The 57,671-nt window shown below is 36.1% G+C and carries 54 protein-coding genes (1 of these 54 only partly in view); 25 read left to right on the top strand and 29 right to left on the bottom strand.

Features of this window, described 5'->3' with window-relative positions:
- From GYY69_RS03945 to flgL, 8 genes are all read left to right on the top strand, one after another.
- Window positions 1–790: the 3' portion of a flagellin N-terminal helical domain-containing protein gene (locus GYY69_RS03945; RefSeq protein ID WP_174796521.1), read on the top strand. 23 nt of this gene lie to the left of the window's left edge; the window shows 790 of its 813 coding nt (coding positions 24–813); its start codon lies beyond the left edge, outside the window; it ends in the stop codon at window positions 788–790.
- Between the two features lie 178 nt (window positions 791–968).
- The gene (locus GYY69_RS03940; protein ID WP_174796520.1) at window positions 969–1,685 is read left to right on the top strand and encodes an RNA polymerase sigma factor FliA; all 717 of its coding nucleotides are present in this window, start codon (window positions 969–971) and stop codon (window positions 1,683–1,685) included.
- Between the two features lie 178 nt (window positions 1,686–1,863).
- Window positions 1,864–2,193 carry a flagellar transcriptional regulator FlhD gene (flhD, locus tag GYY69_RS03935; RefSeq protein WP_174796519.1) on the top strand — a complete coding sequence of 110 codons (330 nt, stop codon included), beginning with the start codon at window positions 1,864–1,866 and terminating at the stop codon, window positions 2,191–2,193.
- A gap of 13 nt (window positions 2,194–2,206) precedes the next feature.
- Complete coding sequence (gene flhC / locus GYY69_RS03930) at window positions 2,207–2,812, top strand: flagellar transcriptional regulator FlhC (RefSeq protein ID WP_174796518.1); 606 nt, start codon at window positions 2,207–2,209, stop codon at window positions 2,810–2,812.
- Window positions 2,813–2,873: 61 nt separating this feature from the next.
- A complete protein-coding gene (gene motA / locus GYY69_RS03925; protein ID WP_174796517.1) occupies window positions 2,874–3,755 on the top strand; it encodes a flagellar motor stator protein MotA in 882 nt (293 codons plus the stop codon).
- Window positions 3,755–4,648, top strand: a complete 894-nt coding sequence (gene motB, locus GYY69_RS03920) for a flagellar motor protein MotB (protein ID WP_065637731.1) — start codon at window positions 3,755–3,757, stop codon at window positions 4,646–4,648. Before motA ends, motB begins: the two co-directional genes overlap by 1 nt.
- Before the next feature lie 173 nt (window positions 4,649–4,821).
- The gene (gene flgK, locus GYY69_RS03915) at window positions 4,822–6,465 is read left to right on the top strand and encodes a flagellar hook-associated protein FlgK (RefSeq protein ID WP_174796516.1); all 1,644 of its coding nucleotides are present in this window, start codon (window positions 4,822–4,824) and stop codon (window positions 6,463–6,465) included.
- 14 nt (window positions 6,466–6,479) lie between these two features.
- Entirely contained in the window at window positions 6,480–7,436 is a 957-nt protein-coding gene (gene flgL / locus GYY69_RS03910) for a flagellar hook-associated protein FlgL (RefSeq protein ID WP_174796515.1), read from the top strand.
- A 450-nt stretch (window positions 7,437–7,886) separates the two neighbouring features.
- Here flgL and flgJ read toward each other — a convergent pair whose 3' ends face one another.
- The 9 genes from flgJ to flgB are packed head-to-tail and all read right to left on the bottom strand — an operon-like array spanning window position 7,887 to window position 15,132.
- Window positions 7,887–8,933 (bottom strand): flagellar assembly peptidoglycan hydrolase FlgJ, encoded by a 1,047-nt coding sequence (gene flgJ, locus GYY69_RS03905; protein ID WP_174796514.1) that lies wholly within the window; start codon window positions 8,931–8,933, stop codon window positions 7,887–7,889.
- 12 nt (window positions 8,934–8,945) lie between these two features.
- Window positions 8,946–10,016 (bottom strand): flagellar basal body P-ring protein FlgI, encoded by a 1,071-nt coding sequence (locus tag GYY69_RS03900; RefSeq protein WP_238786515.1) that lies wholly within the window; start codon window positions 10,014–10,016, stop codon window positions 8,946–8,948.
- Between the two features lie 50 nt (window positions 10,017–10,066).
- A complete protein-coding gene (locus tag GYY69_RS03895) occupies window positions 10,067–10,756 on the bottom strand; it encodes a flagellar basal body L-ring protein FlgH (RefSeq protein ID WP_174796512.1) in 690 nt (229 codons plus the stop codon).
- Window positions 10,757–10,766: 10 nt separating this feature from the next.
- A complete protein-coding gene (gene flgG / locus GYY69_RS03890) occupies window positions 10,767–11,549 on the bottom strand; it encodes a flagellar basal-body rod protein FlgG (protein WP_174796511.1) in 783 nt (260 codons plus the stop codon).
- 29 nt (window positions 11,550–11,578) lie between these two features.
- Complete coding sequence (locus tag GYY69_RS03885; protein ID WP_174796510.1) at window positions 11,579–12,337, bottom strand: flagellar basal body rod protein FlgF; 759 nt, start codon at window positions 12,335–12,337, stop codon at window positions 11,579–11,581.
- A gap of 14 nt (window positions 12,338–12,351) precedes the next feature.
- On the bottom strand, window positions 12,352–13,563 hold the full coding sequence (gene flgE / locus GYY69_RS03880; protein ID WP_174796509.1) for a flagellar hook protein FlgE: 1,212 nt from the start codon (window positions 13,561–13,563) through the stop codon (window positions 12,352–12,354).
- A gap of 15 nt (window positions 13,564–13,578) precedes the next feature.
- Window positions 13,579–14,298 (bottom strand): flagellar hook assembly protein FlgD, encoded by a 720-nt coding sequence (locus GYY69_RS03875; protein ID WP_174796508.1) that lies wholly within the window; start codon window positions 14,296–14,298, stop codon window positions 13,579–13,581.
- Between the two features lie 13 nt (window positions 14,299–14,311).
- A complete protein-coding gene (gene flgC / locus GYY69_RS03870; RefSeq protein ID WP_174796507.1) occupies window positions 14,312–14,716 on the bottom strand; it encodes a flagellar basal body rod protein FlgC in 405 nt (134 codons plus the stop codon).
- Between the two features lie 5 nt (window positions 14,717–14,721).
- Window positions 14,722–15,132 carry a flagellar basal body rod protein FlgB gene (gene flgB, locus GYY69_RS03865; protein ID WP_174796506.1) on the bottom strand — a complete coding sequence of 137 codons (411 nt, stop codon included), beginning with the start codon at window positions 15,130–15,132 and terminating at the stop codon, window positions 14,722–14,724.
- Window positions 15,133–15,284: 152 nt separating this feature from the next.
- On the opposite strand from flgB, the gene flgA reads away from it, so the two are divergent.
- The 5 genes from flgA to flhA all read left to right on the top strand — a co-directional run bounded on the left by flgA (window position 15,285) and on the right by flhA (window position 20,158).
- The gene (gene flgA, locus GYY69_RS03860) at window positions 15,285–15,944 is read left to right on the top strand and encodes a flagellar basal body P-ring formation chaperone FlgA (protein ID WP_174796505.1); all 660 of its coding nucleotides are present in this window, start codon (window positions 15,285–15,287) and stop codon (window positions 15,942–15,944) included.
- A 78-nt stretch (window positions 15,945–16,022) separates the two neighbouring features.
- Window positions 16,023–16,307, top strand: coding sequence for a flagellar biosynthesis anti-sigma factor FlgM (gene flgM, locus GYY69_RS03855; protein ID WP_174796504.1), 285 nt, complete (start codon window positions 16,023–16,025; stop codon window positions 16,305–16,307).
- Between the two features lie 37 nt (window positions 16,308–16,344).
- Window positions 16,345–16,779, top strand: a complete 435-nt coding sequence (locus GYY69_RS03850) for a flagella synthesis protein FlgN (RefSeq protein WP_174796503.1) — start codon at window positions 16,345–16,347, stop codon at window positions 16,777–16,779.
- A gap of 143 nt (window positions 16,780–16,922) precedes the next feature.
- Complete coding sequence (gene flhB / locus GYY69_RS03845; protein ID WP_174796502.1) at window positions 16,923–18,053, top strand: flagellar biosynthesis protein FlhB; 1,131 nt, start codon at window positions 16,923–16,925, stop codon at window positions 18,051–18,053.
- A gap of 17 nt (window positions 18,054–18,070) precedes the next feature.
- Window positions 18,071–20,158: a flagellar biosynthesis protein FlhA gene (flhA, locus tag GYY69_RS03840; protein WP_174796501.1), complete on the top strand. Its 2,088-nt coding sequence runs from the start codon at window positions 18,071–18,073 to the stop codon at window positions 20,156–20,158.
- 780 nt (window positions 20,159–20,938) lie between these two features.
- Here the strand turns inward: flhA and cas6f are convergent.
- The 8 genes from cas6f to carA form a co-directional block, all read right to left on the bottom strand.
- Window positions 20,939–21,508 carry a type I-F CRISPR-associated endoribonuclease Cas6/Csy4 gene (gene cas6f / locus GYY69_RS03835; RefSeq protein ID WP_174796500.1) on the bottom strand — a complete coding sequence of 190 codons (570 nt, stop codon included), beginning with the start codon at window positions 21,506–21,508 and terminating at the stop codon, window positions 20,939–20,941.
- 5 nt (window positions 21,509–21,513) lie between these two features.
- Window positions 21,514–22,524: a type I-F CRISPR-associated protein Csy3 gene (csy3, locus tag GYY69_RS03830; protein ID WP_174796499.1), complete on the bottom strand. Its 1,011-nt coding sequence runs from the start codon at window positions 22,522–22,524 to the stop codon at window positions 21,514–21,516.
- Between the two features lie 35 nt (window positions 22,525–22,559).
- The gene (csy2, locus tag GYY69_RS03825) at window positions 22,560–23,483 is read right to left on the bottom strand and encodes a type I-F CRISPR-associated protein Csy2 (RefSeq protein ID WP_174796498.1); all 924 of its coding nucleotides are present in this window, start codon (window positions 23,481–23,483) and stop codon (window positions 22,560–22,562) included.
- Window positions 23,483–24,865: a type I-F CRISPR-associated protein Csy1 gene (gene csy1 / locus GYY69_RS03820; RefSeq protein ID WP_174796497.1), complete on the bottom strand. Its 1,383-nt coding sequence runs from the start codon at window positions 24,863–24,865 to the stop codon at window positions 23,483–23,485. The genes csy2 and csy1 overlap by 1 nt, the downstream gene beginning before the upstream one ends.
- A gap of 390 nt (window positions 24,866–25,255) precedes the next feature.
- On the bottom strand, window positions 25,256–28,579 hold the full coding sequence (gene cas3f, locus GYY69_RS03815; protein ID WP_174796496.1) for a type I-F CRISPR-associated helicase Cas3f: 3,324 nt from the start codon (window positions 28,577–28,579) through the stop codon (window positions 25,256–25,258).
- Window positions 28,576–29,529, bottom strand: coding sequence for a type I-F CRISPR-associated endonuclease Cas1f (gene cas1f, locus GYY69_RS03810; protein WP_174796495.1), 954 nt, complete (start codon window positions 29,527–29,529; stop codon window positions 28,576–28,578). Before cas1f ends, cas3f begins: the two co-directional genes overlap by 4 nt.
- A gap of 168 nt (window positions 29,530–29,697) precedes the next feature.
- Window positions 29,698–32,910 (bottom strand): carbamoyl-phosphate synthase large subunit, encoded by a 3,213-nt coding sequence (gene carB / locus GYY69_RS03805; RefSeq protein WP_174796494.1) that lies wholly within the window; start codon window positions 32,908–32,910, stop codon window positions 29,698–29,700.
- A 2-nt stretch (window positions 32,911–32,912) separates the two neighbouring features.
- Entirely contained in the window at window positions 32,913–34,070 is a 1,158-nt protein-coding gene (gene carA / locus GYY69_RS03800) for a glutamine-hydrolyzing carbamoyl-phosphate synthase small subunit (RefSeq protein ID WP_174796493.1), read from the bottom strand.
- A gap of 270 nt (window positions 34,071–34,340) precedes the next feature.
- Here carA and argF point away from each other — a divergent pair, with 270 nt between their 5' ends.
- Together argF and GYY69_RS03790 are read left to right on the top strand one after the other, a co-directional pair.
- A complete protein-coding gene (argF, locus tag GYY69_RS03795) occupies window positions 34,341–35,351 on the top strand; it encodes an ornithine carbamoyltransferase (RefSeq protein ID WP_174796492.1) in 1,011 nt (336 codons plus the stop codon).
- A gap of 98 nt (window positions 35,352–35,449) precedes the next feature.
- Entirely contained in the window at window positions 35,450–35,947 is a 498-nt protein-coding gene (locus tag GYY69_RS03790) for a phosphatidylglycerophosphatase A family protein (RefSeq protein ID WP_174796491.1), read from the top strand.
- A 55-nt stretch (window positions 35,948–36,002) separates the two neighbouring features.
- On the opposite strand, the gene nadK is transcribed toward GYY69_RS03790, so the two are convergent.
- On the bottom strand, window positions 36,003–36,881 hold the full coding sequence (nadK, locus tag GYY69_RS03785) for an NAD(+) kinase (RefSeq protein ID WP_174796490.1): 879 nt from the start codon (window positions 36,879–36,881) through the stop codon (window positions 36,003–36,005).
- A gap of 157 nt (window positions 36,882–37,038) precedes the next feature.
- On the opposite strand from nadK, the gene grpE reads away from it, so the two are divergent.
- Entirely contained in the window at window positions 37,039–37,623 is a 585-nt protein-coding gene (gene grpE / locus GYY69_RS03780; RefSeq protein ID WP_174796489.1) for a nucleotide exchange factor GrpE, read from the top strand.
- A 44-nt stretch (window positions 37,624–37,667) separates the two neighbouring features.
- On the opposite strand, the gene def is transcribed toward grpE, so the two are convergent.
- Complete coding sequence (gene def / locus GYY69_RS03775; protein WP_174796488.1) at window positions 37,668–38,180, bottom strand: peptide deformylase; 513 nt, start codon at window positions 38,178–38,180, stop codon at window positions 37,668–37,670.
- Window positions 38,181–38,335: 155 nt separating this feature from the next.
- On the opposite strand from def, the gene dprA reads away from it, so the two are divergent.
- A complete protein-coding gene (gene dprA / locus GYY69_RS03770; protein ID WP_174796487.1) occupies window positions 38,336–39,442 on the top strand; it encodes a DNA-processing protein DprA in 1,107 nt (368 codons plus the stop codon).
- A 90-nt stretch (window positions 39,443–39,532) separates the two neighbouring features.
- On the opposite strand, the gene rraA is transcribed toward dprA, so the two are convergent.
- The 4 genes from rraA to GYY69_RS03750 form a co-directional block, all read right to left on the bottom strand.
- Complete coding sequence (gene rraA / locus GYY69_RS03765; protein ID WP_174796591.1) at window positions 39,533–40,024, bottom strand: ribonuclease E activity regulator RraA; 492 nt, start codon at window positions 40,022–40,024, stop codon at window positions 39,533–39,535.
- A gap of 356 nt (window positions 40,025–40,380) precedes the next feature.
- Entirely contained in the window at window positions 40,381–41,520 is a 1,140-nt protein-coding gene (locus tag GYY69_RS03760; RefSeq protein WP_174796486.1) for an ABC transporter permease, read from the bottom strand.
- 15 nt (window positions 41,521–41,535) lie between these two features.
- Window positions 41,536–42,675 carry an ABC transporter permease gene (locus GYY69_RS03755; RefSeq protein ID WP_174796485.1) on the bottom strand — a complete coding sequence of 380 codons (1,140 nt, stop codon included), beginning with the start codon at window positions 42,673–42,675 and terminating at the stop codon, window positions 41,536–41,538.
- Window positions 42,657–43,628 carry an HlyD family secretion protein gene (locus tag GYY69_RS03750; protein WP_174796484.1) on the bottom strand — a complete coding sequence of 324 codons (972 nt, stop codon included), beginning with the start codon at window positions 43,626–43,628 and terminating at the stop codon, window positions 42,657–42,659. Before GYY69_RS03750 ends, GYY69_RS03755 begins: the two co-directional genes overlap by 19 nt.
- A 349-nt stretch (window positions 43,629–43,977) precedes the next feature.
- Between GYY69_RS03750 and GYY69_RS03745 the strand changes: the two genes are divergently transcribed.
- Both GYY69_RS03745 and GYY69_RS13035 read left to right on the top strand, forming a co-directional pair.
- Entirely contained in the window at window positions 43,978–45,267 is a 1,290-nt protein-coding gene (locus GYY69_RS03745; RefSeq protein ID WP_174796483.1) for an NAD(P)/FAD-dependent oxidoreductase, read from the top strand.
- Window positions 45,268–45,592: 325 nt separating this feature from the next.
- Window positions 45,593–45,925, top strand: a complete 333-nt coding sequence (locus GYY69_RS13035; protein ID WP_174796590.1) for a YiiX/YebB-like N1pC/P60 family cysteine hydrolase — start codon at window positions 45,593–45,595, stop codon at window positions 45,923–45,925.
- A 34-nt stretch (window positions 45,926–45,959) separates the two neighbouring features.
- On the opposite strand, the gene rnhB is transcribed toward GYY69_RS13035, so the two are convergent.
- From rnhB to fabZ, 4 genes are read right to left on the bottom strand one after another with little or no spacing between them, the layout of a single operon-like run.
- Entirely contained in the window at window positions 45,960–46,550 is a 591-nt protein-coding gene (rnhB, locus tag GYY69_RS03735; protein ID WP_174796589.1) for a ribonuclease HII, read from the bottom strand.
- Window positions 46,544–47,698 carry a lipid-A-disaccharide synthase gene (gene lpxB, locus GYY69_RS03730; RefSeq protein WP_174796482.1) on the bottom strand — a complete coding sequence of 385 codons (1,155 nt, stop codon included), beginning with the start codon at window positions 47,696–47,698 and terminating at the stop codon, window positions 46,544–46,546. The genes rnhB and lpxB overlap by 7 nt, the downstream gene beginning before the upstream one ends.
- The gene (gene lpxA, locus GYY69_RS03725; RefSeq protein WP_174796481.1) at window positions 47,698–48,477 is read right to left on the bottom strand and encodes an acyl-ACP--UDP-N-acetylglucosamine O-acyltransferase; all 780 of its coding nucleotides are present in this window, start codon (window positions 48,475–48,477) and stop codon (window positions 47,698–47,700) included. The genes lpxB and lpxA overlap by 1 nt, the downstream gene beginning before the upstream one ends.
- Window positions 48,478–48,520: 43 nt before the next feature.
- Window positions 48,521–48,967 (bottom strand): 3-hydroxyacyl-ACP dehydratase FabZ, encoded by a 447-nt coding sequence (gene fabZ / locus GYY69_RS03720; protein WP_065637944.1) that lies wholly within the window; start codon window positions 48,965–48,967, stop codon window positions 48,521–48,523.
- Between the two features lie 230 nt (window positions 48,968–49,197).
- Between fabZ and fkpA the strand changes: the two genes are divergently transcribed.
- From fkpA to tusC, 3 genes are read left to right on the top strand one after another with little or no spacing between them, the layout of a single operon-like run.
- Entirely contained in the window at window positions 49,198–50,019 is an 822-nt protein-coding gene (gene fkpA / locus GYY69_RS03715) for an FKBP-type peptidyl-prolyl cis-trans isomerase (RefSeq protein ID WP_174796480.1), read from the top strand.
- A complete protein-coding gene (gene tusD / locus GYY69_RS03710) occupies window positions 49,964–50,389 on the top strand; it encodes a sulfurtransferase complex subunit TusD (protein ID WP_174796479.1) in 426 nt (141 codons plus the stop codon). The genes fkpA and tusD overlap by 56 nt, the downstream gene beginning before the upstream one ends.
- A gap of 14 nt (window positions 50,390–50,403) precedes the next feature.
- A complete protein-coding gene (gene tusC, locus GYY69_RS03705) occupies window positions 50,404–50,757 on the top strand; it encodes a sulfurtransferase complex subunit TusC (protein WP_174796478.1) in 354 nt (117 codons plus the stop codon).
- Between the two features lie 264 nt (window positions 50,758–51,021).
- Here tusC and nagE read toward each other — a convergent pair whose 3' ends face one another.
- Window positions 51,022–52,515, bottom strand: a complete 1,494-nt coding sequence (gene nagE, locus GYY69_RS03700; protein ID WP_174796477.1) for an N-acetylglucosamine-specific PTS transporter subunit IIBC — start codon at window positions 52,513–52,515, stop codon at window positions 51,022–51,024.
- Window positions 52,516–52,762: 247 nt separating this feature from the next.
- Here nagE and nagB point away from each other — a divergent pair, with 247 nt between their 5' ends.
- From nagB to GYY69_RS03685, 3 genes are read left to right on the top strand one after another with little or no spacing between them, the layout of a single operon-like run.
- Window positions 52,763–53,569 (top strand): glucosamine-6-phosphate deaminase, encoded by an 807-nt coding sequence (gene nagB, locus GYY69_RS03695; RefSeq protein WP_065637948.1) that lies wholly within the window; start codon window positions 52,763–52,765, stop codon window positions 53,567–53,569.
- 11 nt (window positions 53,570–53,580) lie between these two features.
- Window positions 53,581–54,723, top strand: coding sequence for an N-acetylglucosamine-6-phosphate deacetylase (gene nagA, locus GYY69_RS03690; RefSeq protein ID WP_174796476.1), 1,143 nt, complete (start codon window positions 53,581–53,583; stop codon window positions 54,721–54,723).
- A gap of 35 nt (window positions 54,724–54,758) precedes the next feature.
- Entirely contained in the window at window positions 54,759–55,988 is a 1,230-nt protein-coding gene (locus GYY69_RS03685) for an ROK family protein (RefSeq protein WP_174796475.1), read from the top strand.
- A 57-nt stretch (window positions 55,989–56,045) separates the two neighbouring features.
- On the opposite strand, the gene asd is transcribed toward GYY69_RS03685, so the two are convergent.
- On the bottom strand, window positions 56,046–57,149 hold the full coding sequence (gene asd / locus GYY69_RS03680; protein WP_174796474.1) for an aspartate-semialdehyde dehydrogenase: 1,104 nt from the start codon (window positions 57,147–57,149) through the stop codon (window positions 56,046–56,048).
- Window positions 57,150–57,671 lie beyond the last annotated feature (522 nt).

Here is a 57,671-nt window from a genome sequence, read left to right as displayed (position 1 = left end):
TACTATGTCTTTAATGGCAAGAAACAACCTTAACAATTCTCAAAGCGTTCTTAGCACATCTATCGAGCGTCTTTCATCAGGCATGCGTATTAATAGCGCAAAAGACGATGCAGCAGGTCAAGCTATCGCTAACCGTTTTTCATCAAACATCAAAGGTTTAACTCAAGCTGCTCGTAATGCAAATGATGGTATTTCACTTGCACAAACAACTGAAGGTGCGTTAAATGAAATCAACAATAACGTACAACGTATTCGTGAATTAACCGTTCAAGCAGCAAATGGTACTAACTCTGAAAGCGATCTAGTATCAATTCAAAACGAAATCGATCAACGTTTAGATGAAATCGACCGTGTGTCTAAACAAACTGATTTCAATGGCTCTAAAGTTTTATCTGCAGATAAAACTCTTAAAATTCAAGTAGGTGCAAATGACGGTGAAACAATTGAAATCAATTTAAAAAAAATCGATAGCACTGAGCTTGGTTTAAATGCATTTAATGTATCAGATGCACCAACAGAAGATCCATTAAAAACAATTGATACTGCATTATCAAAAATTGATGCATTACGAGGACAACTTGGTGCGGTACAAAACCGTTTCGAATCAACTGTTACTAATATCAACAATACTGTAAATAACTTAAGTTCTGCACGTAGCCGAATTGAAGATGCGGATTATGCAACAGAAGTATCAAACATGACTCGTGGTCAAATCTTACAACAAGCAGGTACTTCAGTATTAGCACAAGCTAACCAAGTACCACAATCTGTACTTTCTTTATTACAGTAATTTTGATTATCTATTTTTGATCATTCTAACTTAGTCTCTTAGTCATAACAGTATTTTTATCATACTGTTATGACTAATCATTATAATTAGCTATTTTTTATCCCTTTATTCTGCCCATTAAATTCATCAACTATCGTCATAATACTGTTAAGCATTTTTTTTAACATTGGTTCAAAAAATGGGTGATAGCTTATATAACTCACAGGGTGTAATAAACCAAATCGACTGGAAACAATATATTCATTTGGTTCGTAATGAAGCTTTAAAATTAGCCGTGCGTTTACCCACAGCAGTTGAGTTTGATGATTTGTTACAAGTTGGCTACATCGGTTTATTAGACACAATCAAACGTTTTGACATTTCTCAAGGTAATACTTTTGCTACTTTTGCTATACCAAGAATAAAAGGTGCAATGCTTGATGAACTACGCAGCCGTGATTGGTTACCAAGACAAACGCGTAAAAAAATCAAAGATGTCACTACCGCAATGAATGAGTTAGAACAAAAACTAGGTACAGCACCTAACGATTATCAAATTGCCCAATATTTAAAATTATCTATTCATGAATACCGTAAAATTTTATTAGATTCAAATAGTAGCCAAATATGCTCATATGATGAAATCTATAAAAACTTGGGAGATAACATTGATGCCATTATTGAATATGAAGAAGATAATAATCCTTTTTCAGCAATAATTGATGAAGAAATTCGCGATATCGTTATTCAACAAATTGAAAATTTGCCAGAAAAAGAAAAACTTGTTTTATCACTTTATTACCAAGAAGATCTCAATTTAAAAGAGATTGGTAAAGTCATGGATATTAGTGAATCAAGAGTAAGCCAATTACATAGCCAAGCAATAAAGCGAATACGAAGTAAAATTATTTTTTAGAAATAATAAAAAAGTTAAATAAACCGTAATCAATCGAAAATAAATTGAAATAATTTTTTTATTGACCTTTCGCGTTTAAAAATGTAACTTTACGCACATAAAAAAATATTTAACTTTAATTTTACTGATTGCTCGTTTTTTTGTGCGAACAATATATATATATAGATTGGTGGCTAAATTGGGAAATGTACTAGATGACGATATTCTTAAATGTATACATCATTTAAATCTGTCAACACTGCTGTTAAGCCAGCGAATGCTTGAAAAAGATAAAGTTATGGCAATGTATCGATTGGGTATTGATGAAGAAACGGCCGATATTCTGAGTTGTTTAAGTACCTCGCAAATGTTGGTTTTATCAGAAACCAATCAATTGACATTTCAGCTACGATTCGAAAATGCAGAAATGATGAAAAAACTCACAGAAGAATCACGCGTTGGCGATATCAAACAGATGCATACAGGCATTCTTTTATCAAGTTTGCTATTAGATTCAATCAATAAATAGCTAAGGAATCAAGATGTCAGGTACAAGTATTATTCAAAAACATGAGGAAACCCAACTTGCTATCAAATTAATTTCCCTTGGCGGAAGAATTCAAATGCTAGAAAGTGAAACTAATTTAAGCAGGAATAAACTTATAAAACTTTATAAAGAGATTCAAGGTTGCCCGCCACCTAAAGGTTTATTGCCTTTTTCAACCTCGTGGTTTATGACATGGGAACCGAATATCCATGCCAGTATTTTTTATAACGCTTACTCTTTTTTAGTTAAAAATGGCTTGAAGTCTTGCATTCAAACTATTTTAAAAGCCTATCAACTCTATTTAGAACAATGCCAAGTTTCACATAAAGATGAACCTGTTTTAGGGTTAACCAGAGCTTGGATCTTAGTCAAATTTGTCGAAAAAAATATCATGCAACAATCATATTGTACAGCATGTGGTGGGCTTTTTATTACGCACGCTTATCACCCACAAAACACGTTTACTTGCAGTTTATGCCAACCACCGTCAAGAGCGGATAAAAATAATAAAACACTAAAAGAAAATAACGAAAAATGCCTAAAAGTGTTATCAACGTTAAGCAATTTTAATTCACCCGTTGTCACACGCATAACTGCGTAAATAAAAAATTAGAAATATTTCAGCAAGTTTACTGTTATTTCATGGAGAAAGAAGAAAGTCAATGCTAATCATTATAGGGTATATTGTCGTTATCGCCTCGGCGCTACTTGGTTATGTACTAAGCGGGGGCTATTTAGCCGTACTATTTCAACCACTTGAATTGTTGATTATTGGTGGCGCTGCGATTGGCGCTTTTATTGTCAGTAATGAACAAAAAACAATAAAAGCAACGCTTAAATCTTTAGGGCAACTATTTAAAACATCTAAATATAATAAAAACTTATATCTAACACTGATTAATTTAATGTATAGCATTTTGACGAAGATTCGGCAAAATGGGGGGCTATCCATTGAAGCCGATATTGATAATCCACATGAAAGTGACTTATTTAAGCAGTACCCGCTTATTTTAAATAACCCTAGAATCTGCGATTTTATTACTGATTACTTACGACTGATGATTAGTGGCAATATGGATGTATTTGAAATCGAAACACTAATGAGTGAAGAAATTGAAACATTTGTCCATGAACTTGAAAAGCCTGTAGATGCCATTTCAGGTATTGGTGATGGCTTACCAGCATTTGGGATTGTTGCAGCTGTAATGGGCGTAATTAATACACTTGCACAAGCAGATAGACCAGCAAGTGAACTTGGTGAACTTATTGCCCATGCTATGGTCGGAACTTTTTTAGGTATCTTACTTGCCTATGGCTTTGTTTCACCATTAGCGTCTTTATTGAAGCAAAGAAACGCCGATATGGTCAAAATATTAGAGTGCACAAAAGTGATTCTTATCGCCAGTATGCATGATTATGCTCCGCAAATTTGTATTGAATTTGGCCGAAAAACGCTCTTCTCGCACGAAAGACCGTCATTCTTTGAATTAGAACAGTACATACAAGAAGTTAAAGATAAAAATACGAATTCAAATAGCGAATAATGAAAGATAAATCTATAAGAGTAATTGTCAAAAAAAAATCGGGGCATGGTGGTGGGCATCATGGTGGCTCGTGGAAAATCGCTTACGCCGACTTTATGACTGCGATGATGGCACTATTTTTAGTCATGTGGTTAATTTCGACATCGACACCTCAAGAGTTGAAAGGCATTGCTGAGTACTTTAGAACTCCCTTAATTCTTGGCTACAATGGTGGTAAAAACATTAGTGATAGTGAAAGCCCCATTCCTGGTGGCGGTGATGATGTTAGCAAACAACTTGGCGAAGAAAAAAGTCATGTTTTAAATTCATCAAAAGATGAATTCGAAAAACAACAACTTGAAAGATTACAAATGATTGAGGCAGCACGTAAGATTTATGAAACTTTCGAAATTGATGACCGCCTTAAAAAACTAGCACCTAATCTTATTATTGAATTAACGGAAATGGGGTTACGGATTCAAATTTTAGCCTCCGATGATAAACCCATGTTCGATGTTGGTAGCACAACGATTGATCCCAATATGCAAGAAATTTTGCATACATTAGCGCCAATTATCAATTCATTACCCAATAAAATCACATTGTCAGGCCATACGGATGAACGCCAATATACAACGGGCGATCGAGGATATAGTAATTGGGAATTATCTGCCGATAGAGCCAATGCATCAAGGAGAGAGCTCATTGCTGGCGGATTAGATTCAAGTAAGATTATTCGTATTATTGCATTAGCTGACACCGTTAGTCTAAATAATGCTAACTATAGTAAAGATGCGAATCGCCGGATTAGTATTTTAATTTTGAATAAAACCGCACAACAGTATATTGAAGAAGAAAATAACATGACCGGCATCAATTTTTTAAGGCAATCACAACAAATTAAATCTGAATAAACAATTAAATAACATGGCTTATAAAGAGACGTTATATCATTTTTGAGGACTCAAATTAAAAAATTTTCCCAATTGTCACAAAAATTATTAAAGTTTTCAAAAATGAAGACGATATAAAAATAACTTACTTTTTTAATTGATGTTATTAACTAAAACTATATTGAGGGGTTTTTATGGCAAATTCATTAATGAACACAGGTATTAGTGGATTAAATGCAGCACAAAATATGCTTAATGTAATTAGCAATAATATCAGCAATGCGCATACAACAGGTTACAATCGTCAACAGCAAATTCTACGCCAAGCCAATGGAACTCAACATAGTTTTGGCTTTGTGGGCAATGGCGTTTGTGTATCTTCCGTTAATCGTGCCTTTAACCATTTTGTTGTTGGTCAACTACGCCAATCACAATCACAAAATGGTTCTATTAAATCTTATTACGGTGAGTTATCCAAAGTCGATAATTTATTAGCAGAAAATGATAATAGTATTTCATCACAACTTAACAATCTTTTTGCGAGTTTAAATAAACTTGCTGCAAATGCGGGTGATGCCTCAACCAAACAAACCGTCATTAGTGATCTCACTTCGTTAACAAATCAATTTAATAAAACAGAAACAAATTTAAAAAATCAAATTGCCAATATAAATAACGAATTAAGCAGTAATGTTGAGAAGGTAAATACTTATACTCAACAAATTGCTGAACTGAATCAAAAAATCTCACAACTACAGTCAGCAGGTAATGGACTTGTACCTAATGCATTACTAGACCAACGCGATCAATTGGTTAATGAATTAAGCGAAATCATTGGCATTACCGTTACTGAGCAAAATGGACAATATAATCTTTCACTGGCAAATGGTTTAAATTTAGTTCAAGGTTCTTCGATTAACTTATTATCGGTACAACCTTCAGCAGACGATCCTTCATTAAATACCATTATTTATACGCATCATTCAGGTGCAACACAAGAACTTACCAGCCAAAATATTACATCAGGCTCATTGAATGGATTATTAACCTTTCGTGAAGGACCACTAACCGAAGCGCGCAATCAATTAGGGTTAATTGCGCTAAATTTAGCTGAGCGTTTTAATGAAGTGCATATGTCTGGTGTTGATATTAATGGTAATCAGGGTGAAAAGTTATTTGATTACAATCATCCTAGTTGTATCACAAATACGAAAAACCAAGGCAACGCTTCGGCTAAAATCGAGTTTAACGCTGTGACTGAAGTAAAAGCTTCTGATTATAAAATTGAATTTAATGGTAACAATTGGGTTGTCACACGATTATCAGATCGTCAGCAAATCACTCCACAAATCGAAGATGGTAAACTAATTTTTGACGGGCTGGCTATCGAAATAAACGGTAATGCCGTTAGTGGGGACTCGTTTATCATCAAACCTGTTGCTGATATTGCCTCGTCATTACAATTGCAAGTAAAAGATGTGAATAAATTAGCAACGGGTATTAATGATGAAGAAAATGGTGCTGGCGATAATCGTAACGTAGCTAAGTTATTATCAATCCAACATGAAAAACTTGTTAATGGCACAACAACGTTAAAAAGTGCTTACACCAGTTTAGTTAGCTACATTGGTAGTGAGACTCAAACGGCCAAAATTTCGGCTCAATCAAGCAAAAATATTACCCAACAAATTTATGAACAAAATCAATCAATATCCGGCGTGAATATTGAAGAAGAATATATCTCTATGCAGGTCTATATGCAGTATTACCAAGCTAATGCAAAAGTGATTGATGCAGCCACAACACTATTTGATACCATTTTAGGTTTAACTAAATGATAAAAGGATAAAAAATGCGCCTTAGCACAAACTCACTCTATCAAAAAAACTTGCAAGGTATTTTAAATACCAATAGCAAATGGCAAAAATCAGGGTTACATTTAGCGACTGGCAAAAAGATTTTATCGCCTTCTGATGATCCAATGGGCGCATCACAATCATTAATAATAAAACAAGCACAAGCACAAAACGAACAATTTCAAGCGACACGCGAAAGTGCCGATAAACTACTGAGCCGCCAAGATACTATCTTAGCGGAGGCCAATACCGTTATCCAAACCATTCAAGAAACATTGGTCTATGCCTCAAATGAAACCTTAAATGAAGAAAATCGACTCGATCTTGCTAATAAATTACAAGGTTTAAAAGATCAACTTTTATCATTAGCCAACGCAAAAGATACTAACGGTAACTATCTTTTTGCAGGTAAGAAAAACGATACACCCCCTTTTGTTATGAACGAATCTGGCGAAGTGAGTTACGTTGGCAGCACAACATCGGTAAATGTTTTGATTGATGACTCGCGCGAAGTTTCACTGAGTTTTACCGGCATTCAAGTATTTATGACAGGCTCAAATGTTAAAGAATCTGATGGTTCACCAGCAGAAAGTAACATTTTTGCCAGTATTGATTATGCGATTGAAGCGTTAAAAATAGATCTAGATTACGATAACGAAGATACCGTTGCACAATTTAGAGCGGGATTATCAAAAGCTCGTCACGGCATAGACAATTCTTTTAATAATATTTCAACACTCAGAGCAGAGGGTGGTTCTGTATTGTCTGAAATTGATAGGTTATTAGCACTTGGTAAAACATTAGATATTGAATATCAAACTCAAATCAGTCAGCTTGAAGATGTTGATTGGTACGAAGCAATTTCTGAATATGTGATGCTACAAGCTAATTTGCAAGCTGCACAATATACCTTTATGACGATGCAAAATATGTCACTGTTTCAAATGAAATAAAATTTTGTAACCTAATTTTACTTAAGCAATGTTATTTTTACCCTAAGTCGTGAATCGACTCAAACTATTCATCCTATCCAAAGGAGGCTTATCCCTCCTTTTTTATTTTTGCTAAAAAGTTTCAAAAAACAATGCCATTATGCAATATAAGCCATCAATTTAAGTGTATCCCCCCCCTAAAACACCACAAAAAAAATCAATAAATCAACACCATTTCTGAACAATTTTTTATTACTTTTCTCTGATTGAATCCATAGTTGCTTGTTTTAAAATCAATTTTTAGAATATTTTTGCTAAGAAAATCAAATCCTATCAGGCATATTAATGACTACTGAGCTAAATACAATAAAAAGCTCTATAGAATTTGGTGAATTTTGATTACAGTTTGGTCGTGCGGTGTTTAAATAGGAATATATTTTGCGTGGTATTTAATATCTAGTCATCCTATCATCAATTAAACGCAATTTGCCTAAACCCTGATACCATTGTTGGTTGATGATTTTGGGCAATTTTTTCGATACGACCAATGATTTGAATCAGTTTGTCACTATAATTTGGATCGGTTGCATAATTTGCAGCTTGTAATTCTTTGGCGGCTGTTCTGGCATCAGGTGCATTAACTACAGCACGATAGCGTGGATTTTTGGTTAATAAATTGAGATAGTCGGTTAACGCATGTTGTTTACTATTATAGACTCTAAAATTATCAGCAATTTTCATCATTTTGTTATTAATAAATTCCTGCGTAGTTGAACGAGCACAATCCCCATGCCATGATGCATTCGCTTTAATACCAAAATAATTATGGCTTACTTGATTATTAGCGGTTTTGATCTGCTTTTGTCCCCACCCTGTTTCTAATGCGGCTTGAGCAATAATCACTTCATAAGGAATACCTGAATGTTTAGCTGCCTGCTTGGCTGGCTCTAACCAGTCTTTTACAAATTTAACGATATGCTCATCTTTACCTTCGTTTATCGGTTTTTTTAACGATAATTGATTAGTTGGATTGGTTTGATTTGTGGTCTGATTTGCTTTATGGTTTTGATAAAGCATTTGCCCCAAAGCTTGAGGCGATAAATTAGAGGGTGCATTACTAAATAAAGACTGAGCTAAATGAAGATTTTGCTCAGTTTTATTTGAATTAGCCTGTGATGAATTAGCTTGTGAGTTAATATTAATTGATGGTGAAACCTTATTAGTTAACTGCTTAGTGAGCATCTGCGCTAATCCAAATCCTTTACCCGCTGCCTGCTGTGCAATTTGTTGATCAAACATTGAAGCAAATAGCTGTGAAGCAGACTGACCAAATAAACCGCTTTCAGGTACAGCCTTACGCATTGATTGCATCATCATATTAATAAATAATGATTCAAATTCCTTAGCCACTTGTTTAACGCTTTCAGATGAACCATTCGCTGCACTGCGCTTTAGTTGGTTAAGACCCGATAAATCATAGGCAAAACGGTTGAATGATTGACCAATTTTAGTATTCATAAGCAATATTCTTTAAATAGTTTCAAGCGTTGCATGCAAACAACCAGCTGATTTTAGTGCCTCAAGAATCGACATTAATTCGGTTGGATTTGCGCCTAATAAGTTCAGAGAGTTAATAACATGTTTTAAATCAGCCCCTGCGGCTAAATTATGTAACGCACCACCCTCTTGCTCAATACTTAGTTGCGTATCTGGCGTCACCACTGTTGCACCACCAGCAAGCGGTGTATTAGGTTGATTGACATTTAATTTATTATTCACCACAACAGATAAATTACCATGCGCTACAGAGCAATTATCGAGCTGCACTTTTTGATTCATGACAACAACGCCTGTTCGCGTATTAATAACTACTTTGGCAGAAATAGGTGTGCTACCTATTTCTAAATTTTGTATTTTAGATAAAAACTGTACGCGTGCTTGGCTTTCTTTTGGCATTTTTAAGGAAACCGTTGTGCCATCCAAGGCTACTGCACTATTTTTTTCTAATTTATTAATCGCATCCGAGATTTTTAAAGCACGAGTAAAGTCAAATTGGTTAAGATGCAAATGGATAATATCTGGTTCATCTAAACGAGTAGCTAACTCACGTTCAATCGTTGCGCCATTCGGAATGGTTGCACCCGCTGTTTGATTAACACTGACGCTACTTCCTTTACTACTCGCGCCCATTCCACCTACAAAAAGATTGCCTTGAGCAACAGCGTAAACTTGATTATCGACACCTTTTAGTGGTGTCATGATTAATGTGCCACCACGCAAACTTTTTGCATTACCTAGCGAAGACACAACGACATCAAGTTGTTGCCCTACACGCGAATAAGAGGGTAATTTAGCGGTTACCATTACTGCTGCAACATTTTTTAATTGCATATTACTGCCTGATGGTACAGTGATACCTAATTGCGATAACATATTGGTAATACTTTGAATAGTAAACGGTGTTTGTGAGGTTTGATCGCCGGTGCCATCCAGCCCAACAACAATACCATAACCAACTAAAGCATTGTCTCTTACCCCTTGAATGGTGACTAAATCGCGGATACGTTCAGCATGTCCATTAGGTATAACCAATATCATCATAAAGATAAAGCCAAAAAATCGGCGCAATTTTCTTATCATAATCAGACTCGTTAAAATGGTGAAAGATTTAAAAATAGGCGTTGTAACCAGCCCATTGTTTGTGCTTCGTCAATATACCCATTACCGACATATTCAATGCGAGCGTCAGCAACTTGTGTTGAAATAACGGTATTATTACCGCTTATTGTTCTTGGGTTTACCACACCTGAAAAGCGGATAAATTCGGTGCCTTGATTAATCGCAATCTGTTTTTCTCCAATCACTTTTAAATTACCATTAATCATGACATCTTGAACGGTAACTGTGATAGTACCACTAAACGTGTTTTTAGCATTAGCACCACCCGTACCTTTAAAATCATTGCCACCCGCAATATCTGTTTCAGCTTTGCCCCTGCCAACTAACCCATCGAGAAACGTAGGTAATTTTTTTATACCTAAATTCACCGACCCATTACGCCCTGCATTCACAGATGAGCTTTTGCTGGCACTAACGTTTTCTTGTAAAACAATGGTTAATACATCACCAATATTACGCGGACGGCGATCTTCAAACATGGGTTGATACCCAAAACTGCTTGGCTGAGCGGCTTGATAAATAGAACCGCTGGTATTTACAATTGTTGGCATTTGCGGAACAATGCTCGTTTCACCTTCAACTAAAGCTTGTTTGGGTAATTGCGCACAACTAAACAAAAAGAAGGCAATTGGAATATAAAAATATCTCAATACACTTATCATATTGTCAATTTTAAAGTTGATTTAACCGTTGTAGCATTTGATCAGATGTTGAAATCGCCTTGCTATTAATTTCGTAAGCACGTTGTACTTGAATCATATTCACCAGTTCTTCAGCAACATTGACATTAGACGTTTCGGTATAGCCTTGATATAGCAATCCTGCACCATTTAATCCAGGTGTGTTTTCGGTCGGTGTGCCTGAACTTTCGGTTTCTAAATAAAGGTTTTCGCCCATGCTTTCCAGACCTGCATCGTTAATAAAAGTATGTAAAGTGAGTTGACCAACTTGAACTTGTGTTGATTGATTCGCTAATGTCACATTCACTACACCATCACGCGCGACTGTCATTTTGATTGCATTGGATGGAATAGTAATGACTGGTTGAATTTCATATCCCGCCGCAGTCACTAATTGACCATTTTGATTGACTTGAAAAGCGCCGCTGCGTGTATAAGCTTGAGTACCATCGGGCAATAAAACTTGGAAAAAACCTTGCCCGTTAATGGCAATATCACTGCTGTTATCTGTTGCCTCTAAATTGCCTTGGCTATGAATTCGCTCTGTTGCAACAGGACGAACACCAGTACCAATTTGTAAGCCTGACGGTAATGTCGTTTGCTCAGAAGACTGGGCGCCTGGTTGACGAACCGTTTGATACAATAAATCTTCAAATACCGCTCTTTGTCTTTTAAACCCACTGGTACTCACATTCGCTAAATTATTTGAAATGATATCCATATTCATTTGTTGTGCGGTTAAGCCCGTTTTGGCAATCCATAATGATTTAATCATAGTCTTTCCTACTTAATATATTGATAAATTTAAGTCAGCGACAAAATTTGGTTAGCTTTTTGTGCATTTTCATCTGCCGTTACAATTTCTTTCATCTGCATTTCAAACTGGCGAGCATGGCTAATTAAATCCACCATAGCAGTGACAGGATTTACATTACTCCCTTCTAATACACCTGACATCAGTTTTGCTTTAGGGTTATCTGGCATGACAGCACCACGTTCATTACGTGCTTGGTCTGTTAGTTGAAAAAAACCACTATCACCACGGACAATCTCGTTACGCTCAAGATGCACTTTTTTTATTTTACCCACTTGGGCAATGGTAGTTGGTTTATTGCCAGCACCCAATGCAGAAAGTGTTCCATCGCTACTAATACTGATTTTTGATCGTTGAGGCACAGTCAAAACACCACTATCACCAATTAATGGATAGCCTTGTATGTTAAGCGTACCATTTTCGTCAATTTGGATAGCACCATTACGCGTGTAAGCTTCGCTACCATCCGCTAATTGCACCGCCAACCAGTGATCTTCTGCCAAAGCAACATCCAAATTTCTACCCGTGTAGTTAAATGCACCCATGGTTGAGTCAAAAGTAGGCGTTGTTGCTGTTACCATAGTCCGTGTCGGCATATTCTTGGTTCCCACAATAGGAACCGCTTTCATTGCCGTTAGCTGGGCACGAAACCCTGCGGTGGAGACATTAGCTAGGTTATTAGTCGTCACTGACTGCCGGTTTAACGTCTGACTTGCTGCCGACATCGCTGTATAAATAACACGATCCATAAATAACCTTTAAATTAGCGCAAATTAACTAAAGTATTTAGAATTTGGTCCTGCGTTTTAATAGTTTGCGAATTAGATTGGTAATTGCGCTGAGCAACAATCATATTCACTAACTCTTGGCTCATATCAACATTTGAAGATTCAAGTGCACCACTGGCTAATGCCCCAAATGTACCGGAATTTGCCACACCCAATACTTCTGTGCCAGACTTAATTGTCGAACGCCAATTATTATTCCCTGCCGATTCTAGACCGTTAACATTGGCAAAATCAGCCATGGCAATTTGACCTAATAACATCGTTTGTTGGTTAGAATAAACGCCATAAATAGAACCATCATCATTAATGCTATAACCCACTAAATTACCCGGTGCATAACCATTAACAATTGGCGTTTTAATACTACCTACTTCTTTACCCATATTTTGCTGAGAGCTATTGGCTAATGATAAAGTAAAGGTATTGTCAGCAGATCCATTTAAGCCATTAATATTAATGGTCATTTCAGGATCACTAATTAATTTACCGGAAGAATCAAACTCCATTTGCCCCACTTTTTGTAAACTTGCATTAGGGTCACTGCTATCAAGATAATGAACATCCCATTGATTATCACCCGTTTTGACATAAAAGAGCTGAATATTACGTTGATTACCAAGCGAGTCATAAGTGGTAATGGTCGTAGAATAATTAAATGTATCTGCATCAAGGGCATTGACCGGTTGTTTGGCAGGAACTTTACTATTGGCATTTAAGTTTGTTTGCAAAGAAGCCTTGGTTGTCGCTGATGCATTTAACATTTCTTGCGAAATTTTTAATGGACCCGGTGCTGCACCTTGCTGCACTTGAGGTGGTGTTCCAGTTGCAAGATAACCAGTCAGATAAAGACCATCAGCAGAAATAATATTTCGCTCAGCATCTAATTGAAATTGCCCGTTACGAGTATAGAAAGCTTGCCCATTACTATCCACTAAACGAAAAAACCCATTACCTGAGATAGCAACATCTAGACTATTGTTTGTGGTTGTTGCTGTTCCATCATTAAAATTTTGCATAACCGCAGCCACTTTGACCCCCATACCAACTTTTGAGCCGGCATAGATATCAGCAAATGAAATACTGGCGCTTTTAAAGCCAACCGTTGCTGAGTTGGCAATATTATTACCAATCACATCTAACTGCTTTGATGCGGCATTCATGCCACTCACTGCTTGAGAAAATCCCATCTGAACTTATCCCCTTTAAAGAATTTGACGCACTTCGTCAATACTAATTGAACCGAGTATTCCTAAATCGAGTAATACTTTATTATTAACTTTACTATTAATAACACCATAGACCACTGAATAAGCTAATGATGTTGATGATACTTTCTGCCCGTCTGAAGTTGCATTGACTGAAAAGGTATAACTACCGTCAGGTGCAATCGAGCCATCATTTAGTATGCCATCCCAAGTAAAAGAGCTCACACCAGCTGGGATGGCACCTAAATCAACTTCTCGCACCACATTACCATTTGCATCTTGAATAGTGATAATCACTGAATCTGCATCTCGCACTAACTCAAAGCCAAATGGTGTGGTAACCGTTTCTTTCTCTGCATCTGATCGTTCTAGTTCAGAGGTAGCAACTAAAATTTTATTGCCAGGCACCATGACCCCCTTACCAATCATGTTGCTAGCATTCACCGATAAACTGTCATCGATCTGACCTGAAACCATTCCCAATGTCGTATTTAGTCTTTCTATACCTGCTAAGGTGTTAATTTGTGCCAGTTGTGATGTTAATTGGCTATTGTCCATTGGATTGGTCGGATCTTGGTTTTTCATTTGAGCAATAAGTAGTGCTAAAAAATTATCTTGCAGCTCCCTACTTGAATTACCATCTGATGAACTTTTTTGAATCGTTTGCGGATTTTTTACGCCTGATGATTCTGAAACAGCAACATTAGTCACTCCCATAAGTCACTCCTTATTACTGGCCTAATGTCAGTGTTTTTAGCATTAAACTTTTTGCCGTATTAATCACTTCGACATTTGCTTGATAACTACGTGATGCTGAAATGGTATTAACCATTTCGGCAACCATATCGACATTCGGTTTTTGAATATAACCTTTAGCATCGGCCAGTGGATGATTGGGTTCATAAACTAAATTCATTGGCGCGGGATCTTCAATTACCTGCGACACTTTAACGCCCGCAATTGAATTGGTTTGACCATTATCATCTACTTGAAAAATAACTTGCTTGGCTCGATAAGCTTCTCCAGAAGTACTTGTTACGCTATCGGCATTGGCTAAATTACTGGCACTGACATTCATGCGTTGGGTTTGCGCCATTAATGCTGACCCCGAAATGGCAAAAATAGAAAAACTCATCCTTATTATCCTTTCTGTAATACCGACATTATATTTTTAAATTGCTCACCTAAAAACGTTAAATTGCTTTGGTAATGTATGCTATTGTCAATAAACGCAGTACGCTCTTGATCCATTTCTACTGTATTACCATCAGCCGACGCTTGGTAAGGAATACGATAAAGTACATTTTGATTAGGTATATTTGACGCTTTTACCTGAATATGATGATTTGAGGTAATATTGAGTCCAACGTGATTAATATTACTCTGATTATTAAGCGCCTTGCTTAACTCAGCATTAAAATCAATATCTCGAGCCTGATAGTTAGGCGTATCGCTGTTTGCAATATTTGCAGCTAATATATTTTGTCGCATTTCACGTATATTTAATGCCTGTTGGTGAAAATTAACCCATGCATCCAATTTATCAAACATAAAATCATCTCACTTTTTTTGATAATGAGGATTTTAAGCGAATAAAAAAAAAGTCATTGAGCAAATAACGATAAAAATTGCCCTTATTTCAAGATTTGTTTCATACAATCATAAAGTACAATCCGTTTATGCATAATTTGAAACAAACAAATATGATTAAAATTGTAAAATTGATACTCGCTATTTTTATACTATTTAGCTGGCATCCTGTTTTGGCAAGTGCTCTTGATAAGCAGATTCTTAATTTAATCTCTCAACAATTTAGTTATAAAGTAGATGATATTTCGATTACTTACCTGACAACTAAACCACACTTGAGTTGCGATACTCCAACTCTTTCGTTATTGAATAAAAAAAATCGGTGGGGCAACATGACCATTGGTGCGCAATGCGATAATAAAAAAAAATTTATCCAGATTAATGTTGCTGTAATGGGTAACTATATTGTCGCTAAGCAAGCAATAAATGCAGGTACTGTCATCAGCAAAGATCACATACGTACACAATCAGGTTGGTTAGATAAGCTACCTTCCGCTGTCATTTTAAATGAAGCTGACGCACTTAATCATATAGCTTTACGAAAAATTAATCTCGATGAACCAATAAAAACCACAATGCTGCAAAAAAATTGGCTAGTAAAAGCGGGACAAATAATCAAAGTGATAATTAATGGTGAGGGTTATATGATAGAAACTAACGGTAAAACACTTAGCAATGCTGTATTAAATGATAAGATTAGAGTAAAACTAAATACTAACCATATTGTTGAAGGCTCATTGACTCACCAAGGAGTCATCATTTTTAATAAATAATATTAATGATTTTTTGATTATTGCCGATAATAGAACTAAACAAATCACTTAAATCGCCAATTTGATTAAAGGTATTTTATGAGTATTGATGCAACAAAATCCGTGACAACCATATCAGGACTACTTAACCGTGATGTAGTCAATGAACAACAAAAAAACCAAACAGCATCTGTACCAACAAAAAACAGTACTAATGCAAGTGCTACTGTGAGTATCACTCAAAACTCAATGAATCTGTTGCATGCAACCGATAAAGATATTGATATAGATAAAATTAATAAAATAAAACAAGCTATTACCAACGGCACATTGGTTATTGATACCCATAAAATTGCAGATAAATTACTTAAACAATTACTGTAAAATAGTTAAAATAAGTCAGAATTACAGGGATATATAAATGTTAAAACTCGATGACATCCTAAACCAAATAACCAAAATGTTACATACACTCTCAGAAATTCTACAAACAGAGCAACAAATTTTGATTGATAATAGTTCAACAAATCAGTTAAATGAAATTATTAATAAAAAAAGCCAGTTACTGATTCAATTAAAGTTACTGGATGAAAAACGCGTAACGTTAAATAAGCAACTAGATATTCAACCACCCTATAGCGAAAACCCAACAATCGCAGCGCATTGGCTATCTATCACAGACACAACAAAATTATTAGCCAATATAAATCGCGATAATGGCGTGATCATCCAAAAGCGGATGAATATAACCGAGCAATCAATTAACTATCTTAAAGGCATCAACAGTCCTGTTGTTTATACCCATAATGGCTATCAACAAGCCGATATTATCTCGTCAGAACGAGCCAAAGTTTAAAGGAGAGTTGATATTTGTTAATGGTAAACGCGATAAATACCGCCAAAAATGCCCTCTTATTAAGCCAATAATTCATGAGTAATTAGTTCATACTGTTAGCAGGTAAACTCTAATTAAACGATGAAGTTTTATTTGGTTCCATCATGGCTGACGATAATGATCTAGATAAAAGCGAACATCCCACCGATAGCAAAATAAAAAAAGCTAGGGAAAAGGGGCAGATCCCTCGATCTCGCGAATTAACTTCGTTGATAATCTTATTAATAGGCATCTCTTTATTTGGATTAATGGGTTCACATTTAGTTAACCAATTAATCATAATCATAAAAACAGCGATGACGTTTTCGTATAAAACAGGCAATGATAAGTTGATCGTTTTCAATTTAGTTAATTTGTTAACCCATGGCTTTTGGTCAATTGTGCCAATTTTTTTCGGTTTAGTTATAGTTGCCATATTCGCACCACTTTGTGTGGGAGGATTACTATTTAGCCTGCAATCAATTAAACCCAATTTTAAAAAATTAAATCCTATCGAGGGCTTTGGCAGATTATTTAGTACTAAAATTTTTTCTGAGTTACTAAAAAGTATACTTAAAGTTATTTTAATTTCTATCGCATCAACATGGTTTTTAATGCACCATTTTTATGACCTGCTTGCGTTACCCCATATGTATTTAAATAATGCATTAGCTAAAGCAATACAGTTAGTGATCCTTTGCGCAATACTAAGCGTTATATCATTAATACCCATGGTGGGGTTTGATATTTTTTATCAAATATGGAGCAATTTGAAAAAACTGAAAATGTCAAAACAAGAAATTAAAGATGAGTTTAAAGAGCAAGAGGGAAATCCACAAATTAAAGGACGTATTCGCCAAATGCAACAAGCTATTGCCAGACGTCGAATGATGAAAGATGTGCCAAAAGCAAATGTCATTGTAACCAATCCAACCCATTATGCCGTTGCCTTACAATATGATGAAAAAACCATGATTGCCCCCAAATTACTGGCAAAAGGAACAGATAACATTGCGCTACGCATTAGAGAAATTGCCAGTGAATATAATATACCTCTATTAGAAGCACCGCCTTTAGCTCGAGCTTTATATCGTCATGGTGAAATAGGTGAAACGATTCCAACAGAGCTATATACCGCTGTTGCTCAAATTTTAGCTTGGGTATATCAATTAAAACATTGGCATAAATATGGTGGCAATAAACCAACCGTACCTAATAATTTACCCATTCCAGAGTCATTATCTGTAAATCAATAAAGGCAATTACTCATTTTATGATTAAATCTAAACTACATACTTTATTATCACTTAATACGTTAAAAAATGGCCATTATCAAATTTTAGCTGGCCCAATGCTCATCTTACTGATTCTTTCAATGATGGTATTACCCCTCCCTGCCTTTATTTTGGATCTATTTTTTACGTTTAATATTGCTTTATCAATTATTATCCTGATAGTGGCATTATTCACTAAACGAGTGCTCGATTTTGCAGCATTTCCGACCGTTTTATTATTTGCAACTTTATTAAGATTATCATTAAACGTTGCCTCTACACGAGTCGTTTTATTAAAAGGACACACCGGCAGCGCTGCGGCTGGACGGGTAATTGAAGCTTTTGGACACTTTTTAGTTGGCGGTAATTTTGCTATTGGTATCGTCGTATTTATCATTTTGGTTATCATCAACTTTATGGTCATCACTAAGGGGGCAGGTAGAATAGCCGAAGTGGGAGCTCGCTTTGCATTAGATGGCATGCCAGGAAAACAAATGGCCATTGACGCCGACCTCAATGCCGGCTTAATTGGTGAAGATGAAGCCAAAGCACGCCGAGCCGAAGTTTCTCAAGAAGCGGATTTTTATGGTTCGATGGATGGTGCTAGTAAATTTGTACGTGGTGATGCAATTGCCGGATTATTAATCATGGCCATTACCATTGTTGGCGGATTGCTCGTTGGGGTTGTACAACATGATATGGCGCTATCTGATGCAGGTAAAACCTATGTGTTACTGACCATTGGTGATGGCTTGGTTGCGCAAATACCGTCACTGATTATTTCAACGGCTGCGGGAGTTATCGTTACGCGAGTGACATCGCAAGATAATATTAGTAATCAAATGATTACTCAGCTTTTTAATAATCCGCAAGTATTAATTTTAACCGCTGTCGTAATTGGTTTACTTGGGCTAATTCCGGGCATGCCAAATTTAGTTTTTTTACTTTTTACTGCCATTTTATCCATTCTCTCTTGGTGGCTAACTAAACAGAAAAAAACAGAACAGGCAGCCACGCCCAAACAAGCTAATGTGCAAGCAACCACGCCGGCCAATATTGAAGCAACATGGTCTGATGTCAATATTGAAGATATATTAGCAATGGAAGTGGGTTATGGATTAATTCCAATGGTCGATCAAACTCAAAACGGTGAGTTGTTAGGGCGGATCCGTAGTTTACGTAAAAAATTTGCGCAAACACTGGGATTTTTACCTCCTCAGGTGCATATAAGAGATAATCTCTCGTTAGCGCCTTATCAATATAAAATATTTATCAAAGGTGGCGAAATCGGCAAAGGCGAAATTGTGAATAATAAATGGTTAGCCATTAATCCCGGTAATGTGACAGAAACCATTGAGGGCATTGCAACAACCGAGCCGGCTTTTGGGCTACCTGCCATATGGATAGATGAAAACGATAAAGAAAATGCGCAAATATTAGGATATACCGTTGTAGATACCAGTACGATGATCGCAACACACTTCAACCATTTATTACAACAATTCGCAAGCGACTTATTAGGACGCTTAGAAACCCAAGAACTGCTCGACAGAATAAAACAGGATATTCCAAAATTAGTAGAAGACTTTATTCCAGGCGTTGTGACATTAACCACCTTTCATAAAATACTGCAAAATTTAATCGCCGAAAAAGTGTCAATTCGAGATATGCGAACTATTATTGAAACAATCTGTGAACATGCGCCAACTCAAAATGATGCTTATCAGCTACTTAGTATGGTAAGAATAGCTTTAGGTAGAGTTATTACACAACAATGGTTCCCAGGCTCTGATCCAATTAATGTCATAGGATTAAATATCAATTTAGAACGTTTGTTATTACAAGCGCTACAAAATACCAGCAATTTTGAACCGGGACTTGCCGAACACATTATTGAACAGATCAAACAAGCTATTAATCAACAAGATGCCATCGGCGCACCACCGGTATTATTAGTAAATCATGCATTAAGACCGATGTTATCGCAATTTTTAAGGTCTAACTTTCCTCAATTAGCGGTGCTATCGAATTTAGAAATCGCCGATAATCGAGAGATAAAAATGACTTCGCAAATTGGGGCTGAATAGTGATCTTATTATGCTAATAATGCGTAGTAATTATTTCCGTTATTTACAGTAATTTAAGACACTACGATAATAAATATCCATAAAAAAGCAAACTAACGCCATATCACAGACAAGGGATATGGCGCTGCTATCATAAACAAAACTAACCGTCACTGATTTAGCTAAACGTTGTATGGTCAGTTGTTCGACCATTTTATAACGTGCTAAAGAAAGCCCGATTAAAGCTGCTCGTTCCCTTTAACCAGTGCAAATATTATAAGGCCATCCGTTATGGAATTAAACGTTTAGCTAAAGTTGAACTATTTACTTTTTTAGATTATATTTTTGTAAAAAATATTCAGGATTCTATACCGTTTCAAGATTAAAAAAGCCGAAAAGAGCGATACACACTTTAATTGAAATCTAGCATAATCAACAAATATTCAAAAAAAAGAAAACAAAAGTTTAAGCGATTTATTCACTTTTATAATACGGTTAAACCACATTGAAAGGGTTATATTGTGACACTTAATGATTATTGAAATTACAACAATGATGCCATTTAAATCTGAACAATTTTTAAACTACCTATACGGCATTGAAGCGATTTCTGTTCTCATGCCGTCATATAATACTTTTCTAAACTGCCTATACGGCATTGAAGTAGAATTTTATCTCAATAGTTCCTTATTGTAAAAGAGCATATTGCACTTTACCCAATTTTTACCCTTTTTTTGAGTCTATTTTAATATCAATAATAATCAATATATTAAAATCACCCTCAAAAAAAGGGTTAGAAATCTAAAAATCGGGGACTGTTGCGGTTTGGCTTAGTCCATAGCTATTAAATGTGCCTTGTACTGGCTCTGGGCATTTTTCTTGTTTTATCCACAAAATAAATTTTTGCCCTGTACTTTTACTATTCAAATGAAGGTGTGGATATTGCAAATGAACGCTTCCCCACTTTTCAATCATTTTATTTTTTACTTCAGGCGTCCATTTACCTTGTGCTGTTAATCGTTTTTCGGCACGCCTTAATGCACTCTGACCTTTAGGGTTAACACGGCTAAAACGTAAATAGCCTTTTATCGTCGTCGGTACTGTAGTGATAGGCATCAATAAAGCATAATCGCTAATTGATGATTTTTGCTGTATATCTGCTTTAAGATTTTGCAGTTCCTGCTCGGAGCCCAATAGGCGTATCACTCCGCCTAATGTTCGGTGCACATGGTAACAAGGAAAGCTAATTGCGATATTTCCTTGGTGATTGACCAAAATTTGGTGTAGTGATTGCATCACTTGATTCATCACATCCACTTCGGTTATCTCAATTTGCGAAATCGCTCGCAACTCTAAATAATGTGAGTGCATCTTATTTACTCCTTACCGCTGGCACCAAATACACCACCACGAATTAATACCGCAATTACATAATGTTGCTGATCAAGCGATGGTTTTTCACCTTTTAAAACCCAATTATCAAATAAGGTATAAAAATCTAATTTTTGTTTTGGTTGGCGGAAAGCATGCCCCATTGAAGTAACCGAGCCATACGGTTCTATCGCTATTGGAAATTGTGCATTATCTTCATACCAAGTATCGATGGTTCGGATAGCATTACTGACTTTTTGTGAATGCATGGCGGCTTGTTTGTTCTTCTCATACAATACTTTACTTTTTGTTTTGCCGGTATCTAGGATTAATTCTTGTGACGGATAGACTTCTTGACCTAAGCCCATTTTCAGTTTGGCTTCAACGTTAAAAATCACAAACTCTTTACCGGATAATCCTGCTTCAATCAGTTTAGCAAGATCATTTACCGATTTATCATCATAATCAAATGCATTAAGCTGATATTGTTTAACATCACTGACTTCAATGAATGGTTTTTTATCATTTTTTCGAGTAACTGAAAGGCTAATGTGCTCCGCGGTCATACGATTACGCCATAACCAACGGCCATTTAAGATATTTATGGCATAACGCTTAGCTAGAGCTATCATTCCTTGCGTTTGAATATAATCCTGCGTTGTTTTTTCTAGTTCTTTTTGATATTCGATATCATTACACACGGAAGGTTTACCTAAAAATGGCAACACTTTACAGCTCCATGTTACGACCAATGTATCTTTATCGGCATCTAACGCAGCAACATCAACTGTTTGTAAATTTGGCTTTTGTATTTCAGCATCTAATTTGGTTGGATCGTTTGCAACTGCATTTTTAAGACGATTAGAAATAGTGCCTCGGACTGATTTTTCAGTGACTACTACAGGAGATAATTTAGTGGCATCTGCATTATCTTGCTGTGCAAAAATCGCATCAGAAATATCAAAACTACGTTCAAAAGCAAGTACGCTGGCGGTGGTGATTTTATCTTTACTCATAATGTATTCCTTATTCTATAATTTTCTAAATTTACTTAATTGGTTTCTTGATTAATAACATAAATTTCTGCATCATTAGATTGCAACTCACTGCATTTATAACGCCAAAAAGCCTGTGATAAATTCTCTTTCAAGCTTAAAGGAAAGACCCATTTACCAAGCCCATAAATACACTCCACAAATTGCGTGGCATGCTCATTACTGCGCGCATGTTCAACCTTACCTGCTGAAAATAGTGGCGAAATAGCTTGATAGCCTAAATGTAAAGGCACAAGCCAACCGCGCCCTTGTTTAACCGATGTGGTTTGCCAGTGATCTTTTTCTTGAGGATGATGATGTAACATTGCGGTTTCAATCAAGGCATCAAGCGCTGTAGCATTAGGATCTTGTTGCTGTAATTTCGCAGTGATATCTTGTAAATCTTGTGGTGCTTCAACTAAAACAAATGCGGGTAATAGTGCATTGATTAAGTGTTTATTTGATTCTGATGCAGAATATAGCGCGACTGATTCAATATCAACAACCTGCCCACCAGCAACACGTTGCTGGTAAAGTTTTTGTTTCATCTGTTGGATAAATGCTTGCTGTTCATCTGCATCATCTAATGTTTCACGATCTTCAATTTTTACCTCGACAAGCAAGGAAACATCTAGATGAACTCGCCCTTCTTCAATAATTGAACGAGTACTACCATTTTTAGCTAGTGGATTGCGTGTTAATCGAAAAGTATAATCCGCATAGTTATTAGGTCGATAAACTTGTACATTACATTCATGACATGCAATTAACACACCATCTAAGTAAATAGGATTTTTTGATTCAATTTTACGACTTAAAGCATGAATAGCGCCTAAAAACCCCGAAATAGCAGGGAATCCATACGTTAATGGGCTAGAAATTGCATTAGCATTATGAATTTTGACATGATCAAATAATAAATAATAACGTAATGATGCCATTAAAAGATTCCCTCCCGTTTACGTTGACTTGCTTTCACCGCAGCACTAAATTCGCGGCGCCATTCGCTAAATTCAGGATCCGCAAATTGCTGTTTAATATTTTTAAATTTTTCTTTTAAAGCATTTTGAACCCACTTGGCAAAACTCTTTTCTAAACTTTGTTGCCAATCGCCTTGTTCATACTGCTTTTTAAAAGCATCTTCATTCTCTAATTGGGCTCGCTGTGGATCAAGCCAAAGTTTTTCATGAAAATCGAGAGAATAATCACGGCTCCAACCGGCTGGTTGAGTAGTTTGAATATGGCGAGCAAACTTAAGTAGTAATGATAAAATCACCGCAAACGCATCTTTACGATCATCTCTTTCTTCTACAATATTTTTTGGTGCTTCAACCATATCAAACAATAACCTAAAACCAAATCGGCAGAAAAATTGCAATGTATGATTGAAAATAGTTTCTTGTTGTTTGCCTACCATTGGAAATGGCGAGTTTTTGAATTTAGGAGGTATGGAAGGCAATAAAAAATTACGCCCCATTTGACTACCAATAAGTTGGCTTGCATTTTGAGCATTACTGCCACCGAGCCTAACAACAGCCAGCTCGTGAAAAGAAAAATAAGGTTGATGCTCAACATCCTTTTTTCGGCGCAGTTCTCGTGCATTTTTATTTTCTTCCGAAAATCGTGTTTGTACCTTTTTATAAACTAAATGACACAAAGCACTAGGATGTAATGGAATCAATAAACGGTAATTATGTTCTTGCTGTGATAAATAAGTTTCTTCACTATTAGGCCAGAAAAATTGCTTATTAAGTTCCGAAGCCTGCGCATCACTCCAATTATCTCTAAGTAACTGCTGAAAATTTTCCAAATAAAGAGCAGATTTATTTTTATCATCAGATAAAGCTTCTTGAACAGCAGGGTGATTATTAATAATAAGCTGTAAAATTGTTATATCATTTTTAACAGTTTGATTTAGTAATCCAAATATATCTAAGGATGCAGCGCTACCTGTTGCATCAAAAGGCAGGACATTTACTGTAGAAGATGATACAAAATTACCTAAAGTATTAGGTTTTACCTGAGTATTATAATTAGCATTACAAGCCTTAGAGCTAGGGTGAATTCCCTTGGAGAGATGCGTTGCGATAAGAAGCCATGAAATACGACGAATAGCTGCATCTTCCATCCACGCTTCAAATTCAAATCGCTTGGCTAATTCATCTAATTTTTGCTGAGCTTCATTAACTGCAACTAAATCACCCACTTCTTTTGCTTTTTCTAGCTTAGCGGTTTCACTTTTATAATTACTATTATTGGCAAGTCGCTGTTGCAGAAAATCTAAAATTACTTTTCTTATATCTTGCCAAGATATGTTATCCATTGGCCCTCCTTATATTTATCTTAAATTTTAATAAAATTAGAATAAAATAAATCAGGCTAAATATCAAACAAAAAATGATCAAAAAAATAAACATAAAAAGAAATAAAAATAGAAAAGATAAAACTTAAAAGGATAGATATTAATTAATATTAACCCAAAAAATTAACTAATTTAGAGAGTGGGACTTAATTTTTTTATAAACCGCTTATTCAGCGGTAAAATACTCTTTGAAGAAAAGAAAATACTTAAAATTTCTCAGCAACCTATACGGCTGTCCATTCAGAGTATAAAAGAATTACCTCACTTTTACTAGCAACCATTATTCACCTGACGATATTTTGTCAAAAAATTTCAGGTAACTATGTGTCTCAGTATAAAAACAAGATTCTTTTATCCTTGCTTTTTATAAAATCCAAAGTAAGGATGAAAATACCAACTGTAATTACGATATAAGTTTACGCTACAAAATTCATTCGCTAATCGATATGGCGTTTTATTTGGGAAATATTCGGCTATTTTTGCTATGGCTTGCTCGACACTATTAATTAGCCAAGGTTGGATGCTAGGATTAGCAAGTGACCAGTTTTTATATTCAATTATACTATTTTGGGTATCTTTACAGCTGTCATCTGGCGTTTGCCATGCAATATCTGCATAGCTAAATTGGTAATTTCCATCATCGTCAAGTTGGCAAATATATTCATCTTGTGTCTCATCATTCCCTCTAAATGGTGAAATCGCCTGTAAATGCACACAATGGTGATGAGCTAAACCTTGTTGCCAATAGCTGGTCACATAATTACTTTTACGGGCATTAATCGCAAACAGATCTGCCATGACCTTATGTTCTAATTCAGCTAGCGTTAGTCCATCTTCAGGGCAAGACTTAATACGTGGAACCGCATCAATATTTACTAACTGATGCCCAGGAATTAGTTCATTTGTTTTATGGGTTTTCAGCAAGAATAATGGCTCTTCTTCAAATCCTGGTTTAGAAAAACAGGCTTGATCCGTACGATATTTAGATTCAATTGCTTTTAAATTCGATCCTAATATGGCCACATTGGCCTTTTGTGCAATTTTTTGTGGTCGGTGACGCCATACCCGTCCAACTAACTGAATAATAGATCGCATGGATGAGGGTTCTACAATTGCCCAATCATAATCGTGATCGCGCCCGACTTCGGTGACTGGTGTGCCTATCACAATAAAAATATGGTTTTCTTTATTGCTACTTTTTATCGCTTGGAGAATTTCGGGTTGGCTAAATAGTGCTTGTTCATCACTGCGATTTAAAATTCTATCGAGTTTTTCTTCTAATTGGCTACGCAATAACAGCAGTTGCCGAGCATGATAGACCACGATATGAAAAGCGGTATCATTAGGTAACTTCTTTTGTGCATAAATTTGTTCTGTGAGTAAAATAACATCTTCTGTATGGGCAAAACGCATTAAACCGATACTTACCTTTTTTTGTGATTTTTTATCAATTTGATGATGATCTTGGTGAAATTGATAAGCTTGATCTAATAATTGTTTAGCTAGCACACCATAATTGAATTTTTGATTCTCTGTTTTATTTTCTTGGTAATTTAGTAGATCCAAAATATGCCCTTTACGGCGGATTGCACTTTGTGCTAATTGATGAATGCGCATTGCTACAAATTGTTGATGGTGATCGCTAAACGTTTTAGTATCAGCAATTTGTGATATCGACTGTTCATATTCATCAAACCAACCACATATAATGGTATTATCGACATATTGGTTATTTTGATTCCAAATTTTTCGTCCTGCTTGGTAAGCATCAAATAATCCGGCAATTAAATCTGGCGTTAAGGTCGCCGATGACAGTAGTACTTTGCTCCCAAACAATCCAGCTAAATGGACTAAACGCGCTAGTGCTGGCAAGTCGTGTTGATCAAAATCATCAGGTTCATCTAAAATCAAATCTGAGGTTAATAATCTTAACGTTGGTGCAATATATTTACCGCCTCGGCTACATTCGCTAGCTTGAATAATATGGTCAATTGTACATGTCACAATAGGCGCATAAAGTAATTGCCGTGCTTTACTGTCTTCGATAATAGTACCTAATTCACAATCAGCAATACCACTTTCTGCTACATCAATATATTCATCAAGTAACGATTCGATAGATTCACTACCTTGGTTTTCTGATTTTTTTTGAGAATCGTTTTGTTCAATGTCTTCACTACTCAGTTCAAACAAGGTTTTTGTGGCTCGCCCACCAACTAAAATCGCCAGATGTTCATCACTTAAGTGTAATCTTTCTCTTAATGCTTTACCTGTTTGCAACGTTAAAACACGTAATCCCAATGCAATGGTAAAACGTACGCCCCGTTTTGGATTTGAAAGCGCATACATAATCCGCCCATTGGCTAAGGTTTTACCACAGCCAGTCGATGCCATGTTAACACCAAAAAAGCCACATTCATCAGATAGTTGTTGATAACTTTTTGCTAAATCAAAAGCATGATTTTGCCATTGAAATCGTTTTACACTTGTCCGTTTGGTAAAGGGTTTATGCTGATTAATTGCTGGTAATTCAGTGATTATTTTAGGTAATAAACGAGCAAAGCGGGCTGAAAAATTAGCAACACCGATTAAATGATCATCTAAACGTTGCTTCGCTTTTTTCAGGTAATTGGTATTGGCAATTAAGATTGCTTTATTTTTTTCGGCTTCTTCATTTGCTAAAGATAAACTTGAGTAGTTATGATCAGCCACCATTAAGCTTAAACGCGAAATATGTAATAAAAACTCGTCAATATTAGACAATTGCATTAAGGTAACATGATTTAGAGCTTTGGCTGCATAACGGCTTAGTTTTTTCAGCCAAGGCTGACTTAAGGTAATATCGCTTTTAAGCTGCCAAAAATCGTTGGGTGAAGTGTGTTGACTATGACTATTTTTAACCCATTTATCAATTGCCTTAAATGTTTTATAAAAACTTCGGATAGTTAAACCAGATATATCAAAATCTATTTTCTGTAAATTTTTAATATCCCCCGTTAATGAATCCGGTAAAAACGGCATTCTATGATGCGACACAATGAGCCACGCAATCCATTGTGCCAATAATGGTAACTGCGTAAGATCATTTTTTTCAACTTTGGTAAGCTGCTTGTACCAATTAGGATACTGTTGTTGATATTCAGTAAAATGCGCTAATCGATTAAATAAGGCTTCGTTGGTGGTGCAGTCTTGAATCATTAATAAAAATAATTGTAACGAAATCCATTCATGTCGGTAAGGATCAGCCGCCACAACCGTTTCTGCTCGTAATTTAGATTGAAAACCAATCGTTGCTTTACCTAAATCATGAAGTAGATCGGCTATGGTTGTAATTAATTGAATGGTGGTTGCATATTGCCAACAATTTTCGCTGTCACTGCGTAAAATATTACGTTTAGTACGATTAGTTGGGACTCGTCCCTCTTGATTAAACTGACTGCGATCGCCCACAATCCACAAAAGATCAGTTAAATTTTTACCATGTGTCCAATAACATGCAACAGCAGTATTTTTTCGTGCAGTTTTGCGTAATAATTTATAAAGCGTTTGTAGCCCTGCTTCGGTCATTGGGCTTTGCCATGTTCGTTCACCACAACGCTCAGCGAACTGATCAATAATGCGACGCGTTTCGGTTAATGCATTCTTTTTGCATTGGCTGACAAGTAAAATATTCATATTTGATCTGCTATCTGTTTTAAAGTATCAATAATCCTATCAAGTGCACCTAATTGAGCAAATTGCGCAATACATGCCATACGAAATTCTTTTTCACTATCGCCTTGTTTGGCTGATAAAAAGGCCTGAGGTAATACAATGCCATCTTTAATAATATCTGCCGCATCAAAAACCAATCCACCCCGGCGAGTTTTTCCGTGTAAAATAGCCAGCCCATGAGGAAGACCTAACACCCAACAAGCCGTTGCGCCAAGTCCATAGGCTAAATAGTTACCATGATCTAAAAATTGGTTAGCGGGATCATAACTCTTACCTCGTGTGCCTTGTTCTCGTTTAAATTTGTCATCTTGTAAGGTTAATTGATTTGCCATACTATAAAGACGTTTGCTAATTCGCCCTTCTGCGGCTAAAAGTGCTTGGCTATTATCAACATCGGTAAATTGTTGTGTTGCATCATTAAGAATATGCGCTAACTGCGTTGTATCAACATCCCAATCAAATTGCGGCCAACACTCACTAATAATATTAAGCCGTGTTTGTTGTAATAATTTAGCCGCTTGTAATCGACGTTTGTCATCAAACCAAAATTGACACCAGCTTTGTAGGTATGCTGTCGGACGATATTCACTTTGTGGCGAGAAAAACTGGCAGGCAAATTCAGATTCGGTTGATGAAAAAAGGGGCGTTCCGCCTCCGCCACAAAAGCCAATCATAACACCTGCTCGTGAAAGCTCTCGCACTGCCGCTTGAGTCAATGATGTACCCGTACCTAATAAAATACAGGTGGTATTTGCTATTGGGATATTCCAATATAACGACTGTTGACCTTGCTCAGTCACATACTCAACTCGTCCACCATTAACCAAAACACGACAATGCTCTAAATAATAAATATTGGCTCGCTTGGAATGCATGATCGTTTTTAGATCAGAAGAATGAATCATATCCATGATGATAACTGATTAAATTAATTGAAATATAGCAAATAAATTAACATTATTTTATATTAAAAACGAGCATTTTATTATCTATTACGAGCAATTGAGTGATTACAAAGTAATTATATTATGGCAGGGGTTTTTAAAGACGAGCATTGCTCGTCTTGGTCTTTTTGTTTATCAATAAAGTTGCTGTAATGGCGTTACAGTTTGTGCCGGATCGTAATTAAGTGCCGCAGTTGTGGCATAGGCAGCATTCATCGTGGTATCGTAATGTACCTTATATTGAATGGCACTTCGACGTAATACTTTTGAGGCTTCAATAGCTGCTCGTCCAGAGGTGGTATTAAGAATATAGCTATATTCGCCATTTTTTATATGGTCATGAATATTTGGTCGCCCTTCTTTTTCTTTTTTTACAATTTGGCATGGTATATCTGCTTGTTGTAACACTTTTGCCGTACCAATAGTTGCGTCAATACTAAATCCATGCGCAATTAATCGTTTAGCAACTTCTAACAGCCTTTTTTTATCTTGATCACGAACCGATAATAATGCTTTTCCTGATTTTTTCATATTCGATAGGCTACCAAGTTGCGCTTTAGCAAAGGCTTCAGCAAAGGTTTTACCGATTCCCATCACTTCCCCCGTTGAGCGCATTTCTGGACCTAAGATTGGATCAACACCACTGAATTTATTAAATGGCAATACCACTTCTTTTACCGAATAATAAGCTGGAATCACCTCTTTAGTCATATTTTGCTTAGCAAGCGATTGCCCTATCATCACGCGAGCGGCAATTTTAGCCAGTGGTAAACCTGTTGCTTTTGAGACAAACGGTACGGTACGTGCTGCACGAGGATTAATTTCAATCAGATAAATTTGGTTATCTTTGATGGCAAATTGTCCATTCATTAAGCCTTTTACATTAAGTTGAAGTGCCAATTGTTTGGCCTGCTGTCGTAGTTTGTCTAAAATCTCTGCACTTAAGGTGTGAGTTGGCAGTGAGCAAGCGGAATCACCAGAGTGAATGCCTGCTTGTTCAATATGTTCCATAATGCCACCAATCACAATTTGTTCGCCATCAGCAATCACATCAATATCAACTTCAATGGCATCATCTAAAAAGTGATCGAGTAAAACAGGCGCATTATTCGATTCGCTTACGGCTGTTTTAAAATAACGGCGTAAATCTTGCTCATTATAAACAATTTCCATTGCGCGACCACCTAATACATAAGAAGGTCTAACCACTAATGGATAACCTATTTTTTCTGCTTTGATGACTGCCTCATTAATATCAGTCACTGTTGCGTTGACAGGTTGTTTTAATTTCAGTTTATCGACGACTTCTTGAAAGCGTTTGCGATCTTCGGCTTTATCGATAGCGTCAGGTGAGGTACCAATAATTGGTAGCCCAGCTGCTTCAAGCGCACGGGCGAGTTTTAGCGGTGTTTGTCCACCATATTGCACAATAACACCATTTGGCTTTTCAACATGCGCAATCTCAAGCACATCTTCAAGCGTGACTGGCTCAAAATAGAGGCGATCAGAAGTATCATAATCGGTTGACACAGTTTCTGGGTTACAGTTAACCATAATGGTTTCATAACCATCCTCACGCAGAGCTAATGCCGCATGCACACAGCAATAATCAAACTCGATACCTTGACCAATTCGATTAGGACCACCACCTAGGATCATAATTTTTTTACGGTTAAATTGAGGATTGGCTTCACACTCTTGCTCATAGGTTGAATAAAGGTAAGCAGTATCCGTTGCAAATTCGGCCGCACAGGTATCTACCCGTTTATAAACGGGATGAATATGATATTGATAACGTAAATCGCGAACCGATTGCTCGGTGGTATTAAGTAGTTTGGCAATGCGTAAATCTGAAAAACCTTTACGTTTTAATTGCCATAATGTTTCTGGATCGAGTTGTGCAAGTGACTGCTCTTTTAGCTTGTTTTCAAAATTAACCAGCTCTTCAATTTGCACTAAAAACCAACGATCTATATTGGTTAATGTAAAGATCTCATCTAAACTCAATCCAGCCCTAAAGGCATCAGCAATATACCAAATACGATCGGAACCTGCTTCTTGGAGTTCATAACGAATTTTGGTGATATTTTTTTCATCGGTATAATCATCAATTTTAGCATCAAATCCTGAAGCGCCAACCTCAAGCCCTCGCAATGCTTTTTGTAATGATTCTTGAAAGGTACGTCCAATAGCCATGACTTCACCAACCGATTTCATTTGCGTGGTTAAACGATCGTTACAACCGGCAAACTTTTCAAAATTAAAGCGTGGAATTTTAGTGACCACATAATCAATTGACGGTTCAAATGAGGCAGGTGTTTTACCGCCTGTAATATCATTCGATAATTCATCAAGAGTATAGCCAACTGCCAACTTAGCAGCGATTTTAGCAATTGGAAAGCCAGTAGCTTTAGAAGCTAACGCTGATGAACGTGATACTCGCGGATTCATTTCAATAACAATTAATCGCCCTGTTTTAGGATCGACCGAGAATTGTACATTGGAGCCACCGGTTTCAACGCCAATTTCACGCAGTACGGCAATTGATGCATTACGCATGATTTGATACTCTTTATCCGTCAAGGTTTGTGCTGGCGCAACGGTAATTGAATCACCGGTGTGAATGCCCATTGGATCGAAGTTTTCAATTGAGCAAACAATAATACAGTTATCATTTTTGTCTCGCACCACTTCCATTTCGTACTCTTTCCAACCTATTAATGACTCATCAATGAGCAGTTCATTAGTCGGTGAAAGATCGAGCCCACGGGTACAGATTTCTTCAAATTCTTCTGTATTATACGCAATTCCCCCCCCTGTTCCCCCCATGGTAAAAGACGGGCGAATAATGCAAGGAAAACCAACCTGCTCAAGAACGGCATAAGCTTCTTTAAGTGAATGCGCAATACCCGATCGTGCGGTATCAAGGCCAATTTTTTTCATGGCCTCATCAAACCGTTTGCGATCTTCGGCTTTATCTATAGCATCGGCTGTTGCGCCAATCATTTCGACATTAAACTCTTTTAATACGCCTTGCTTTTCGAGCTCTAATGCACAATTTAGCGCTGTTTGCCCGCCCATAGTCGGTAAAATAGCATCGGGTCTTTCTTGTTCAATAATCTTGCGAACACATGTCCAATGAATTGGCTCGATATAAGTGGCATCAGCCATTTCAGGATCCGTCATGATAGTGGCAGGATTGGAGTTAACTAAAATAACGCGATAGCCTTCTTCACGTAGCGCCTTACAGGCCTGTGCACCCGAATAATCAAATTCACATGCTTGACCAATAACAATTGGGCCTGCGCCAATAATTAATATACTGTTGATATCTGTTCGCTTAGCCATAATTATTGCTCCTGCTTATAAATTTTAATTAACTCAATAAAGTGATCAAAAAGAGGTGCGGCATCATGTGGCCCTGGACTGGCTTCTGGGTGACCTTGGAAACTAAAAGCTGGTTTGTAATTGTGATGAATACCTTGCAGTGAACCATCAAATAGTGATTTATGAGTGGCTCTTAGATGAGCAGGTAAACTTGTTTCATCTACCGCAAAACCATGATTTTGGGCGGTGATCATCACCCGATTATTTTCAAGATCTTTAACGGGGTGATTTCCGCCATGGTGACCAAACTTCATTTTAATCGTTTTTGCCCCACATGCCAGCGCTAAAAGTTGATGACCTAAGCAGATGCCAAAGATAGGAATGTCAGTATTTAAAAACTGCTTAATAGCCTCAATTGCATAACGGCAAGGGGCTGGATCACCTGGGCCATTAGATAAAAATATGCCATCTGGCTTTAATGCAAGGACTTCTTCTGCTGTCGTTTTGGCTGGTACGACAGTTAATTTACAACCACGCTCAACTAACATGCGCAGGATATTGCGTTTTACGCCAAAATCATAAGCAACAACATGATATGGTAATTGGTTTTCTGGTATTGGATTGGGCTGTTGTTGCCTTGTCCATATGCCTTGAGTCCAAATATAACTTGTTGAACAGGTCACTTCTTTAGCTAAATCAAGCCCACTTAATCCTTTAAAATTTATTGCCTGTTGTTTGGCTATTTCGGCTTTTTCAAGTAAGGTCTTTTTATCCGTTGATGTTATGATAACACCATGCTGTGCTCCTTTTTCACGCAAAATACGCGTTAAGCGCCGCGTATCAATATCGGCAATGGCAATAACATTATGCTTTTTTAAATAGCTGGAAAGATCGAGTTCGCTTCGGTAATTGCTGTCTAATAATGGCAAATCACGAATAATCAATCCTTTTGCATAAACTTGGCTGGATTCGGCATCATCATCATTTGTTCCGACATTACCAATATGAGGATAGGTCAGTGTAACCAATTGTTCACAGTAAGAGGGATCGGTAAGGATTTCTTGATAGCCGGTCATTGAGGTGTTAAATACTACTTCACCAACAGTGTGCCCCTCAGCACCAACTGACTTTCCGATAAATTGTGAACCATCTTGTAACATAAGGAGGGCATAAGTTTGCATGATAAAAAAGACCTTTTGAATAAATTATCGATATTTTTGAATATAAATTCAAATTTACTTATCTATAAAGATACAATAATTGGTCATTTTATTACACTTTTTTGTACAAAAAAAGCAATATTATAAAAATCACTTTAATAGTCATGTCTAATTTTTGAGACATTCTCAACGTAAAAACAAAAAATTGGGATGATTATTATGTTTAACTTGAATTTGCATAATTATTCAAATAGAATCTTTTGAATAATTACGGTTATTAGGAGCAATATCATGCACGGTTTTTATCAGCGTCATTTTTTACGATTACTCGACTTCACCTCTACCGAAATCAATCAATTAATTAATCTTGCCATTGAATTAAAACAAGCCAAACAACAAGGGCAAGAACAACAACATTTAATTGGTAAAAATATCGCGTTAATTTTTGAGAAAGACTCCACCCGTACTCGTTGTGCTTTTGAGGTTGGTGCATTTGATCAAGGTGCGAATGTCACTTATTTAGGACCTAGTGGTAGCCAAATTGGGCATAAAGAGTCAATTGCAGATACCGCGCGCGTGCTAGGTCGAATGTATGATGGAATTGAATATCGTGGTTATGGTCAAGAAATTGTTGAAACGTTAGCAAAATATGCAGGTGTGCCAGTCTGGAATGGCTTAACGACCGAAGCACATCCAACCCAAATATTAGCCGATTTTATGACAATGAAAGAGCATATAGGAGATCGCCCATTAAGCAGTATTAAATTTGCCTATTTAGGCGATGCTCGGAATAATATGGGAAATTCATTAATGGAAGGTGCAGCGTTAGTGGGGATGGAAATTCGATTAGTTGCACCAAAAGCTTGTCAGCCGGAAGCCGAACTTGTGCAAAAGTGCCAAGATATTGCCAAAATGACAGGTGCAAAAATTATTTTAACTGAAGATGTGACTTTGGGCGTTAAAGACGTCGACTTTTTATATACTGATGTATGGGTATCAATGGGTGAGCCTAAGGAAGTTTGGGATGAACGAGTTAAATTATTAACGCCTTATCAAGTGAATGACAATGTAATCAAACTTACCAATAATCCCAATGTCAAATTTATGCACTGTTTACCAGCTTTTCATGATATGAATACGACAGTGGGTAAACAAATGGCAGCACAATATGGCTTAACCAATGGGCTTGAGGTAACAGATAGTGTATTTGAGTCTGAGCATAGTATTGTATTTGACGAAGCCGAAAACAGGCTACATACCATTAAAGCGGTAATGGTTGCAACATTAACCAAAGACGAATAATATTGTCACAATCAATACAAAGGTGTTTTGCTAAAATAAGCACCTTTCTTTTTGCCGACGTAATGTCGGCATAATTTTATCTAAAAGAATATTGAATCATGACTAAACAAGAGCGAAATAAAGATTTTAAAAAATACCTAAAACTGACTAATCCGATTCATTTCTTAGCAGTAGGATTGGGTAGCGGCATGTCACCGATTATGCCGGGAACTATGGGTTCATTAATGGCTATCCCGTTATGGCTTTTGTTTTATGGTTTACAGCCAGCTTTATACTGGATATTTATTTTAGTGACTTTTATTTTTGGTTGTTTTATTTGTCAAAAAACCTCGGATGATACACATACTCACGATTCAGGGCATATCGTTTGGGATGAATTTGTCGGCATGTGGATAACCCTATTTTTTATTCCGCAACTTTCAGTTATGTGGGTTGCCATAGCTTTTGTGGCATTTAGAGTGTTTGACATGGCAAAACCTTGGCCAATTCGCTGGTTTGATAAACGTGTACCCGGTGGATTTGGCATTATGGTAGATGATGTGATTGCAGCTATCTTTTCATCATTCACCGTTTATGCCATAACATTGATTATTTAAAATGAAATTTTATACTAAAACGCATACTTTCCTGAAAGTTTTTGACAAAAAAAGATTAAAACATCTTTTGTGACCAACCTAATTTGGTTGAAAGATTATTAAAGTAATCATAATCTTTGGTATGAATCAAATTAAATTCATACGAAGATCGGCGAATAATCACATCTTGTGTTGGTTTGACCGGTAAAATAATTTGGCTATCACAAGCGATATTTAAATCAAGTGCTGTCGTTGGAAATTTAAGATGAATAGGCACATCGCCCTTGATGACCAATGGTCTGACAGCTAATGAATGCGGAAACATTGGTGTAATAATTAATGCGTCTAAATGAGGTGCTAAAATTGGCCCACCCGCCGATAGTGAATAAGCGGTAGAGCCTGTCGGTGTTGCAATAATCAGCCCATCAGCTCGCTGTGAAAACGCATTGCGTTCATTAATGTACACATCATAGTCAATCATGTGGGCAACCGTATTGGGGGTCACAACAATTTCGTTCACGGCAAAACTTGAATTAATTAAATTGCCGTTATCATAAATAGAAACTTCGAGTAAAAAACGAGGGTCATCGTCATATTTGCCGGCAATCACCGGGCTTAATTGCTCAATCACTTGTTCGTGTGATATGTCGGTTAAAAAACCTAAATTACCACGATTAACACCGATCACTTTGATTTTATATGGTGATAAATAACGCGCGGAACGTAACATATTGCCATCCCCCCCTACAACAATGGCTAGGTCAGCTTGCTGGCCAATTGTTTCTAACGAGGCGTAATGGCTAACGGGGAATTGGATGTGCTCCGCCAAGCGATCTTCCACTAACACACGAATACCAAGTTTAACAAGCCAATCATAAAGCACTTGATGGGTTTCAATTGCTTCTAACTTACGCGGAAGTCCAATTAGACCAATGCATTTAAATGGTGTTTGCATAAAATATCCTTGTAATTTGTTACATAAACACTATGTATTTTTTCGTGATAGGTCAAAAAATTACATATCAATGTACTGATAAGCTTGTAATCATAAAAATTGTCCCCATAATAACCGTTATTCACTAAGTTTTCGACTACATTATTTGGAGTACCTTATGACAGAACAAGATAAAAATACGTCAGAAAATGAAACTAGCATTGACACACCAGCAGAAGATACCATCGAACAAGAAATAGCGTCACAGCCAAATCTTGAAGAACAATTAAGCGCAAAAGATGCACGCATTGCAGAGCTTGAGCAAGCCTTACAATTGGCGAAAAAAAATGAAAGCGAAGCTATGATTCGTGCACGGGCTGAAATTGATAATGTTCGTAAACGTGTTGAGCAAGATGTTGATAAAGCACGAAAATTTGCACTAGAAAAATTCTCTAATGAATTATTACCGGTTATTGATAATCTAGAACGCGCTTTAGAATCGACAGACAAAGCTAATCCTGAACATAAAGCTACTGTTGAAGGGTTAGAATTGACATTAAAATCATTCTTAGATACGGTCAAAAAATTTGGTATTGAAGTGATTAATACCGAAGATTCACAATTAAATCCTGATGTACACCAAGCGATAAGCATGGTTGAATCACCAGAACATCAATCAGGTCAAATCGTTAATACCATTCAAAAAGGTTATACCTTAAATGGTCGTTTAATTCGTCCTGCGATGGTCATTGTTGCTAAATAATTTAGTTTAAATCAGTTAACCGCCAACCACTTTGGCGGTTAAGTTTATTTATTCCGTTGCTCTTCGCGGGTAAGCTTTTTCATTTTTTGCTCGATTCGTTGACGTTTTAATGGTGAAAGATAATCAACAAAGAGTTTACCTTTTAAGTGATCCATTTCGTGCTGAATACAGATAGCTAATAGCTCGTCGGCGTCAATTTCATAAGGATTACCATGACGATCAAGCGCTTTGATTTTGATTTTTTCAGCCCTTGGTACAAAACCTCGACAATCAGGCACTGATAGGCAGCCTTCTTCTATACCGGTCTCACCTTCTTGACTGATGACTTCAGGATTGATGATCACATAAACTTGGCTTTTATCTTCTGATACATCAATAACAATAATTTGTTCATGTACATCAACTTGGGTTGCAGCAAGCCCAATACCGTTTTCGTCGTACATGGTTTCAATCATATTATCAATGATCGTTTGTAACTCTGGTGTGAACTGGGTAACAGGTTTAGCAACTTTGCGAAGCCGCTCATCAGGAAAACGTAATACCGGTAAAATAGCCATAAATTATTCGATCTACTCCTCAAATTTCGGTTTTATTCAATCAATTGCTCATTGTAAACATTTATCATACTGATGAATAGTCCTTGTTGGCTATTGCTAGTATTTATCTTATCAATTCAAGATAGTTAAATTATTTAAAATGAGTGCAAAAAGTTATGATGAGTAAATATGAGTTCTTATTGCGAATTTCAATGCTTGGACATGGCAAACAAGCTATTTTTAAAAAAATTGGACAACTTTTTGCAAATGATTTACCTGATAAAATACAAAATGTGACTTTTTTGTTAGATAAGCTGGGCTTATTAGATGTTCAATTAGCGCGTTTTTATGAAACTTCATATCTTCATTTTGAGCCAATACTTGAATGGTTAGATTCTCCCAGCTCACAAAAACATCTTATTGCCTATTGTGATAGTGATTATCCGTTGTTGCTCAAACAAATCTGCTCTCCGCCTTTGTTACTGTTTGTTTTAGGTAATCGACAGTTATTACATTCTCCTCAACTGGCTATGGTTGGAAGCCGTGAATTTAGTGAATATGGAGCTCAATGGGGGCGATATTTTGCAAGCGAATTAGCAATTAATGGTTTAACCATAACTAGTGGTTTGGCACTGGGATTAGATGCAATTTGTCATCGTGGTGCACTTGAGGCATCGGGTCGTACAATTGCAGTGTTAGGTAGTGGTTTAGCAAAGATTGCACCAAGATCAAATTTAAACTTAGCAAATGATATTTTGGCAAAAAATGGTGCAATTGTGTCCGAATTTTTGCCATTTGAAAAAGCTAGATCGGCTTACTTTCCTCGTCGAAACCGAATTATTAGCGGGTTAAGTTTGGGCACCTTTGTGGTTGAAGCATCAGAAAAAAGTGGCTCTTTAATTACAGCCCGCTATGCTCTTGAACAAAATCGCGATGTATTTGCTTTGCCAGGTGATATTAATAATGAAAACTGTAGCGGAACGCATTATTTAATTAGACAAGGGGCTTACTTAGTTTCTAAACCAGCCGATATTTTAGAGCATTATTGTAATTATTTATCAGTGATAAATAGCTCGCATAATCAGCAGAAAGAAAAACAAAGTCATTCTATTTTATACCCTGATATTTTTGCTGTGATTCATCACCAACCTATTCCAATTGATATTATTGCTCAGCAAGTGAATATGTCAATTTCGGAAGTGACAAGCAAATTATTAGATATGGAGCTAGAGGGATTAATTAAAACGGTAACCGGTGGTTATATTCGTCATCGAGTGGTTTAAAAACAGAGTGTTTTTTTGTCAAATAGTTTCAGGAAAGTAGACATTTAAGTATAAAATCCGCCGATACTCGCCGGCGGTATAGACCTTTGTTTATTTATCTTCAATTTCGAGGGCAATTTCAGATAAGATAATACCGGTATTGTCAGCATAGACAAAATCACCTGAAAAGAATGTCACGCCACCAAAATTAACACGAATATCAACTTCACCAACGCCCTGATCATCCGCGCCAACCGGAATAGCGGCTAATGCTTGAATACCAATGTCGGCCTCGGCCAGATAATCAACTTGGCGAACGGCGCCATAGACAATAATCCCTTCCCATTGATTTTGAACGGCAATATCTATCAGCTCTGCGTCAATTAATGCTCGACGCACAGAACCACCACCATCAATGACAAGAATTTTACCTGAGCCTTCCGATTGTAAAATTTCGTATAGTAACCCGTTATCTTCAAAACATTTAACTGTTACAGCTTGACCTGAAAATGATGTCACGCCACCAAAATTACTAAATATCGGTTCAACTACGTTAACATCTTCTGGGTAATAATCGCAAAGAATTGAAGTATCAAACTCCATCATCAAGTCTCCTTTTGCTGTGAGGTGTGTAAGTTTGTTTAGTATAACGCTAATACTAAGTAAAATGATATTAAAATTAAATAAACGTGAACTAGCTCAAAATAATCCCCAAACAATAAAGTAAATTAGTCAATAAAGCAAGTTTGACTATCTGTAATAATAAAGGCATCCGGTCTTTGTATTTATTAAATTGTAAAACCGCATCAATATGTTTAATAAATAGCAGTAACATTAGTATAAATCGGTCACGTTCCAAATATAGCCATACGGTTTATTGGCAAAATTAAGTATTTACATATAAAGCATTATATTATCTTTGCATTTTATGTTTTACTTATTATGTTACTTTTCTGGTTTTACGCTCGATACCTTTTTAAGAATCGTCTTACTCGACCGTCCCGTAATGCTGCAATAAAAAAGCCAAGTGAACCATATATGATCCCCAGTAATAAAATCATAAAAACATTAAATAAATTATCTAGTAAGCCTAATCCCATTTGGTTTACACCAGCAATCATATTAGTTGCCCAAGTTGATGGCAACATTTTGGAAACAATTTGTACCCCAAATGGCATGGCATCAAGTGGCCAAATGGTGCCTGATAGATAAAACACTGGTGTTGTCAAAAATGCAAGTGTAAGATAAATCATTTCAGTTTTACGTAAACACTCTGTCAGTAATTTACTTAAGCCTAACACACCAAGTAACAATGGAAATGTCATAATTAGAATTTCAGGTATATTTGCAAGCTGTCGATAACCAAGAACCCAAGGCCATAAACCAAATAGTACAATGGATAAAAATAACCAGATCGGTATAAGACCACACAAGCTACCCAATATGACAATTTTAGGTGGTTTACCTTGCGGTAACGAGTTTAATGTAATATTAGTGCGTGTTGAAGCAATTAAAAAAGAGTGTTGCAATAACATTACTAATAAACCCGGAAAGGTAATAGCGGCAAAACTGACGCCAGGATTATAAAGTGGTTCAGTTTGACCATTTATTGGCGATAAAATAATATTGATCTGTTTATCTGAAAACCCACTATTCCGCATTATCCGAGTATTATATTGAGTTAATATTTGTTGATAGATCCCTTTTATATCGACTTGTATTAAACCATTGGCTAAACGACTTGAAGCATCGCCATATGCAGGTATGGTCACTTCTTCACCATTTAATAACCGCTTTTCAAAGTCTCTTGGAATCGTAAATACCGCAAAAAGTCGATGATTATTAATATCATCATAAGCTTGCAGAGAGCTCTCATATATAATGGTCTCTATTTTTGAACTGGTATTTAAAGAACGAATTAAACTTCGGCTAGTTGGCGTATGATCTTGATCGATTATCGCAACCGGCAAACTGGTAATAGTGCCATTACTGTAAACTAAACTCATCAATGAGACAGACAATAGTAGCAACAACCACATTGGTCTAACTAATAAAAGTAAAAATATTTTTATAAATGAAGACCAAAATATTTTAAGCATCTTGGTTTTTTCCTCTTACTGTGAATGTAGTCGTCTTACTAGACGTTTTCTCACTAACACGGTAATAATTATTGGGTAGACCATTAAAATAACACAGGTTTTTAATACTGAAAGATAACTAGAGTGACGTAAAAACAGATCGAACAGCTTATTAAGAGCATAAGTTAATGGTTCTAATGATGAAATAAACCTTGCAATCCAAGGCATAGATAGTTCAGGCACAACAACACCAGAATAAGTTAACGCAAGTCCAACTAAAATACCGATATAAGTATAAGCATCAATAGGGGTTTTAGTAAAAGTATATAGCAAAATACCAATACTTTGTGCAGCAATCACATAGAAAAATACCACCGTCACCATGGCAAAAGGCGAACCTGATACACGAGCATGAGAAAACAGAACAAGCATCGCAATTTCGAAAATAAGCAGCATGGTAAACCAAATGGTATAAGGTGCTAATTTCCCTAAAACAAAAGGATAATTAGGGCGAGTTCGCTTTGGTAATTGTGCTAATAGATGAATCGTTGTTGTGACAACAAACAGTTGTAGTAAATGCACCACAGCCGAAAATTGCTGAAAGTACATTGAGTTACCACTGGCATTAAACAATCCATCATAATTGAAGTTTACTTTTGCAAGCTTAGGTACCGGTATCCCAATACTAGTTGCCATTGTGCTACGGTATTGGGTATTTAATGCCGCAATTAGGCCTGAATAATCCATAATAGAATATAATCCAGCACTATAATATAACGCATTATAATAAAGCATTGGTGTTGGCTGCCGACCAGCTAATACATCTGCTTCAAAATTCGGTGGAATATAAAAAATGGCATAAATTTTTGCTTTTTGCAAATCACGTTCAGCCTCAGCAAGCTGGCTATCATAATTGACCAGATTGGCATGTGCTCCAGCATTAAGATCACGCACGATTTCACGCGATAAAACACTTTTATCATTATCAATATAGCCTACCGGTAGATCAAAAAGCACACCACGATAAAAAATACTGCTAATTAATATAAAAATAATTAGCGGTAAAATCCACATTAACCAATGGAAAGTAAACCGCTTAAATATCACAGGTATTTCAGCATTAAACGCTTCTTTGAAGCGGTACCAAAAATCCCAAATTAGTTGTCTAATTTCCATAGTGTGCTCATACCTGCACGTAAACCTGCAATAGGCGTTGTTGGATAAAGTCTAACTTCAAAGGTTTTTAAATCAAAATCACCGGTAGCTCGTGTTGCACGTTTTGTTGCATAATCACCCATGGGTGCGATATAACGAACTTCAGCCTCAACTTCTTTATTACCAAGAGCAGGCACTTCAAGCTTAACATGATCGCCTTTATGAATATTGGGCATAATGTTTTCACGAAGATTAAATATAAAGTACGCTTTTGGTAGCTGAATTACGGTCAATAATGGACTATTAGCATTAAATAACTCGCCAACTTCGGCTGGTATTGAACCAACCTCACCTTCAACAGGGGCTTTTACTTGTAAATCATCGTATTGAATTTGTAATTGTTTAAGCTGCTCTTCTGCTTCTTTTAATTTAGCATCATAAATTTCACGTTGTTCAATACGATCACCATTTTTGGCTTGATCTAAATTAGCTTGTGCTGACTGAACTTGTTGAAAGGCTGCATCACGCGTTTTTAATGCATTATCTAAGATTGATTGAGAAACATAACCTTTGGCCGAAATCGCTTTATTACGATCATATTCTTTGGATGCATTATCATAAGCAACTTTAGCTTGTTGTAGTAACGCTTCATAGTAGCGAATACTTTCTTCACGGGTTCCATGTTCAGAAAGCGCAACTTGAGCTCGTGCTTGATCGCAAGCCGCTTGTGCCGCTTTGACTTGTGCTAATAATTCTGGACTATCAAGCGTTATTAATATATCGCTTGGTTTTACATCATCACCGCGATTGACGTGTATCGCCTGCACGCGCCCTTTCGCTTTTGACGAAATACTAACATTAGGTGCATCAACCTCGCCTTGTAATATAAGCTGGCTATTATGTGATCGAATTAGAATTGTCATTGAAATTAAAATAACAATTAACACAATAATAATAAAAATTTTTTTATTCATAAATTTTATATAGCGTGAAATGATTAGATAAGGTCTAAATAGTATAGGATGATGATATGCATTATAGATCTCTCAAACATAAATTGTAACGATTACTGCATTATAAATTATACGAAAAGTGCTTTATTTTAATGAATAAAGAGAAATTTTTAGTTTAAAAAAAAGAATATATCAACACGATCAATAACAAATACGACTATACTCCATTTGAGTTTTAAATAAATTTTAATAATTGTAAAACATCACTTTAATAGGTTTTATTTATAAATAATATTCGTTAAAAGAAATAGATAAAAACCTACTTATTTAGTATGATATTTACAATTAATTACGATAAGGTTTGAAATTTATGAAAAAAATAATAATTATTGGTGGTGGAGCCGGCGGTTTGGAACTAGCTACAGACCTTGGCGATAAACTAGGAAAAGACAACCAAGCTGACATTACACTGATTGATAAAAATAGTTATCACCTATGGAAACCTTTATTACATGAAGTTGCTACTGGTGTTTTAAATGAGCAAGCTGATAGAATTGACTATGCTTTGCAAGGGCAACAACACAACTTCCAATTTACTCAAGGTACGTTCACTAATCTTAACCGTGAAGAAAAACAAGTTATTGTTGAGAATTTAAATAATGAATCTATTTCTATTCCATATGATATTTTAGTTGTAGCAATAGGTAGTACTTCAAATGATTTTGGTACGCCAGGTGTTAAAGAACATTGTATCTTTTTAGATGACCAAAACGCTGCAATTCGTTTACGTGAAACACTTATTGCAAAATTTGCTAGTTTTTGTTCAATTATTGATAAACATGAAGCAACAACTGAAGATAAAATTCGTATCGCTATTGTTGGTGGTGGTGCAACTGGTGTTGAATTAGCTTCCGAATTACCTCATATGGTTGAAACATTTGGTGCTTGTGGCCAAAATAAAATGTGTTCAGATTTGCTGGATGTATCGGTTATTGAAGCAACTGATCGTATTTTACCTGCGTTACCTGAAAAAACAGCATTAGGTATTACCGAAACATTACAAAAACGTGGCATTCATGTGTTAACCAAGACCATGATAACTAAAGCGGAAAGTGATGGCTTTTATCCTAAAGATGGAGACACCATTAACGCTGATATTATGATCTGGACTGCGGGTGTAAAAGCGCCTGACTATCTAAAAGATATTGCTGGTTTAGAATCAAGCCGTTCTAATCAACTTGTGGTTAAACCAACATTACAAACAACACGCGATGATAATATTTTTGTTATTGGTGATTGTGCTTACGCAATGCAAGACAGCGGAAGAGCTGCTCCCGCTACAGCACAAGCCGCACATCAGATGGCAAAAATCTGTTATGAAAATATTGTTAACATGTTAAATAATAAATCAATGAAAACGTTTAATTATACCGATAATGGAACGATTATTTCTCTGCATGATACCGCACAAGGTGTGGTTAAAATTGCTGGCAAACGAGAAATGAATGTTAAAGGATTTTTTGCTTTAACTATTCATCGCCTGCTCTATCGTATGCATCAAGCAAGCTTGTTGGGTATTTTCAAAACAATTCGATTTGTTAAAGCTAGTAAAGAGATGTATAAAAATAAATTTACGTCTATCTTTACTCATCAAGACTAGTTTCCCATTTGGATAACCACTTATAAAACGCTATTTTATAAGTGGTTATTTTATAATTTATAGCATTATTTATAGTTAAATGGAAATTTAATGCGTTTTATTATATTGTTAATGCTGTCTTTAGTTAGCTTTATTAGTATTGCTAGTTATAAACTATCAAGATGGTGATATTGTTTTTCAATCCTAACAATCAAGACAAAGTCTAGCTATTGAATAAGCAACAAACTCGCCATACAGCCATATGGGAATTATTTTTATTAAAAATGGCAAGCCATATGTTTTTGAAGCTGCTAATAAAGTAGTTTATACACCACTCAATAGTTGAATTGCGCGTGGTAAAAATAAAAATTACATCATAAAACGTTTAAAAAATCACAATTTATCCAATAACGAAATTGCTAAATTAAAGCAAGTCGCAAGTAGTTTTGAAGGCAAACCTTATGATATCTGGTTTGGTTGGGATAATAATTATATCTATTGTTCTGAGTTAATCTGGAAAATTTATGATAAAGCACTTAAATTGAAAATTGGTCAATTACAAACTATCAAAGATTTTAATCTTTCATCGCCTGCCGTGAAGCAAAAATTAAAAAAACGTTATGGAAACAAAATTCCTTATCAAGAAACAATCATTTCACCAGTTTCTATTTTCAATTGATCATTTCTGACAACGGTTGACAAACAATGGTGAATTAAAATAATGCTAAACTCTTAACTGGTGCAAAACTTTTACGATATAAATGATTAATACCATGTTCTTTTATTGCCGCTAAATGCGCTTTAGTTGGATAACCTTTATGCTTAGCAAGGCCATATTGTGGATACAATTTATCAAGCTCAACCATCTCACGATCACGTGTAACTTTAGCCAAAATTGAAGCAGCACTAATCTCTGCTACCAATAAATCGCCCTTAATGACCGCTTGGCTTTGAATACCAAAATCAGGACAACGATTACCATCAACTAATACAAAATTGGGTTTAATAGTTAATCCAGATACAGCACGCTGCATTGCTAGCATAGTGGCATGTAATATATTTAATTTATCGATTTCATCAACTGAAGCGCGGGCAATATTCCACGCTAAAGCATCTTGTTTGATTATGTCAAACAGTTGTTCGCGCTTTTTTTCAGTCAATTTTTTAGAGTCAGTTAAGCCTTTAATTGGCTTGTTTGGATCTAAAATAACAGCAGCAGTAACAACATCACCACAAAGTGGACCGCGTCCGACTTCATCGACACCAGCAATTAATGTGGCATCAGGATAGGTAAATTCTAACAACAATGCGCATCCTCTAATACATCAAGCACTGCTTTAGCCGCTTGCTCATCGGCATTACAACGGATTTGTTTATGCAAAAATAAAAATGTCTGTTTTAGCTCAGTATTATCACCCTCTAACAAGGGAATAATGTGATTCGCGATATTTTCAGGTGTGCAATCTTGCTGTAATAACTCTGGAACTAGGGCTTTACCCGCTAAAATGTTAGGTAAAGAGACATAAGGAGTTTTAATTAATTTTTTAGCAAGCCAAAATGTGAAAGGTTTCATTTTATAGCCTACAACCATAGGACATTTGGCTAACATACATTCTAATGCCACAGTACCAGAGGCTAAAATTGCCGCATCACTAGCAATCATTGCTTCACGGGCATGGCCATCTAATAATTGTATGTCTAGTTTTGGTGTAACTTCGGCTTTAATCTGTTCAAACTCTTTTCGTCTTTTTTCATTCACTAATGGTACAACAATATGTAAGTCAGGATAACGTTGACGTAATAATTGCGCAGCTTCTAAAAAAGGAGTCGATAATAATGTTACTTCTGCATGGCGACTACCGGGTAATAAAGCTAAACAACGGCAAGTTAGTGGCACATCTAATTGTTGACGCATAGCTATTTGATCTGGATTAAGTGGAATATCATCAGCCATCTTATGACCAATAAAGCGGCAAGGCACATCAAATTTATCATAAAAGGTTTTTTCAAACGGTAAAAAAGCTAAAATAAGATTGGTATTACGTTTAATTTTGAAAACTCGTTTTTGCTTCCAAGCCCAAACGGAGGGGCTAACGTAATGAATCGTTTTAATACCGGCTTGTTTTAATTTACCTTCTAGGGAAAGATTGAAATCAGGTGCGTCAATACCAATAAATATATCGGGGTTAAGTTCAATAAGACGTTTACTAATATCTCGGCGAATAGATAAAATACGACGTAATCGCCCCAATACTTCAACAATGCCCATAACCGACAATTCATCCATTTCATACCAAGCCCTACAACCTTCAGCTTGCATTTTAGGACCTGCTATACCAACAAATTCAATGTTGGGATGATGATTTTTTAGCGCACGAATCAATCCCGAGCCAAGAATATCGCCAGAAGTTTCTCCAGCGACTAAGGCAATGGTTAATGGTTTATTGGTCATTAACGGATAATGCCACGCGTTGAACGTGCAAAAAAGTCAACAAAGAGTTGGGCTTCAGGATATTGTTCGGCAATGGTTGCAATTTCAGCTTTAGCTTCGTCCAACGTTAAGCCATTTCGATAAAGGACTTTGTAGCTATTGCGAATCGCCTGTAAGGCATCTTTGCTAAAGCCTCTGCGCTTTAAGCCTTCATAATTTACACCATGAGGAGTTGCATGATTGCCTTGGGCAATAACATAAGGAGGAACGTCTTGCGCAACGCCAGAACAACCACCGACCATAACATGCGATCCAATCACACAAAATTGATGAACAGCAGTCATGCCACCAACAATGACATAATCGTCTAATTGAACATGTCCACCTAAGGTGGCGTTATTTGCTAAAATACAGTGATTACCAATATAACAATCGTGCGCAACGTGAGCATTAATCATCAATAAATTATCACTACCAACACGAGTTAACTCGCCACCTTGAACCGTACCACGGTGAATAGTGACACTTTCGCGAATCATATTGCGATCGCCAATTTCGGTACGCGTTGGCTCTCCACGATATTTTAAATCTTGGTTTACTTCACCAATTGAGACAAATTGATAAATTTGGTTATCTTTACCAATTTTGGTGTGCCCATTGATGACAATGTGCGATTTTAAAAATGTTCCGTCACCAATTTCAACATTTTCACCAATAAAACAAAAAGGACCAATTTTGACGTTATCGCCAATTTTAGCACCTTTTTCAATGACTGAACTTGGGTGTATTTCTGTTGCCATAGTATTTCCTTAAAACAATTTGGAATATGAAAAATACCAAATGTTATTTACGAGCACACATCATTTCGGCTTCGCAAACTAACTTACCATCAACAGTTGCAACACCGTGGAATAGCGCAATGCCACGACGTTCTTTAATATACTCAACGTCTAATACAATTTGATCACCCGGCACAACAGGACGCTTGAAACGTGCCTTGTCAATTGAAGCGAAGTAATAAAGTTGTCCTGGCGACAATTCTTCAATGCTTTTAAATGCCAAAATTCCTGTAGCTTGTGCCATAGCTTCTAAAATTAATACGCCAGGAAAAATCGGTTTATTAGGAAAGTGACCTTGGAAGAATGGTTCATTCACAGTAACATTTTTGATCGCTTTTAATGTTTTACCTTTTTCGTAACTAAGTACGCGATCAACCATTAAAAATGGATAACGATGGGGCAATAAACTGATGATTTCTTCAATATCAAGGGCATTAAGTTCGGTAGTCAAAATAGCTATCCTTATACATTATTTGCTATAAATTTTATACATTATAACTGAGGAAGCCTGTTTCACTCAAGGATGATTTAAATAGCGCGTTTTATTTATTCCATTATATTGATGCTATGTTAATATAACTTAATTAAATAAATGATTTGTAAATACTATATTATCCCATACCAAATCATATATAATAATGAAAATAATTAGTTAAAAAGTTTATAACTTGGAGAAGTAGAATGAAATCATTGATTAAAATGACATTAGTCAGCAGTGCCATTGTATTAGCATTAACTGGGTGTGATGATAAAAAATCAGCTGACACTAATAGTTCCACAACAGTAGCAAATAAAGTTACAATTTCAACTGATGCACAAAAAGAAGCATATGCGTTAGGTTCATCATTTGCAACGTACATGAAGTCAAACTTAGAACAAAATGAAATCAAACCAGACCAAGAGTATTTGATTAGTGGTTTTAATGAGACTTTCCGTGATGCATCGCAACTTTCAAAAGATGATGTTAAAAACATCTTAGATGCATTTGGAAAACGAATTCAAGAAGAAAGCAAAGCGCGTTTTGAAAAGGAAAAAACTGAAAATACAGCAGCAGGTGATAAATTCCGCACAGAATTTGCTAAACAAGATGGCGTACAAAAAACCAAGTCAGGATTACTTTATCAAATCATTAAAGAAGGTTCAGACCGTCATCCAACTGAGCAAGATACTGTTATTGTTCATTATTTAGGCACATTGACGGATGGACGTAAATTTGATAGTTCTTATGACCGTGGTGAGCCAGCAACCTTTCCACTTAATGCGGTTATCAAAGGTTGGACTGAAGGAATTCAATTGATCGGCGTTGGCGGTAAGATCAAACTGGTTGTGCCACCAGAGTTAGCTTATGGTGATCAAAGTCTTCCAGGACAACAAGATAAAGCAGGCATCCAACCAGCATCAACATTAGTATTTGAAGTTGAGTTGCTTGGCATTGATGGTGATAAAAATGACAATACTCAAGAATCAACACCAGCTCAAAATCAAGAACACGCAGCTGAATAATTTGCTTGATTCATTAAGTTATACTCTTGTTGTTATGGGTCCTGCTTATGGGACCCAATCTGCTTACTGCGCATATCAATTTGCACAAGTTTTACTGTCTAATACGCCACATACGATTAAAAACATCTTTTTTTATGCCGATGGTGTTTATAATGGCAACCGCTATACCGATCCAGCCAGCGATGAATTTGATTTAATTTCTGCATGGCAAGAATTATCTCAAAAACACGCTTTCACTTTGACGGTTTGTGTAGCAGCAGCACAACGTCGTGGCATTATCGAAAATAACCTAGCTGATCATTTTCAATTAACTGGCCTTGGTGAATTAAGTGAGTCAATTGCAATGACAGACCGTACTATTCAGTTTTAAGGTTAAGGATTCAAATGAAAAAAGTGGCAATTATTATTAGTACGCCCCCGCATGGAAATGCCAAAGGTCGAGAAGCACTTGATATCGCATTGGCGACCTCAGCTATTAATCATATTTCTGTTTTTTTTGTCGATGATGGTGTATTTCATTTGTTACCTAATCAGCAACCAGATCAAATTTTAATGCGTGATTATATTGCGACTTTTAATATGCTTGAACTTTATGATGTTGATGATGTGTATGTATGCGAATCTTCACTTAAATCAAGAAATCTAATACAGATACCTCGTAATATCCCAAGTAAAATCATTAATAATGAGTCATTAATGCAATTATTAACCACTCAAGATGTAATATTGCGCTTCTAATTTTATATTGAAATACACAATCTCACACCACAACAACAAGATTGATCTCTAAACTAAAATCATTCAAATAAATATTAATTTTATTTAACTTTTTATTTTGTTGTTTTTTAAAAAATAATCGATTTTCATAAAAGATGCATTCTAGCGTTGATAGATAGACTAATGAAGTTTTGTTAAGTTTAAATCAAATAAATAACCCACTCCATTTTTTGCTATGCTTAAATAGAGTGGGCTATAATTTCATTAGATTTAGCTTTTATATAACTAAACTAATTTCTTCATTTGATCAGCAATTTTTTCAGCTTGAGTTCCAACAATAATTTGTGCACCAGTTTTACCTAACTTAATCACTGCCATTGCACCAAGCGCTTTGGCCGCTTGCTCATCAATAAGATCTGAATCATTCACCCCTAAACGTAAACGTGTAATACAAGAATCAATATTGGTTAGATTTTCTTTACCACCAACAGCAACTAAATACTGCTCTGCAAGTTTTGCTGTATCACCAATTGCTTGTTTTTGCTGAGTGTTTTCGGTTGATGAAACTGTGGTATCTTCATCTTCACGACCTGGCGTTTTAAGGTTAAATTTAACAATCACAAAACGGAATGCAACATAGTAAACAATAAAGAACACTAAACCTTGAAGTATAAGCATATACCAATGTACAGCAAGTGGATTACGGCTGGAAAGTAACATATCAACTAAGCCAGCACTAAAGCCAAACCCTGCAATCCATTGCATTGCAGCTGCAATATAAAGTGAGATACCAGCTAAAACAGCATGTAAAACATAAAGTACTGGTGCTACAAACATAAACGCAAATTCTAACGGTTCAGTAACACCGGTAAAAAATGCAGCAAATGAAGCGGCTAGCATGATTGAGGCCGTTTTATCTTTATTACCTTTTTTCGCGGTATGGTACATCGCTAATGCCGCGCCAGGTAGACCAAACATCATAACAGGGAAAAATCCAGCTTGGTAACGACCAGTAATACCCACTGTTGCTAATCCATCTTCAATTGATTTTTGCCCACCTAAGAAGTTAGGAATATCATTGATACCCGCAACATCAAACCAAAATACTGAGTTTAAAGCATGGTGTAAACCGACAGGAATAAGTAAACGATTGAAAAATCCATAAATACCTGCACCAACAGAACCTAATTCTTTAATATATTTACCGAACGCAACAAGTGCATCATAAATAGTTGGCCAGATAAAATATAAAACAGCGGATACTAACAACATAACTATTGAGACAATAATAGGGACCAGTCTTTTTCCACTGAAAAATGATAGCGCTTTATGTAATTCAACCTGACTAAAACGATTATAAAGTTCGGCGGCAATAATACCAACAAGAATACCGATAAATTGGTTATTTATTTTTTTGTATGCAGCAGGGACTTGGCCTAGCCAGTCATCTGCTTTTGTATCAATACCATTAAATAGTGCAATCGAGCTAGGAGAAAGTAAAGTTGTAACCACTAAAAAACCGACTAAACCAGCAAGTGCGGCTGCACCATCTTTATCTTTAGACATACCGTAAGCCACACCAATAGCAAAAAGTATAGGCATATTATCAATAATTGCGCCACCCGATTTAATTAAAAACGCAGCAATAATATTATTTTGTCCCCAACCATTAGGGTCGATCCAATACCCTATTCCGAGTAGTATTGCGGCTGCGGGTAGTACTGCGACAGGCACCATCAGTGAGCGCCCGATACGTTGCATATAAGCTAAAATTCCCATAAGTTAACCTCATATATTTTTAAGGGCATATAAAAAATGTCATAAAATTTTACATTTTTAAACGATGATAAGTAAGACTTCTTTATTTCACTCTATATTATTTTACTTCGCAAATTAATTATTACTTTTTTGTGACAAAAATCACTATATTTTTTGATTAATTGTCTTAATATAGTACAATTAATCCAACATATTTTACTTTTAAAAAAAAGAATTTATTTAATTATATCAAAAGAGGTGATATCTCATGAGACTTATTCCTTTAGACAATGCACAAGAAGTCGGTGCTTGGGTTGCACAGCGTATTGTGAATAAAATTAACCAATTTAAACCGACAGCAGATCGACCATTTTTACTAGGTCTACCAACCGGCAGCTCGCCATTAGTCATGTATCAACAATTAATCAAACATTATAAAGCCGGTCATGTTAGCTTTAAACATGTAGTAACGTTTAATATGGATGAATATGTTGGTTTGCCAGAAGATCATCCGCAAAGTTATCACACATTTATGTACGAAAATTTCTTTAATCATATTGATATTGATAAAAACAACATCCATATATTAAATGGTAATGCGCCAGATATTGATGAAGAATGTCGTCAATATGAAGCGAAGATCAAAGCTTATGGCAAAATCAATATTTTTGTAGGTGGTGTTGGTCAAGATGGACATATCGCATTTAATGAACCAGGATCTTCGCTTTGCTCTCGCACTCGCATCAAAACATTAACTGAAGATACACGCATTGCTAATTCTCGCTTTTTTGATAATGATGTTAATCAAGTACCAAAACATGCGCTAACTATCGGTGTTGCCACTTTAATGGATGCTCAGGAAGTGATTTTATTAGTTTGTGGTCATAACAAAAGTTTAGCGTTACAAGCTGGTGTTGAAGGTAGTGTTAATCATCTTTGGACAGTGACTGCACTACAAATGCATCGAGCTTCAATCATTGTTTGTGATGAACCAAGTACTGATGATCTTAAAGTGAAAACATTAAAATATTTTAAACAAATGGAAGCTGATAATCTTAAAGTGACCGTTTTATAAAGGATAAATCAATGTACGCATTAACAAATTGTCGTATTTATACAGGTTATGAAATTCTTGAAAATCACGCCGTTATTATCAACGGCGGCAAAATCGCTAAAATCTGTAAACAAGACGAACTAACCCCAGATATCAAAATTGAAAATTTACAAGGTGCAATAGTTGCACCTGGATTTATTGATATCCAAGTCAATGGCTGTGGTGGGGTGCAATTTAATGAAACGCTTGATGCCCTAAGTATTGAAACATTAGAAGCAATGCAAGCAACAAATCTAACTTATGGATGTACGAGTTATTTACCGACTTTAATTACATCAACTGATGAATTTATGATAAAGGCGGTTAAAGTGATGCGTGAATATTTAGCTACGCATGCCAATCAAGCACTTGGTTTGCATCTTGAAGGTCCTTATATTAGTCCGGAAAAGAAAGGCATCCACGACAAAAATATTATTCGTCAACCTTCACAAGAAATGATTGATTTTCTTTGTGAAAATGCAGATGTAATAAAAATTATCACATTAGCTCCTGAAAGAGTCGACAGCCATTTTATTAAACAGCTGGTTAATGCTGGGATTCATGTATCAGTTGGCCATTCCAATGGTCACTATGATGATTGTCGCCGTGGATTTAACGATGGTATTCGTTTAGGAACACACCTATTTAATGCCATGCCTTATATTTCTGGACGCGAACCGGGTGTAGTTGGTGCAATTTATGATGAGCCAGAAGTTTATGTTGGTATTATTGCCGATGGTCAACATGTGAGCTGGGCAAATATCCGCAACAGCCATAAAATCAAACAAGATCACTTAATTTTAGTTACCGATGCAATGTTACTTGCTGGCTCTAATTTATCATCAGCTGTATTTGCGGGTAAAACCATTTATTACAAAGATGGACGATGTGTTGATGAAAACGGCACATTAGGTGGTTCGTCCTTAACCATGATCGACGCGGTAAAAAATGCCGTCGAATATGTAGGTATTGCTTTAGATGAAGCATTAAGAATGGCAACACTTTATCCCGCCAAAGCAATCGGTGTAGATAAAGATCTTGGCAGTATTACTGAAGGTAAAATTGCCAACTTAGTTATTTTTAATCGTGATTTTACGGTCACTAAAACCATTGTAAATGGAGAAATACATCATTAGAATGCAGATAGTTAATAAAAATATTGAGATATAATATGTTATTTAATTATCTGAATTTAGTTGGGAATGCTGAACTAATTAAACAACTTAACTATGCAATGATCTACCGTTTAATTGTTCAGCAAGCTCCTATTTCTCGTATACAACTGGCTGAAATTAGTCAATTAGCACCAGCCAGTATCACAAAAATTACTCGGCAATTATTAAAAAATAAGCTAATTAAAGAAATTGATGCCCAGCAATCAACAGGTGGTCGACCTGCGGTTTCCATTGAAGCTAAATTTGGACATTACCAAGCCATTGCGGTGCAATTAAGCCGCTTTCATGTCACTATTGAACTTTTTGACTTAGGATCTAAATGCCTAATCTCCAAAAGATATCCTTTGACTCATTTTACCGAACAGCAAGTACAAGCATATTTAATCACATTAATTGAAGAATTCATTGAGAAAAATAGAAAAAAAATAAAGCAGTTAATTGCAATATCCATTGTACTTCCGGGCTTAATTGATTCGGTCAATGGCATTGTCCGCTATACACCGCATATTCAAGTGAAAGAGTGGGCTCTAGCTGAAGTACTACAAAAACAATTCAATGTATCTATTTTTGTTGGGAATGATATTCAAAGCTTAGCATTAGCTGAAAGTTATTTTGGAACAACACAGCATGTTGATGACTCCATTTTAATCCGTGTACACCGTGGTGTAGGCTCTGGCGTTATTGTTAATCAACAATTGCTGACAAATCACAATCAAAGCGCTTGCGAAGTTGGTCACATTCAAGTTGATGCGTTAGGCGAACGATGCCATTGTGGTAACTTTGGTTGTTTAGAAAACCGTGTAGTCAATAAAGCTATTGAAAACCGAGCGAAACAGATGATTGAGCAAGGCTATAGATCAAGATTAACAATAGATCACTGTGATATTAACCATATCTGTCAATATGCTAATCAAGGAGATGAGCTAGCGATAAAACTAGTCAAAGATGCGGGTGAAAACCTTGGCAGGGCAGTTGCAATTATGGTTAACATCTTCAATCCACAACGAATCGTATTAGCCGGTGAACTCACCAGGTCACCAGAAATACTATTAAATGCAGTCAATAGCGCATTAAATGCTCAAAGCTTAGAAGGTTTACGAAAAAATCTGACTATTACTTGCTCATCACTTAACGATAGATCAGCGATTGGCGCATTTGCATTAGTACAGCAAGCTTTATTTAATGGCTCATTATTAATGACATTGTTGGACGATAAAGAACAGTAATCGATCATAATAAATAATAAAGCCCGACCAATCGGGCTTTGCCATTTTATGTTTAATTTAGGCTAAAATGCGTAACATTCTTCGTAATGGTTCAGCCGCGCCCCATAATAATTGGTCACCAACAGTAAAGGCAGATAAATAATCTTTACCCATATTAAGTTTACGTAATCGGCCAACTGGTGTGGTTAAGGTACCTGTTACTGCGGCTGGTGTCAGCTCTCGCATGGAAATATCACGATCATTCGGCACGACTTTTACCCAATCATTATGAGCAGCAAGCAGTTTTTCAATTTCAGACACACTGATATCTTTTTTCAACTTAATAGTAAAAGCTTGGCTATGACAACGTAGTGCGCCAATACGAACACAAAGTCCATCAACAGGAATAATCTGACTCGTTCCTAAGATTTTGTTGGTCTCAGCTTGTCCTTTCCATTCTTCTTTACTTTGACCATTATCAAGCGCCTTATCGATCCAAGGAATTAAACTTCCTGCTAACGGTACACCAAAATTATCGATTGGTAAGCTACCATCACGCATTTTTTGGGTCACTTTTCTCTCAATATCTAAAATAGAAGAATGCGGATTTTGTAACTCTTTGGCAACCTCAGCATTTAGCATCCCCATTTGAGTAAGCAGTTCACGCATATGGCGCGCACCACCACCTGAAGCTGCTTGATAAGTTGAAACCGAAACCCAATCAATAAGGTTTTCAGCAAATAAACCACCAAGAGACATTAACATTAAGCTCACAGTACAGTTACCACCAACAAAAGTTTTAATACCTTTATCTAAAGCAGCATGAATGTTAGCTTTGTTCACAGGATCGAGCACAATGATTGCATCATCTTCCATACGTAATGTTGATGCCGCATCAATCCAATAACCTTGCCAACCCGTTGCACGTAATTTTGAATAAATTTCGGAGGTGTAATCGCCACCTTGGCAAGTAACAATAATATCTAACGCTTTTAATGCATCAATATTATCTGCACTTTGCAATGTGCCTGTTTTACTGCCAAAAGTAGGAGCTGCTTGACCTGCTTGAGAGGTAGAAAAGAAAACAGGATTGATATAATCAAAATCATGTTCTTCAACCATACGTTGCATAAGAACAGACCCCACCATTCCACGCCAACCGACAAAACCAACATTTTTCATAATTTATTCCCAATACCTAGAGGTTATATAAAGAGATATTTTTATCTATTAAAACAAAATATCACCATAAAACAAGTCAGATAAGAATTATTTTTGTAGGCAGGGATATAATAACATGGTGTTATATATTGAAAGAGAAAACAATTACAATAACTAACAGAAAAAATGAATCATCATCTGCAACCAAATACCGCTTCTAGATAATACATTCACTACTTTAACAACTTGATTCATTTTATATTTATTGAAATGATTTGGTTACTAGTTGATTTATTTGTAACAACTTATATGTACCTAACGTATTTCTTGGTTAGGTAATTCCTACACATGAAGATATAAGCATTATTGCTGATTAAATTATTTATAGAACCATTTATTATAAAATTTGGTGACAGAATTAACTATCATCTTTAAATTAGCAAATACACCAAATATAGGATGAGATCTGTGTTTTGTATTTAAATTTACGCGCAGCTTGACTGCGTAATGCTAGTGCTTCAACAACCGACTTACTATTCTTTC

Origin of the sequence: Gilliamella sp. ESL0250, assembly GCF_013345045.1 — a bacterium.
GTDB lineage: Bacteria > Pseudomonadota > Gammaproteobacteria > Enterobacterales > Orbaceae > Gilliamella > Gilliamella apicola_H.
This window is presented reverse-complemented; position numbering and strand designations above follow the sequence as displayed.

Excerpts from the sequence above, each read along its gene's own strand:
- cas6f (WP_174796500.1), bottom strand. The coding sequence starts at position 21,508 with ATGCACTCACATTATTTAGAGTTGCGAGCGATTTCGCAAATTGAGATA.
- GYY69_RS03790 (WP_174796491.1), top strand. The coding sequence starts at position 35,450 with ATGACTAAACAAGAGCGAAATAAAGATTTTAAAAAATACCTAAAACTG.
- flhA (WP_174796501.1), top strand. The coding sequence starts at position 18,071 with ATGATTAAATCTAAACTACATACTTTATTATCACTTAATACGTTAAAA.
- rraA (WP_174796591.1), bottom strand. The coding sequence starts at position 40,024 with ATGGAGTTTGATACTTCAATTCTTTGCGATTATTACCCAGAAGATGTT.
- motB (WP_065637731.1), top strand. The coding sequence starts at position 3,755 with ATGAAAGATAAATCTATAAGAGTAATTGTCAAAAAAAAATCGGGGCAT.
- motA (WP_174796517.1), top strand. The coding sequence starts at position 2,874 with ATGCTAATCATTATAGGGTATATTGTCGTTATCGCCTCGGCGCTACTT.
- carB (WP_174796494.1), bottom strand. The coding sequence starts at position 32,910 with ATGGCTAAGCGAACAGATATCAACAGTATATTAATTATTGGCGCAGGC.
- GYY69_RS03755 (WP_174796485.1), bottom strand. The coding sequence starts at position 42,675 with ATGGAAATTAGACAACTAATTTGGGATTTTTGGTACCGCTTCAAAGAA.
- grpE (WP_174796489.1), top strand. The coding sequence starts at position 37,039 with ATGACAGAACAAGATAAAAATACGTCAGAAAATGAAACTAGCATTGAC.
- flhC (WP_174796518.1), top strand. The coding sequence starts at position 2,207 with ATGTCAGGTACAAGTATTATTCAAAAACATGAGGAAACCCAACTTGCT.
- tusD (WP_174796479.1), top strand. The coding sequence starts at position 49,964 with ATGACAATACTCAAGAATCAACACCAGCTCAAAATCAAGAACACGCAG.
- nadK (WP_174796490.1), bottom strand. The coding sequence starts at position 36,881 with ATGCAAACACCATTTAAATGCATTGGTCTAATTGGACTTCCGCGTAAG.
- GYY69_RS03750 (WP_174796484.1), bottom strand. The coding sequence starts at position 43,628 with ATGAATAAAAAAATTTTTATTATTATTGTGTTAATTGTTATTTTAATT.
- cas3f (WP_174796496.1), bottom strand. The coding sequence starts at position 28,579 with ATGAATATTTTACTTGTCAGCCAATGCAAAAAGAATGCATTAACCGAA.
- GYY69_RS03685 (WP_174796475.1), top strand. The coding sequence starts at position 54,759 with ATGTTATTTAATTATCTGAATTTAGTTGGGAATGCTGAACTAATTAAA.
- GYY69_RS03745 (WP_174796483.1), top strand. The coding sequence starts at position 43,978 with ATGAAAAAAATAATAATTATTGGTGGTGGAGCCGGCGGTTTGGAACTA.
- tusC (WP_174796478.1), top strand. The coding sequence starts at position 50,404 with ATGAAAAAAGTGGCAATTATTATTAGTACGCCCCCGCATGGAAATGCC.
- GYY69_RS03885 (WP_174796510.1), bottom strand. The coding sequence starts at position 12,337 with ATGGATCGTGTTATTTATACAGCGATGTCGGCAGCAAGTCAGACGTTA.
- csy3 (WP_174796499.1), bottom strand. The coding sequence starts at position 22,524 with ATGAGTAAAGATAAAATCACCACCGCCAGCGTACTTGCTTTTGAACGT.
- nagE (WP_174796477.1), bottom strand. The coding sequence starts at position 52,515 with ATGGGAATTTTAGCTTATATGCAACGTATCGGGCGCTCACTGATGGTG.
- argF (WP_174796492.1), top strand. The coding sequence starts at position 34,341 with ATGCACGGTTTTTATCAGCGTCATTTTTTACGATTACTCGACTTCACC.
- GYY69_RS03760 (WP_174796486.1), bottom strand. The coding sequence starts at position 41,520 with ATGCTTAAAATATTTTGGTCTTCATTTATAAAAATATTTTTACTTTTA.
- GYY69_RS03900 (WP_238786515.1), bottom strand. The coding sequence starts at position 10,016 with ATGATGATATTGGTTATACCTAATGGACATGCTGAACGTATCCGCGAT.
- flgE (WP_174796509.1), bottom strand. The coding sequence starts at position 13,563 with ATGGGATTTTCTCAAGCAGTGAGTGGCATGAATGCCGCATCAAAGCAG.
- flgG (WP_174796511.1), bottom strand. The coding sequence starts at position 11,549 with ATGATTAAATCATTATGGATTGCCAAAACGGGCTTAACCGCACAACAA.
- lpxB (WP_174796482.1), bottom strand. The coding sequence starts at position 47,698 with ATGACCAATAAACCATTAACCATTGCCTTAGTCGCTGGAGAAACTTCT.
- GYY69_RS03875 (WP_174796508.1), bottom strand. The coding sequence starts at position 14,298 with ATGGGAGTGACTAATGTTGCTGTTTCAGAATCATCAGGCGTAAAAAAT.
- lpxA (WP_174796481.1), bottom strand. The coding sequence starts at position 48,477 with ATGGCAACAGAAATACACCCAAGTTCAGTCATTGAAAAAGGTGCTAAA.
- flgJ (WP_174796514.1), bottom strand. The coding sequence starts at position 8,933 with ATGAATACTAAAATTGGTCAATCATTCAACCGTTTTGCCTATGATTTA.
- fkpA (WP_174796480.1), top strand. The coding sequence starts at position 49,198 with ATGAAATCATTGATTAAAATGACATTAGTCAGCAGTGCCATTGTATTA.
- flgB (WP_174796506.1), bottom strand. The coding sequence starts at position 15,132 with ATGTTTGATAAATTGGATGCATGGGTTAATTTTCACCAACAGGCATTA.
- nagB (WP_065637948.1), top strand. The coding sequence starts at position 52,763 with ATGAGACTTATTCCTTTAGACAATGCACAAGAAGTCGGTGCTTGGGTT.
- flgM (WP_174796504.1), top strand. The coding sequence starts at position 16,023 with ATGAGTATTGATGCAACAAAATCCGTGACAACCATATCAGGACTACTT.
- csy2 (WP_174796498.1), bottom strand. The coding sequence starts at position 23,483 with ATGGCATCATTACGTTATTATTTATTATTTGATCATGTCAAAATTCAT.
- cas1f (WP_174796495.1), bottom strand. The coding sequence starts at position 29,529 with ATGGATATGATTCATTCTTCTGATCTAAAAACGATCATGCATTCCAAG.
- flgL (WP_174796515.1), top strand. The coding sequence starts at position 6,480 with ATGCGCCTTAGCACAAACTCACTCTATCAAAAAAACTTGCAAGGTATT.
- def (WP_174796488.1), bottom strand. The coding sequence starts at position 38,180 with ATGGCTATTTTACCGGTATTACGTTTTCCTGATGAGCGGCTTCGCAAA.
- flgK (WP_174796516.1), top strand. The coding sequence starts at position 4,822 with ATGGCAAATTCATTAATGAACACAGGTATTAGTGGATTAAATGCAGCA.
- nagA (WP_174796476.1), top strand. The coding sequence starts at position 53,581 with ATGTACGCATTAACAAATTGTCGTATTTATACAGGTTATGAAATTCTT.
- carA (WP_174796493.1), bottom strand. The coding sequence starts at position 34,070 with ATGCAAACTTATGCCCTCCTTATGTTACAAGATGGTTCACAATTTATC.
- dprA (WP_174796487.1), top strand. The coding sequence starts at position 38,336 with ATGATGAGTAAATATGAGTTCTTATTGCGAATTTCAATGCTTGGACAT.
- csy1 (WP_174796497.1), bottom strand. The coding sequence starts at position 24,865 with ATGGATAACATATCTTGGCAAGATATAAGAAAAGTAATTTTAGATTTT.
- GYY69_RS03850 (WP_174796503.1), top strand. The coding sequence starts at position 16,345 with ATGTTAAAACTCGATGACATCCTAAACCAAATAACCAAAATGTTACAT.
- flgC (WP_174796507.1), bottom strand. The coding sequence starts at position 14,716 with ATGAGTTTTTCTATTTTTGCCATTTCGGGGTCAGCATTAATGGCGCAA.
- asd (WP_174796474.1), bottom strand. The coding sequence starts at position 57,149 with ATGAAAAATGTTGGTTTTGTCGGTTGGCGTGGAATGGTGGGGTCTGTT.
- flhB (WP_174796502.1), top strand. The coding sequence starts at position 16,923 with ATGGCTGACGATAATGATCTAGATAAAAGCGAACATCCCACCGATAGC.
- GYY69_RS03895 (WP_174796512.1), bottom strand. The coding sequence starts at position 10,756 with ATGATAAGTGTATTGAGATATTTTTATATTCCAATTGCCTTCTTTTTG.
- flgA (WP_174796505.1), top strand. The coding sequence starts at position 15,285 with ATGATTAAAATTGTAAAATTGATACTCGCTATTTTTATACTATTTAGC.
- GYY69_RS03940 (WP_174796520.1), top strand. The coding sequence starts at position 969 with ATGGGTGATAGCTTATATAACTCACAGGGTGTAATAAACCAAATCGAC.